The sequence below is a fragment of the Actinoallomurus sp. NBC_01490 genome, from assembly GCF_036227085.1.
GTDB lineage: Bacteria > Actinomycetota > Actinomycetes > Streptosporangiales > Streptosporangiaceae > Actinoallomurus > Actinoallomurus oryzae.
In genome coordinates, this window is record NZ_CP109433.1 from 3724696 (window position 1) to 3781985 (window position 57290).

Here is a 57290-nt window from a genome sequence, read left to right on the forward strand (position 1 = left end):
CGGCGGCCCACTCGTCCAGGCCCGCGGCGCGTACGCGCTCGCGCGCCCGCTCGGGCGGCAGCGCCGACAGCTCGCGGCTGAACGCCCCCAGGGCGCGGCCCAGCTCGGCGGGCCGTCCCGGCGCGTCGCCGTGCCAGAACGGCAGCTTGCCCGGCCGCCCCGGGGCGGGGGAGACGAGCACCCGGTCGGGCGTGATGTCCTCGATGCGCCAGGAGCTGGCACCGAGCACGAACACGTCGCCGACCCGCGACTCGTACACCATCTCCTCGTCCAGCTCACCGACCCGGGAGGACTTCTCTCCCACCAGGAAGACGCCGAACAGGCCCCGGTCGGGGATCGTGCCGCCGCTGGTCACCGCGAGACGCTGTGCCCCCGGGCGCCCCCGCAGCACCCCGGCGACGCGGTCCCACACCAGCCGTGGCCGCAGCTCACCGAACTCGTCGCTCGGGTAGCGCCCGGCGAGCATGTCGAGCGTCGCCTCCAGCACCGAGCGCGGCAGTGTCGCGAACGGCGCCGCGCGGCGTACGAGCGTCTCCAGCTCGTCGACCGGCCACTCGTCCATGCCGGCCATCGCGATGATCTGCTGGGCGAGCACGTCGAGGGGATTGCGGGGATAACGCAGCTCCTCGATGCGGCCCTCGCGCATGCGCTCGGCCACGACCGCGGTCTGCACCAGATCGCCCCGGTACTTCGGGAAGATCACGCCGCGTGAGACCGCGCCGACCTGGTGCCCGGCCCGGCCGATGCGCTGCAGCCCGCCCGCCACCGACGGCGGCGACTCGACCTGGACGACGAGGTCGACCGCGCCCATGTCGATGCCCAGCTCGAGGCTGGAGGTCGCGACCACGCCGGGCAGCCGCCCGGCCTTGAGCGCCTCCTCGATGCCTGCCCGCTCCTCCTTCGACACCGACCCGTGGTGCGCGCGTACGACGTCGGCCGGCGCGCCCCGCGAGGCCCCGGCCTGCGCCATCATCTCGGCGGGCACGTCCTCCTCGGGCAGGTCTCCCTCAACGCGCTCGCGGGCCAGCTCGTTGAGACGCCCGCTCAGCCGCTCGGCCAGCCGCCGCGAGTTGGCGAAGACGATCGTCGAGCGGTGCGCCTCGACCAGGTCGAGCACCCGCGCCTCGACGTGCGGCCAGATCGACGCGCGGTTGGGCTCTCCGGCCGCCGCCCCGGACAGGTCCTCGACCGGCTGCCCCAGCTCGGTCATGTCCTCCAGCGGCACGACGATCTCGAGCTCGACCTCTTTCTCGTGCGGCGGCTGGACCACGGTGGCGGGCCGCGTGCCGCCGAGGAACGTCGCGACCTCCTCCACCGGGCGTACGGTCGCCGAGAGCCCGATGCGCTGGGCCGGCCGCTCCAGCAGGGCGTCGAGCCGCTCCAGGGAGAGGGCGAGATGGGCGCCGCGCTTGGTGCCCGCGACGGCGTGCACCTCGTCGACGATCACGGTCTCGACGCCGCGCAGCGCCTCGCGCGCCTGCGAGGTCAGCATGAGGAACAGCGACTCGGGCGTCGTGATCAGGATGTCGGACGGCTTGACGGCGAACCGGCGGCGCTCGTCCGCCGGGGTGTCGCCGGAGCGTACGGACACGCGAACGTCGGGCTCGGGCAGGCCCAGCCGCTGGGAGGTCTGCCGCAGCCCGGTCAGCGGCGCCCGCAGGTTGCGCTCGATGTCGACGGCCAGCGCCTTGAGCGGCGAGACGTAGAGCACCCGGCAGCGGCGCTTGGGGTCCTCCGGCGGCGGCGTCGTGGCGAGCCGGTCGAGCGACCAGAGGAACGCCGCGAGCGTCTTGCCCGAACCGGTCGGCGCCACGACGAGCGTGTTGTCGCCTTGCGCGATCGCCTCCCACGCGCCCTCCTGCGCCGCCGTGGGCGCGGCGAACGCCCCGGCGAACCAGGCGCGCGCGGCGTCGGAGAAGCGGTCGAGCGGTGTCATGGTGCCATGATGCCTCCGGGCACTGACAGGACCGGCCGCCCGATAGCGTGGAAGGGTGCGTCTAACCGTGTTCTGGGACCGGATGAGCCAGCAGTTCGGCGAAAATTACGCCGAGAGTGTGGCCAAGGACTACGTCATGGCCGAGCTCGGCGGCCGCACGATCGAGCAGGCCCTGGCCGACGGTGTCGGTGCCAAGGAGGTCTGGCAGGCCGTCTGCGCCACGTTCGACGTACCCCAGAAGCTGCGGTGACCATCGATCGGCTGCTCGCCGAGGCGCGGGCCGGTCTGACGCGGCTGAAGCCACACGACGCCGCCCAGGCCGTACGCTCCGGCGCGCTCCTCGTCGACACACGTCCGGAGTACCAGCGGCGCGCCGACGGCGACATCCCCGGCGCCATCGTCGTCGAGCGCAACCACCTCGAATGGCGGCTCGATCCCCGCAGCGACGCCCGGATCCCCGAGGCCGCGCACGAGCGGATCCGCTGGATCGTGATCTGCGACGAGGGCTACTCCTCCTCACTCGCCGCCGCGTCGCTGCGAGCCATGGGGCTGCTCCACGCCACCGATGTCGTGGGCGGCTTCCAGGAGTGGCGCGCGGCCGGGCTGCCGGTGACGCCCGGCGCCGTACGGCCGCGGCTCGCGTCGTACGACCTCAGATGACGGCGATCGCGGTGATCAGCCCGACGGTCGCCTGCGTGGCACCGAGCAGGATCGCCGACGGCTCGAGCTTCTCCTTGGCCATCAGCCCCGCCACGTCCACGCCCAGCAGGTAACGGACGATCACCGAGGCGACCAGCTGCGCCACGATGCCCACGAGACCCCACACCAGGGTCGCGATCAGTCCTTCGAGGAGCTTCCCACCGGAGGCGAAGATCGACGCGGCCACCACCAGGCCCACGGCCGAGACCCCGCAGACGGCCAGCAGCGTCGCGTTGGCGTTCCGGTTCGTCCGGATGATCGTGGTCAGCCGGCCCGGAGTCGCGAGGTCGACCGCGAGGAACCCGATGACCAGCAGCACCAGGCCGAGCGCCGTGTACGCGGCGATCGCGCCGGCGCCCTTGCCCAGAGCCGTGCCGAAGCCGTCCGAGAACGCCAGATACATGTCGGTCTCCCTGTAGGACTCAGTCGTCGATGCGGTGGGGAACGAAGGATGAGGTGTCGTCGGTGATGAGGCCGGACGTCTCACGGATGCCGAGGCCCGCCGACTCGTCGCCCACGACCCACGCGCCCAGCACGGGATGCTCGCCGTCGAAGTCGGGCAGCGGGCAGAACTCCTGGTAGACGAAGCCCTCCGCGCCGTACTCACCGGTGGTCGTCGTCTGCACGCCCTCGGGCGTCACGATGCTCATGCTCGCGCCCTCGCGGCCCAGCAGCGGCTTGCGGATGTAGGACGTCAGCGTGCTCGGCGTGCCGAGGAAGGTCGGCAACAGGTTCGGATGGCCCGGGTACAGCTCCCAGAGCACGACGAGGAGCGCCTTGTTCGACAGGAGCATCTTCCAGATCGGTTCGATCCACGCCGCCCGCGGGACGTGCCGGCCGAACGGCTCGGAGACGATCCACTCCCACGGGTAGAGCTTGCAGACCGTGCGGATCTCCGCCTCGTCCAGGTCGACGAAACGCTCGTTGAGGGCGTGCCAGCCGACGTCCTCCATGGCGATCGCGCTCGCCCGGACACCGGCCTGCTCGGCCGTCTCCTGCAGGTACGCGATGGTCATGAGCTCTTCGCCGGTCTCGTCCTCGGTCGTCCAGGCGAAGTGCACGGGGGAGGGCGGGGCGATCTGCTTCCACCGGTCGACGAGACGCTCGTGGACGGAGTTCCACTGGTCGCCCTCGGGGTGGACGTCCTGCAGCCAGTACCACTGGATGATCGAGCTCTCCACGAGCGCGGTCGGGGTGTCGGCGTTGTACTCCAGCAGCTTCGCCGGGCCCTCGCCGTCGTACCAGAGGTCGAACCGCCCGTACAGGTGCGGGTCGCGCCGCCGCCACGACGCCTCGATCAGCGGGCGCACCCAGGGCGGGATGCCGAACACGTCGTACCGGCCGGTGCTCACGACGTGCTCCACCGCGGCCAGGCACATCTGGTGGAGCTCCTCGACCACCGACTCCAGCGCGAGGACCTCGTCCATGGGGAAGACGTAGTGCACGGACTCGTCCCAGTACGGGCGGTTCAGGTGCTCAGGGTGGGAGGTGCGGTGGTACGCGAGGCCCTGCGACTCGATGATCTGAGCCCAGTTCGCGCGCGGGTCGGAGAACTCGCGTCGCACGCTCAGCCTCCGTGGGAGCCGGAGTGGCCGCCGAAGCCGCCGCGTGAGATCACCCGGCCACCGCGCGAGGTGATCTTGCTGCCGCGCGGGCGGATGGTGCTGCCGTGCGAGATGTATCCGCCGTGGTAACGGCCGCCGTAGTACCAGTAGTAGCGGCCGTACGAGCCCCCGTTGTCGCAGTAGTAGTCGGGGACGACGCGGTAGGAGCCGCCGTGGGAGTTCCAGCCGTCGACGCAGCTCGCCTTCGTGCTGGACGAGCAGGCGACGAGGGTCAGCGACAGGACGCTCAGGGCGCTCAGCTGTACGGCGCCTGAGCGCATCCGCCGACCGGCGGCTTTGGGAGGCATTGCCGACGACCCTCCGATTCCAGGGTTAGTGCCCGGTAAGTGTAGAGGTGGGACGGTCGATCGGCAGGATCGGTTCAACGAATGGGAAAACTCAGATAAAGGTCGGCCGGCTCCGTTCCCGTGGGAAGGTCGCTCACCTGGCCGTCGCCGGTCTCCACCACCCGCCAGGTGCCGTCCGCACGTCGTGCCAGGTCAGTGGTGATGAACCGGCAGCCGAGCGAGCGCACGCAGGGCGCGACCGGGTCCGTGAGGGGGCGTGGGCGCACCTCCGGCGTGTCCGGATGCGGTCCGACCAGGACCGGCTCTCCATCGACCCACCAGACGCGCGCCTCGCCGCCCTCGTACGTCTCGAACTCGCGGACCACGATGCCGCCGGCCAGGAAGTCGCCCTGGAGCTCGACGAAACGCGAGACGACCGCGTGCAGCCGGTCGACGTCGGTGACGTCGGGCACGAAGCAGGCGTCGTCCCACTCGTGCTTGCGCGACTTCACGTAGTCCTTGACGATCGCCGGGCCCTTGGCGAGCGGGCGTACGAGCCGGGCCAGGTGGTCCTTGTCCGGAGGTGTGCCGGGACGCGCCGGCAGCCACACGCTCGCGGGGGTGACGCCGGCGAACGTGTCGTACCAGCCCGGCAGCTCGTGCGCCTTCTGGTAGCCGTCCGGCGGCACCGCCATCGTGACCCCGCGCGCGCCGAGCGCCGAGGCCAGCGCGGTGTACTGCACGGACGTCATCATCCATCCGCGGTACCAGACCGTGCCGAGGTCGCGCGGGACACGGTGTGCGGCCATGGCGGCGTCGCCCTGCTGGAGGGCGTCATGGTCGATGAGCGCGACGGATCCGCCGAGCGCGCGCACGGACTCGGCCTCCCGCGCGAAGTGTTCGTCGACCCGCCGGGGGTTGAGCGGGTCGGCGCACATGAGAATGGTGACCGGCATGATCCTGCGCCTCAGCGTAAGCCAAGTTCACCGGACTTTCTGAGTGTCCGACCATGATCGAACACGTGTTCGGCTAGAGTTGACCGCAACGGGCGGCGTAATCCACAACGGTGGCCCGGACTCTCGAAAACTGTCGGTGCGGCCCCGTAACGTCGCACCCGTCAACATCAGTCACCGATTTTCACAGGGACACCTCACATGGCAGCAAACGATCGCGAGAAGGCCCTCGAGGCGGCGCTCGCCCAGATCGAGCGGCAGTTCGGCAAGGGTTCCGTCATGCGGCTGGGCCAGGAGGGGCGCCCTCCGGTCGAGGTGATCCCGACCGGATCGATCGCCCTCGACGTGGCCCTCGGCATCGGCGGCCTCCCGCGCGGCCGCGTCGTCGAGATCTACGGCCCGGAGTCCTCCGGTAAGACCACCCTCGCGCTCCACGCGGTGGCGAGCGCGCAGAAGGCCGGCGGCATCGCCGCGTTCGTCGACGCCGAGCACGCGCTCGACCCGGAGTACGCGAAGAAGATCGGCGTCGACATCGACGCGCTCCTCGTCTCCCAGCCGGACACGGGGGAGCAGGCTCTGGAGATCACCGACATGCTGATCCGCTCCGGCGCGATCGACGTCGTGGTCATCGACTCCGTCGCGGCCCTCGTGCCCCGTGCCGAGATCGAGGGCGAGATGGGCGACAGCCACGTCGGCCTCCAGGCCCGCCTCATGTCGCAGGCGCTCCGCAAGCTCACCGGCGCCATCAACCAGACCAAGACCACAGCGATCTTCCTCAACCAGCTGCGGGAAAAGGTCGGCGTCATGTTCGGCTCACCCGAGACGACGACGGGCGGCAAGGCGCTGAAGTTCTACGCGTCGGTCCGTCTCGACATTCGGCGCATCGAGACGATGAAGGACGGCACCGACGCCGTCGGTAACCGCACCCGCGTCAAGGTCGTGAAGAACAAGATGGCCCCGCCGTTCAAGGTCGCCGACTTCGACATCCTGTACGGCGTGGGCATCAGCCGCGAGGGCGGCCTCATCGACATGGGCGTCGAGCACGGCTTCGTCCGCAAGTCCGGCGCCTGGTACACCTACGAGAGCGACCAGCTCGGGCAGGGCAAGGAGAACGCCCGCAACTTCCTGCGGGAGAACCCCGACCTCGCCAACGAGCTGGAGAAGAAGATCAAGGAGAAGCTCGGGGTGGGCCCGAAGCTCGACGCCGACCCCGCGACACCTGCGGCGGAGACCCCGGCCCCGGCCGTGGCGGGCGCGGCGGCGGGCAAGACCGCCCCGGCCAAGCGCGGCTCCAAGAGCACCCCGAAGCCCGGCGACGCCTGAGCCCGGCGCGCTGACCATGCCGAGGCCGGGCGCAGGGCGGCATGGCTCGGGTCGGGCAAGGCGGGCCCGTGAAGGCCTCCTGGCGGGCGGCGGCGTCACATCCCGCGCCGGATCGACACCGGCGCGGGCACCTTCCCCGGTGGCGTCGCCCCCGCTCAGGAGTTCTGACGCGGACGCCGGGTTGGCGCCCTGGGCTACTCGCTGACCTTCGGTCGGCTTCGCGGGAGTCCTTTGTGTCTGTCCAGGGGGCGACCCCCTGGAACCCTCGATTGCCGGGCTGCGCCCGGCGCCCTGGGCTGTTCGCTGACCTTCGGTCGGCTTCGCGGGAGTCCTTTGTGCCTGTCCAGGGGGGCGACCCCCTGGAACCCTCGATTGCCGGGCTGCGCCCGGCGCCCTGGGCTGTTCGCTGACCTTCGGTCGGCTTCGCGGGAGTCCTTTGTGCCTGTCCAGGGGGCGTCCCCCTGGAACCGCCGGTGCCGGCCGGGCTGCTCGCTGACTTTTGGTCGGGTTCGCGGGGGCGCTTTGTGCTTGCCCAGGGGATGACCCGCTGGAACCGGCGGTGCCGGGTTTCGCCCGGCGTGCCGTCGGTGAGCGGTCCGGAAGAGCTAGGAGGTGTCATGTCCGCCGATGAGACCGGTGCCGGGTTTGACGGCTTGGATCCCGCCGATCCGGCGCCCGGTTGGGCCACTGGAGCCACCCCTCCTGTCGGTGAGCGGCGGCGGTCCTCGTCTGAGGGCACCGGGCCCGGCTGGGCCGGCGGTGAGCAGGAGCGTTCCTCGGCCGGGCGCAGTGGGTCCGGCTGGGCCACCGGCGCCACCGGCCCCGCGGGGGAGCCCGGCGGGGCTTCGGCCGGCCCTCTTCCGGCCGGCGGGGAAGGGGAGGTCACCCCGCCCACGCCGTACGCCGGCGGTCCGGCATCCGGGCCGGGTGGGCGTGGTGCGGCTTCCGGGCGGCGAAAAGGCGGACGGACAGGTGGACGGACGTCCAGGCGTGCGCGACGAGGCGGCGAAGAGCACTCCTCCGGAGGCGAAGCGCGCTTCGGTCGCGGGGAGGATTTCGGTCGCGGGGAGGGTTTCGGTCGCGGAGCGGGTTCTGGTCGTGGGGAGGGTTCCGGCCGCGAGGCGGGCGGGCCGCCCGCCGATCCGGAGGTGGAGGCGCGTGAGATCTGTCTGCGGCTGCTCAGCTTCTCACCTCGCACGCGGGCGCAGCTCGCGGACGCGTTGCGGGATAAGGGTGTGGACGACGAGGTGGCCGAGCGGGTGCTGGGCCGCTACACCGAGGTCGGCCTGATCGACGATGCCGCCTTCGCACGGGCGTGGGTGCAGTCGCGGCACACCGGCCGCGGCCTCGCCCGGCGGGCACTCGCGGCCGAGCTGCGGCGGCGCGGCGTCGCCGACGAAACGGTCAACGAGGCCGTCGAGGAGCTCGACCCCGAACAGGAGGAGGCCGCCGCCCGCGAACTCATCGCCAAGCGCATGGCCGCCACCCGGGGCCTCGACCCGGTCAAGCGCACCCGGCGCATCCTCGGCGTCCTCGCCCGCAAGGGATACTCCAGCGGGCTCGCCTACCGCCTCGTCCGCGAAGCCCTCGAACAGGAAGGCATCGACGACCCCGGCGTTCCCACGGACGAATGACCGCGAACACCTGAGGGAGAGGCATCGACCTGCGGGTTGGGCCGAAGCTTTGGGGTGCTCGGCCGCACGTCGGTGGTGCGGTCACGCGGTCGGGGTGCCGGGTGCGGGCGTCCCGGGCCCTCGGCGGGAGTTATGGGTATTCGGTTGCCACATGCAACGAATCGTCCCGAACGAGGAGTCTTTCCTTGCCCATTACCTCCTCGACGCTTACGGTTACGGCAGTGAGGAGTTACTCCGCGCAGTGCGGATTGCCATACGACCGCAGACGTTGACGAGCTGAGAGGTGATCCGGCCGGCTCCCCCTATGGCCGGTTGGTACGGATTGCAGGGTTCCAGGCGGAAGCCTTGGGCCCCGGACGGTTGTGCCCTGCCCGGCATCCGTCGGCGGTCCGGCATACCCGTGGCGCGCTCGTAGCCCCTCGCACGCCGCCCTGGTGTTGGGCGGTCTCCGTGTCGAGGAAAGGGGTCAGTGCCGTGATCTGGGTTGTCATAGGTGCGGCACTGGTCATCATCGTGGCGTTCGTCACCTTTGTCGTCGTCGTGCTTCAGCGGCTCCCCGGACGGGGAGGCTCCGACAGCACCGTGCCGAGCGAAGAGGAGATCAACGCTCATCGGGACGCGGACGAGATCGTAGCGCGGGCGAAGGCGAAGGCGCAGGAGATCGTTTCCGAAGCCGCGGCGAAGGCCAAAGAGGTCTCCACGGCGGCGCGCGAAGACGCCGAGAAGGAGGTCAGGGCGCTCAAGGACGATCTCCGGCCGGTCCGTGAGGACCTCGAGAGGCGAGAGATCCGGCTCGCCGAGCGCGAGCAGCGGCTCGACGACGAGATGCGGCGCCTCGAGGAGCGCGGACAGAAGCTGGACGAGTTGAAACAGTCCCTGAAAGAGCGCCGGGCCGAGCTGGAGCGGGTCGACGAAGAACGCCGCCAGGTCCTCGAACAGGCCGCCGGGCTCACCGCCGAGCAGGCCAAGACCGAGCTCGTCGCGGTGATCGAGAACCAGGCCAAGCGCGAGGCGGCGCTGATCGTCCGTGACATCGAGAACGAGGCACGCGAGCAGGGCGAGAAGCGCGCGAGAAAGATCGTGACGCTGGCGATCCAGCGGGTGGCCACCGAGCAGACCGCCGAGTCCGTCGTCTCGGTCCTGCACCTGCCGAGCGACGAGATGAAGGGCCGCATCATCGGCCGTGAGGGCCGCAACATCCGGGCGTTCGAGACGGCCACCGGCGTCAACCTCATCATCGACGACACCCCCGAGGCCGTCCTGCTGAGCTGCTTCGATCCCGTACGCCGCGAGGTCGGCCGGCTGACCCTGGAAAAGCTCGTCCTCGACGGCCGGATCCACCCGCAGCGCATCGAGGAGATCTACGACCACAGCAAGGCCGAGGTCGAGCAGCTGTGCGTACGCGCGGGCGAGGACGCCCTGGTCGAGCTCGGCATCACCGACATGCATCCCGAGCTCATCGCCCTGCTCGGTCAGCTGCGCTACCGCACCTCCTACGGGCAGAACGTCCTGAAGCACCTGATCGAGTCGGCGCACATCGCCGGGATCATGGCCGCCGAGCTGCGCCTTCCGACGGCCCTGCTGAAACGCTGCACCCTCCTGCACGACATCGGCAAGGCGCTCACCCACGAGGTCGAGGGCAGCCACGCGCTCATCGGCGCCGAGATCGCCCGCCGGTACGGCGAGGACGAGGAGGTCGTGCACGCGATCGAGGCCCACCACAACGAGGTGGAGGTCCGTACGGTCGAGGCCGTGCTCACCCAGGCCGCCGACGCGATCAGCGGTGGACGCCCGGGCGCCCGCCGCGAGTCGCTCGAGGCGTACGTCAAGCGGCTGGAGCGACTCGAGGAGATCGCCACCGAGCGCGACGGCGTGGAGAAGGTCTTTGCCATGCAGGCGGGCCGCGAGATCCGCGTCATGGTCCGGCCGGACTCGGTCGACGACATCCAGGCCCAGGTCATCGCGCACGACATCGCCAAGCAGGTCGAAGAGGAGCTGACCTACCCGGGGCAGATCCGGATCACCGTCGTACGCGAGTCGCGAGCCACGGAGTTCGCCCGCTGACGGACACGGCCGCGTTACGGCGTGATGCGGTGACCGGGCGGGGCCCGCGGTCCGCGGTGGTCTTCGGGGGCCCGCCGGGTATGAGGGGTGCGGTCGCGTTACGGTGCGACGCGGCGACCACGCAGGGCGGAGGGCACGATCCGCAGCGGTCCCCGGGGATCCGCCCGGCACGACGCGTGCGGTCGTGCCGGACGGTGCGCGATCACTCCTCGGCCGTGGGCGCCGCGGGCTCGGAAGCCGCGGGCGGCGCGGGCGGCGGCTGGACCGGCCGCCGTCCCACGGTCAGCTCGATCGCCGGCACGTCCTTCGGGTCGAAGCCGAGCGTCTGACCGTAGAACGCCAGCTCCGCCTCCAGCGAGGCGATCACCGTGTCGGCCCGCCGGAAGCCGTGGGACTCGCCCTCGAACGCCCGGTACGCGTACGGGATGTCCTTGGCCGCCACCGCGTCCGCGAAGCGTTCGGACTGCGGGGGAGAGACGACCGGGTCGTCCATGCCCTGCAGCAGCAGCACCGGGCAGGCCGTCCCGGAGGCCCGCGCGAGCGGCGAGCGCTCCTCGTACGTCCGCTCGAACCCCGGAACCGGACCGATCAGCCCGTACAGGTAGGTGGACTCGAAGTCGTGGGTCTCCTTCAGCCAGCTCTGCGGGTCGGCGATGCCGAAATAGGACGTGCCGGCCTTGAACAGCGTGCTCTGCGTGATCGCGCACAGCGTGGTCCATCCGCCGGCGCTCGCGCCGCGGACGGCCAGGCGGTCCGGGTCGGCGGTGCCACCGTCGATCAGCGCCTGGGCCGCCGCGACGGTGTCCTCGACGTCGACGACGCCCCACTGGCGCCGCAGCCGCTCGCGGTACGAGCGGCCGTAGCCGGTCGAGCCGCCGTAGTTGACGTCGATGACGCCGAGGCCCCGGCTGGTGAAGTAGGCGATCTCCAGGTCCAGCACGCTCGTGGAGTGGTCGGTCGGCCCGCCGTGCACGAACACGACGTACGGCGGCAACTCGCCCTCGGGCGCCTGGGCGGTGGGATTGGACGGCGGGTACACATAGGCGTGCACCGGCCGCCCGAACGGCCCCTCGAGCTCCTGAGCGCGCGGCAGCGGCAGGTAGGCCGGATCGGGCGGCGTGTCCAGCTCCGCCCGCAGCACCGTGGCCTCGCCGCTGTCGGCGTTCACCGCCACCACGGACCACGGGATGTCCGGGGCGCCGGCGATCCCCACGATGGTGGTGCCGTCGGCGGACACCTGGAGCTTCCAGTCGGTGTAGGGCAGGTCGAAGTCGGTCAGTTCGGCGGTCTCCGGGTCGTACAGCCCGAGCCGCTGGTCGCCCTGCCCGTGCAGCACCGCGATGCGCCCGTCGTCGAGGAGGGCGTACGGGCGGCCGCCGAGGTTCCACAGCGGCCCGGCGAACTCCTCCTCGGCCGGGTACAGCGCCTGCGGAGACTCGCCGCGCAGGCCGATCTCGTACAGGTTCCACCAGCCTGGCCAGTCCGAGACGACGTAGAGGCTGTTCTCGTCCAGCCAGGTGGGTGCCAGCGCCGACTCGTTCAGCCCGCCCTTGACCGTACGGGGGCGTCCGAGCGTGCCGTCGGCCTCGAAGGCGGCGACGCGCAGCTCGGTGCCGTCCCACGGCATCCTCGGGTGGCTCCACTGCACCCACGCGAGGTGCCCGCCGTCGGGGGAGGGTGTGGGGAAGGCGTAGAAGTCGGCGCCGTGGACGAGTTCGCGGATCGCCCCGGGATCCTGGGTGGCCGCGCCGCTCAGCGGGACCGCGACGATGGCCCGCCGTACGGTGCCGGAGGCGTGGCTCTCCTGGACGCACCAGATGTGCCGGCCGTCGGGCGACAACGTGAAGTCGGCGTACCGCAGCCCCGACGGCTCGGCCGGCTCCGGCGTCAGCGGCAGCGGGGTGCGGCCCTCGGCGAGCCGGTAGAGCCGCTGGTCGGAGTAGTTGGCGAAGACCAGGTCACCGTCCGGCAGGGGGAGATAGGACCGCCCGCCGTACTCGTGTACGCGTGTGCGGGCGTCCCATGGCGCCGGGAGCAGGTCGGTGCCGGACCGCACGATCGTGGTACGCCCGCCCCTCTCCGGACGGGTCTCCTGCCACCACACACGATCGCCGTGGATGGTGGGGTAACCAAGGCGCAGGCGTGCCCTCGCGACGTCGGCGGCGGAGATGGGGGAGGGCCAGGATCCATAGGGGGCGGTCGCACGAGCGGTCATATCGGAATCGTCTCGCAAACCGGGGGACAATGGGGCCACGACCCCGCACTTGAGCTTGTTAAAAGTTGGGGCCGGGCCCCGGCGGCGCCCCGCCGCGTTCCGCTCCTTCGAAACGGCGTATCGGCCCGTCCCGTACGGGGCGGTGCCCTCGGCCGACCCCTGCGAGCAGGTCCTGGCGTCCGCAGGCGAGGCGCGAACCTGACGAATCGCTGTCAGATACCACCGCCGTCTCTGGCGTCGCCTCCGGCGGTCCCTCTAGCTTCGCGGTAGGCGAGGGAGGGCGATGACGACGGCGTCGATCAGCGAGCTGATCTCCTATCCGGTCAAGGGCTGTGCCGGCGTGCCGCTGAGCGAGGCGACGCTGACCGAGGCGGGCCTGCCCCACGACCGCGCGTTCATGGTGGTCGACCGCGACGGGAGGTTCCGCAGCCAGCGCCGGGACCCCCGGCTGGCACTCATCCGGCCCGCCATCGACCCCAGAGGCGAACACCTCACCCTCCGCGCGCCCGGACTCGACGACCTGGACATCGCGGTCGACCGGGACTCTCCCGGCGGGAAGGTGGAGCTCTTCGGCACGCTGTACGGGGGCGTCGACCAGGGCGACGAGGCCGCCGCGTGGCTCTCGTCGGTGCTCGGCGCGGACAGCAGGGTCGTACGGGTGCCGCCGGAGCACGACCGGACCACCGGTGGACGGACGCCCGGCACCTCCGGCTATGCCGACAGCAGCCCCGTGCACGCCCTCTCGCGCGCCACGCTGGACGAGCTGAACCGGCGCGTTCCCGGGCCGCCGGTGCCGATGTCGCGGTTCCGGCCGAACATCGTGATCGGCGGATGGGACGAGCCGCACCTGGAGGACCGGGCGGACCGCGTCGCGGCCGGCGGCGCCGAACTCGGGTACGCCAAGCTCGCGATCCGCTGCGCCGTCACGCTGGTCGACCAGGAGCGCGGCGTACGGTCCGGCCCCGAGCCGCTGCGCACCCTCGCCACGTATCGGCGCGCCGCCGCCGGGGGCGTGGCGTTCGGCGCCAAGTTCTCGGTGCTGCGCCCCGGAAGGCTCGCGGTGGGCGACGCCTGGACCGTCCTCTCCTGGGCCGAGTCCGAACTCGGCGAGCCCCGGCCCGGCTAGACGAGACCGGGACCGGTGGACGCGCCACCGGCCCCGGTCCCGGAGACTCAGGCGGAGCCCATGCCGACCGCCGGCGGAGCGCCCGCGGCCGTGTTGAGGGTGCGGGCCGCGCTCTTGCGGCTGCGCCGGCTGCGCTTCTCCAGCCACGTCGCGAGCAGGCCGAGCGCGATGTTGATGATGATGTAGATCACCGCGATCACGATGATCGACGGGATCGTGTTGCCGAAGTTGACCGAGACGACCCGCAGGCCCTCGTTGAGCAGGTCGTCGTAGGCGACGATGTAGCCCAGAGCGGTGTCCTTCAGCAGCACGACCAACTGGCTGACGACGGCCGGCATCATCGCGGTGACCGCCTGGGGCACCAGGATCCGCAGCATGACGCCGCCCTTGCGCAGGCCGATCGAGTAGCCCGCCTCGGACTGGCCCTTGGGGATCGAGTTGATGCCGGAGCGGAAGATCTCCGCGAGCACCGATCCGTTGTAGAGCGTCAGGCCGATGACGAGAGCCAGGAACGCCGAGACCGGCGGCAGGACCCGGTTGAACGCGTCCATGATCGCGGGCGGGCCCGCCTGGGCGAAGAAGATCATGATCAGCAGGGGAATGGCGCGGAAGAACTCCACCACCGCCCCGGCCGGAACGCTGATCCACTTGTGCTCCGACAGCCGGCCGAGGCCGAAGATCACCCCGAAGACCAGGGCGAACACCGCGGCGACCGCCGCCGCCTCGAGGGTGCCCCAAAGGCCCGGGAGGATCTGCTTGGTCCAGACGACCTCCTCGGTGAACGGCTTCCAGAGCTTGCCGTCGAACTGGTGCTGGTCACTCAGCCGCGCGATGATCAGGTACGCGATGAAGAGCAGCACCACGGCCGCGACGAGCGTCACGATGTTGTTGCGCAGCCGCGCCCGCGGACCGGGGGCGTCGAACAGGACCGAGGGCTTGTTCTTGGTCGGCCGCCGCGCCGAGGCGTCCGACTGCGTGTCCATCGACAGGGTCATCGCGCCACCGCCAGTCGCTTGGAGAGCCAGCCGAAGAAGAAGCCGGTCGGGAGGGTCAGCACCATGAACCCGATCGCGAACCCGAGGAAGATCGGGATGGTGCCGCCGTACGTGTCGAACATCTGCTTCATCTGGGCCGACGCCTCGAAGTAACCCGCCGCGAGCGCCACCGTGGTGTTTTTGATCATCGCGATGAACACGCTGCCCAGCGGGGCGATCACCGTACGGAAGGCCTGCGGCAGCACGACCAGGCGCAGCGACTGGGTGAAGGTGAGCCCGATCGACCGGGCCGCCTCCGCCTGCCCGAGCGGCACGGTGTTGATGCCCGCCCGCAGCGACTCGCAGACGAACGACGCCGTGTAGATGGTCAGGCCGATCGTCGCCAGCCAGAAACCGTTCGTGCTCGGGTCGTGGGAGATCTGCAGGTGCAGCGTGTCGCTCAGGCCGAGGCTGCAGAACAGCAGCACGAGCGTCAGCGGCGTGTTACGGAAGATGTAGATGTACAGGGCGCCCGCCCCCCGCAGCACCGGTGTCGGAGACACCCGCATCGCGGCGAGGACGGTGCCGAGGATCAGCGAGCCGATGCCCGACAGGAGGGCGAGCCGGATCGTTCCCCAGAACGCCTTCATGACGGTGCCGAATTCTTGCTGCAGCGGACCGAAGTCCAACAGCGCGTGCAAATTCATGGGTCTCCACCGGATCGAAACGGCGCCGGTGAGCGGATGAGCTCACCGGCGCGCTGGGTCGCTACGGTTCAGCTGCAGCCCTGGAAAGCCGGGGGCTTGGTCGTGTCGAACTGCAGGCCCTCCGGGGTGAACCACTTGTCGATGAGCTTCTTGGCCGTGCCGTCGGCGTACATGTCGGTGATCGCCTTGTTGACGGCGTTGCAGGTCTTGATGTCGCCCTTCTTGATGCCGACGCCGTACTTCTCGTCGGTGAACGGCACGTTGTCGACCTTCACCGACGAACCCTCGCGGGCGGCGTAACCGGCGAGAATGGTGCTGTCGGTGGAGACCGCGTCGAGCGAGCCGCCCTTGAGCTTGGTGATGCACTCCTCGTACGCGTTGGCCGGCACGAGCTTGATCGCGACCTTCTGGTTGAACTTGTTCGTGCCGTCGGTGAGGTTCTTCCAGGAGTTGGAGCCGGCGACCTGGCAGACCCGCTTGCCCTTGAGGTCGGCGAACGTCTTGATCGAGGTGTCGTTGGCGCGGACCAGGATGTCCTGGTGGGGCACCAGGTACGGACCGCCGAAGGTGACCAGCGGAAGGCGCGCCTGAGTGATCGAGTAACTGGCGATCACCAGGTCGTCGGTGCCGTTCTTGAGAAACGTCTCGCGGTTGGCGGAGATCGTTTCCTTCCAGGTGATGTTCTTCTCCTGGACGCCCAGCTTGCCCGCGATGTACTTGGCCACGTCGACGTCGAAGCCCTCGACGGTGCCGTCGGGCTTCTTCAGCCCGATGCTCGGCTGGTCGAACTTCACGCCGATCGTGAGCTTCTTCTGGTCCTTGGCCTTGTCGACGACCGAACCGGCCTTCTTGGCTCCGCAACCCGTGACGCCCATCGTGGCGACGGCCAGCGCGGCGACGGCAACACCGAAATGACGTACTCGCATGATCTTCCTCTGCTTTCGAGCCGGCACGGGGGAGCGGCCAGCGCGTTTCATGACAAATCAGTGCGTCAGAATCTTGGAAAGGAAATCCTTCGCGCGATCGCTTCGGGCGTTCGTGAAGAACTCTTCCGGAGTGTTCTCCTCGACGATCTGCCCATCCGCCATGAAGACCACCTTGTTGGCCGACGCGCGAGCGAAGCCCATCTCGTGGGTCACCACGACCATGGTCATTCCCTCGGCGGCGAGATTGGTCATGACGTCGAGCACTTCTTTGATCATTTCCGGGTCGAGCGCGGAGGTGGGCTCGTCGAAGAGCATCACCTTGGGCCGCATGGCGAGCGCCCGCGCGATCGCGGCACGCTGCTGCTGTCCGCCGGAGAGCTGCGCCGGGTACTTCTCGGCCTGGCTCGCGATCCCCACCCGTTCGAGAAGTTCCATCGCGTACTTCTCCGCTTCGGCGGCCGGGGTTTTCTTCACCTTCGTGGGGCCGAGAGTGACGTTCTGCAGGATCGTCTTGTGCGCGAACAGATTGAACGACTGGAAGACCATGCCGACATCGGCTCTGAGCTGTGCGAGCTCCTTGCCGTCTTCGGGCAGCGGCTGCCCGTCGATCCGAATGGTCCCGTCGTCGATCGGCTCCAGCCGGTTGATCGTGCGGCACAAGGTGGACTTGCCGCCGCCCGACGGACCGATCACGACCACGACCTCGCCTCGGTGGATGGTGAGATCGATGTCCTTCAGGACGTGCAATTCACCGAAGTACTTGTTGACGTTCTCAAGTACGACGAGCGGTCCGCCGCCACTCACGTCGGCCTCCTGGGCCGCCTTGCCGGTGTCGGTCATGCCCGCAAAGCGTACGTGATCCGAAGAACGCAACCAGTCCCTTGATATACCGATCCGATCACGTTGTTCGCCCCTGGTACCCCTCCGTTCCCCCTGATGGGCGTTCGGTTCGGCGGATCACTCGGTCCCGCCGGGGGGCCGGGCCCGCGTACCCTTTCTCTTGAGATGAACGCGCCCACGACTTTCGACGACCGCGCCCGCACGTACGAGATACGCACGTACGGGTGCCAGATGAACGTGCACGACTCCGAGCGGCTCGCGGGGCTGCTCGAAGACGCCGGATACGCGCGCGCGGCCGAGGGCGCGACGCCCGACGTCGTCGTCTTCAACACCTGCGCGGTCCGCGAGAACGCCGACAACCGGCTCTACGGCAACCTGGGCCACCTGCGGCCGGTCAAGGAGGGCCACGCCGGCATGCAGATCGCCGTCGGCGGCTGCCTCGCCCAGAAGGACCGCGACACGATCGTCCGGCGCGCGCCCTGGGTCGACGTGGTGTTCGGCACCCACAACATCGGGTCGCTGCCGGTGCTGCTCGAACGCGCGCGGGTGCGGCAGGAGGCGCAGGTCGAGATCAAGGAGTCGCTGGAGGCGTTCCCCAGCACCCTGCCGACGCGCCGCGAGTCCCCGTACGCCGCGTGGGTGTCCATCTCGGTGGGCTGCAACAACACCTGCACCTTCTGCATCGTGCCCTCACTGCGCGGCAAGGAGACCGACCGGCGGCCGGGCGAGATCCTCGCCGAGATCGAGGCGCTCGTCGCCGAGGGCGTCCTGGAGATCACCCTGCTCGGCCAGAACGTCAACTCCTACGGGGCGGAGTTCGGCGACCGGGGGGCGTTCGCCGGCCTGCTGCGCGCCTGCGGTGAGGTCAAGGGTCTGGAGCGGGTGCGTTTCACCTCACCGCACCCGCGCGACTTCACCGACGACGTGATCGCGGCGATGGCCGAGACGCCCAACGTCATGCCGTCGCTGCACATGCCGCTGCAGTCCGGCTCCGACCGGGTGCTCAAGGCGATGCGCCGCTCGTACCGGCAGGAGCGTTACCTCGGCATCATCGAGCGGGTCCGCGCCGCGATCCCCGAGGCCGCCATCACCACCGACATCATCGTCGGCTTCCCCGGCGAGACCGACGAGGACTTCGAACAGACCCTCCACGTCGTACGCGAGGCGCGGTTCTCCGGCGCGTTCACCTTCCAGTACTCCAAGCGGCCCGGCACCCCGGCCGCGACGATGGACGGGCAGATCCCCAAGGAGGTCGTACGGGAGCGGTACGACCGGCTGGTCGCGCTGCAGGAGGAGATCTCCTGGGCGGAGAACAAGAAGCAGGTCGGGCGCACGCTGGAGGTTCTGGTCGCCGAGGGAGAGGGCCGCAAGGACGAGCGCACGCACCGCATGTCCGGCCGGGCGCCCGACAACCGCCTCGTCCACTTCACCGCCGAGGAGACGGCCCGGCCCGGCGACGTGGTCACCGTGGACGTCACGTACGCCGCGCCGCACCACCTGGTCGCGGACGGCCCGGTGCGCCACGTGCGGCGCACCCCCGCCGGCGACGCGTGGGAACGCCGCGTGTCCGAGCCGTCGAAGGCCGTCTCCCTCGGCATGCCGGGCATCGGTCGGCCCGAGCAGGCTCCGACGGCACCGTCCTGCCGCTGACGTACCGGTCTCCGGACGGCCCGCCGGGGCCATGAGCGATCAGGGCTGGGGTGGCTGCTGCCTGCCCTCCTCACCCCACTGGGCCGCCGTCTTCTTGGCCTGCTCCTGCGCCTTGTCGACCTTGTCGGCGTACTTTCCGCCGGTCTTCTCGTCGATCATGTCGCCGGCCTTGTCGACGGCCTTGTCGACCTGGTCGCCGTGCTGGCCAAGAAACTCCTTCACCTTGTCCACGATGGACATGGGATCCCCCCAAGCGGTCCTGTCCGGGCATCGACCGCCGATGCCGTCATGTGGGATGCCATACCCGAGGTGGGGCCAGAATTAGCATGTGACGCGAACGATCAGACCGCACGGCCACGACGACCTCGCGGGGACGAACATCGTCGCCGTCGTCGGGCCCACCGCCGCGGGAAAGTCCGATCTGGCGGTGGAGCTCGCCCTGCGGCTCGGCGGTGAGATCGTCAACGCCGACTCGATGCAGCTCTACCGCGGCATGGACATCGGCACGGCCAAGCTCACCGAAGAGGAGCGGCGGGGCGTCCCGCACCACCTGCTGGACATCTGGGACGTCACCGAGACCGCGAGTGTCGCGCAGTACCAGCGCCTGGCACGGCGGGCGATCGTGGAGATCCACGGGCGTGGGCGCGTGCCGCTGCTGGTCGGAGGGTCGGGACTCTACATTCGCGCGGTCATCGACGACCTGGACTTTCCCGGCACCGATCCGGAGCTGCGGGCCCGGCTGGAGGCGTCGCTCGCCGAGGTGGGCCCGGCGGCGATGCACGCGCGGCTCGCCGAGCGTGACCCGGCGGCGGCCGCGTCGATCCTGCCCAGTAACGGGCGGCGCGTCGTCCGGGCGCTGGAGGTGATCGAGATGACCGGGCGGCCGTTCAGCGCCTCGATGCCGTCCTATGACGAGGCCAAGGAGTACGCCACACAGCTCGGACTGGCCGTTCCCCGCCCCGAGCTGGACGAGCGCATCGCGCTGCGGGTGGACCGGATGTGGTCCGCGGGGCTCGTGGAGGAGGTGCGGCGCCTCGAGCCGTACGGGCTGCGCGAAGGGTTCACCGCGAGCCGTGCGCTCGGCTACGCCCAGGTGCTCCGGTTCCTGGCGGGGGAGTGGAGCGAGGAGCGGGCGCGGGAGGAGACCGTGCGGTCGACGAGGAGGTTCGCCCGCCGGCAGGAGTCCTGGTTCCGCCGCGATCCGCGGGTGCGCTGGATCGGGCACGACGCCCCGGTCGACTGCGCGCTGGATACGATCAGTGCATGCGATTCGTGAAGGGGCACGGCACCGAGAACGACTTCGTGATCCTGCCCGACCCCGACGGCGCGCTCGACCTGACGCCGGAGCTGGTCGCCGCGATCTGTGACCGCAGAGCGGGAATCGGCGCCGACGGGGTGCTGCGGGTCGTCCGTTCCAAGGCGCTCGGCCGCGACGGCGATCCCGAGTGGTTCATGGACTACCGCAACGCCGACGGCGGCGTGGCGGAGATGTGCGGCAACGGCGTGCGGGTGTTCGCCCGTTACCTGGTCGAGGCGGGCCTGGCGGCCCCGGGCGACCTGCGGATCGCCACCCGCGGCGGCGTGCGCGTCGCCCGCCTGGGGGCCACCGGCGACGTCACCGTCGACATGGGCGCGCCGAAGATCCTCGGGAACAGCCGGGCGACGGTGTCCGGGCGCGTGTACGAGGGCCTGGGCGTCTCGATGGGCAACCCGCACCTGGCCTGCGCGATCACCGAGCCGGTGTCCGGCCTCGACCTGACCCGGGCGCCCGAGGTGGACGCCGGCTTCTTCCCCGAGGGCGTCAACGTCGAGCTGTTCCGCCCGGCGGGTCAGGGCCGGGTGGAGATGCGCGTGCACGAGCGCGGGTCGGGGGAGACGCGGTCGTGCGGCACGGGAGCGGTCGCGACGGCGGTCGCCGCCGCGCACGCGGAGGGCCGCACCGAGGGCACCTGGGAGGTGGCCGTTCTCGGCGGCGTGGTCACGGTGACGCTGGACGGCGAGACCAGCTTCCTGGGTGGCCCCGCCGTCCTGGTCGCCGAGGGCGAGTTGCACCTCGGCTGAACGGCCGGCGATCCACGCGGACGCTCGCCGGCCGTTCACTGTTCCGAAGTACCGTCTTGTATCCGCTCGGCCTGCTGGATCGCCGTGATGGCGCGCTGCTCGGCGGACGCCGCCCGCATCTCGGTCGGCGCCGTTCTCCGGGGTCTCGGCGCCGGTCCGGCCTTGGCCGGGGGAGGGTCAGCGTGCGCCCGCGAGCCCGCGGATTCCCGCGGTCACGACCGTGGCGTCGACGTCGCCCACCAGCAGACGTTGCATGACGAACCCCGGCATCAGGCACATCAGCGACGTGCCTATGGCCTCCGGATCGGCGTCTTCGGGCAGCCGGCCGGCGTCGCGCATGCGGACGGCCAGCGACGTCCACGAGGACCGCAGGCCGACGAACAGTCCGGAGACGATCTCACGGTACGTCGGATCGTGCAGGGCCTCGGCCCAGACCTGCGGCGCCACCCGGAGCGTGCCGTCGTCGAGCATCGACTGCACCAGCGTCAGGAACCGCTCGATGATCTCTTCGAACGGGGGAAGCGGGTCCTCCTTGATGATCCTCTCGAGGAGCTGCACCGCGATGCCCTGCCGTTCGGTGGCGATCGCGTGGATGATCTCGTTCTTGCTCTTGAAGTAGCGGTAGACGGCCCCGGCCGACAGCCCCGACTCGGCGAAGACGTCCTGCATGGACGTCAGATGGAAACCCTTGCGGATGAAGCAGCGCCGGGCGGCGTCGAGGATCTGCTGCCGCCGGCGTTCGAGGTGCTCGTCGCTGACTCGAGGCATACCGCAAAGCTAAAACGGACGTCCGTTCTTGACAAGCCGCCGCAGTGGTGCGACGGTCGCACTAAAAGAGAACGAACATCCGATTTATGGAGGCTGTCATGGAACAGCGCTCTGCGGACGTGTCCGAACCGCGCGCGGTGGAGGAGCGTGGACGCCGCCGCTGGGTGGCGCTGGTGTTCATCTGCCTGGCCCAGCTCATGATCGTGCTGGACGCCACCATCGTGAACATCGCGCTACCGTCGGCCCAGCGTGACCTCGGCGTGTCCGACGCCGACCGGCAGTGGATCATCACCGCGTACACACTGGCGTTCGGCGGCCTGCTCCTGCTGGGCGGCCGGATCGCCGACCACGCCGGGCGCCGACGTGCCTTCCTCGTCGGCCTGTTCGGCTTCGCCGGGGCCTCGGCCCTCGGCGGCGCCGCTCCCGGCTTCGGCGTGCTGCTGGCGGCTCGGGCCTGCCAGGGGGCGTTCGGCGCGCTGCTCGCGCCCGCGGCGCTCTCGCTGCTCGCGGTGACCTTCACCCGTCCGGACGAGCGGGCCAGGGCGTTCGGCGTCTTCGGGGCGATCGCGGCGGGTGGGGGCGCGATCGGCCTGATCCTCGGCGGACTGCTGACCGAGTACCTGGACTGGCGCTGGTGCCTGTACGTGAACGTCCCGATCGCCGTGCTGTCCGCGTTCGGCTGGTACGTCCTGCCGGCCGACCGCGGCTCCGCCCGGGCGCGTCTCGACGTGCCCGGCGCGGTCCTCGCCGTCTGCGGCCTCGTCGCCTTCGTGTACGGGTGCAGCCGCGCCGAGACCGACGGCTGGGGTTCCGGGCCCGTGGTCGGCCTGCTGGCCGGAGGTGTCGTGCTGCTCGCGGTGTTCGCCGTGGTGGAGAGCCGTGTGGCGCACCCGCTGCTCCCGCTGCGGGTCGTCTGGGACCGTACGCGGGGGAGCGCGTACTTCGGTGTGGCGGTGGCGATGATCGCGATGTTCGGCACGCTCCTGCTGCTCACGTATCACCTGCAGGTGGTCGAGGGGTATTCACCGGTCCGCACCGGCGTGGCCTTCCTGCCGCTGACCGCGGCCGTGCTGGTCTCGGCCGGCGGCGTCGCCTCCCGCCTGCTGCCCCGGGTGCCGCCGCGCGCTCTGATGGCGCCGGGGCTGCTCCTCGCCGCGGCCGGCCTCGCCTGGCTGGTCCGCCTGGACGCCGGCACCTCGTACGCCTCCGGGGTGCTGCCCGCCCAGATCCTGGTCGGTCTGGGCATGGGCGTGGTGATGGCCCCGGCGATGAACTACGCCACGCACGAGGTGGGCGCGCGGGACTCCGGCGTCGCCTCCGCCACCGCGAACACCGCCCAGCAGGTCGGCGGTTCGATCGGTGTGGCACTGCTCAACACGATCGCGACCAGCGCGACGTCCGGCTACCTGCGCGCGCATGGACGGGATCCCCGCCTCCTCACGGCCGGTCTGGCGCACGGCTTCACCCACGGCTTCCTGGCGGCGGCCGTGATCCTCGCCGTGTCCGCGGTGATCCTCGCCGTGCTGATGAACACCCCGCGTCCAAAGGCCTGATCCCGTCGCTCGCCCTGGGCGATTACCGAATCGGTTTCGGTTATGATGTCGCCGTGACCCAGGTCAAGCGGCAGGCCCGAGCGGAGCGGACCCGAGCCGCGCTCCTCCGCGGCGCCCGCGAGGTGTTCGAGGAGCGCGGCTTCCTCGACGCCAAGATCAGCGAGATCTGCGACCGGGCCGGCGTCGCGTACGGCAGCTTCTACACCCACTTCGCCGACAAGGACGCGATCTTCGCGCAGCTGATCGACGAGATGCTGCGCGGCCTGCTCACCGTCATGCGGGCCGAGCCGCTGGACGGCGACGGACCCGAGGCGCGCATCGCCCGCGCCAACCGCGCCTACCTGCGCGCCTACCGCGAGAACGCCCGGCTGATGGCCGTGTTCGAGCAGGTCGCGACGTTCTCCCCGGCGATGCGCGAGACGTACCTGCGGGCCTGGGGTGTGTTCTACGACCGCCAGGAGCGCGCGATCCGCGGCTGGCAGGAGGCCGGTCTGGTTCCGGCCGACGTCGACCCCCGTACGGCCGCGGTGGCCCTCGCCACCATGATCGGGCGCACCGCGTACACCTGGTTCGTGCTCGGGCGGCCGTACGACGACGGCGATGTGGAGCAGCTCACCCGGCTGTACTGCCGGGCGATCGGTATCTGAGGGAGGCCCAGAGTGGACTTTCACGACACACCGGAGGAGGCGGCGTTCCGCGCGGAGCTCCGCTCCTGGCTCTCCGAGCACTGGGCCGGCCGGCCGCTCGAAGGGGGCCGGGGCGACTTCGACGCGCTGCGGCGCTGGGGCGGCGAGCTCTACCAGGCCGGGTACGTCGGGCTGACGTGGCCGTCGGAGTACGGCGGGCGCGGGCTGTCCCCGACGTACCAGGCGATCTACCTGGAGGAGATGTCGCGGGCCAACGCACCCGGCCATCCGGGAGTGATCGGCCTCAACATGGCCGGGCCGACGATCATCGCGTGGGGCACTCCGGAGCAGAAGGAGCGCTACCTGCGACCGCTGCTGGACGGCTCGGAGATCTGGTGCCAGGGCTTCTCCGAACCAGGTTCCGGCTCCGACCTCGCCTCCGGCCGTACGAGCGCGGTCCTCGATGGCGACCACTGGGTGGTCAACGGGCAGAAGGTCTGGTCCTCCTACGCGCACAAGGCCGACTTCTGCATCCTCGTCGTCCGCACCGACCCGTCGGCGCCCAAGCACGCCGGCCTGTCGTACCTCATCGTGGACATGCACGCTCCGGGCGTCACCGTACGGCCGCTGGTGCAGATCACCGGCGACCCGGAGTTCAACGAGATCTTCTTCGACGACGTACGGGTGCCGCGCTCGTCGATCCTGGGCTCGCCCGGTGACGGGTGGAAGGTCGCGATGACCACGCTGCTGCACGAGCGCGGCACGCTCGGGTTCGCGCTCTCCGCCGAGCTCGAACGGATGGTGAACCAGCTGATCAAGCTGGTCAAGGAGCCCGGGCCCGACGGCCGCCGCCCCGCCGACGACCCGGTGATCCGCGACGCCGTCGCCCGCGAGTGGATCGAGATGCAGTCGCTGCGCTTCACCAACTACCGGTCGCTGACCACCCTGCTGGAGACCGGCATCCCCGGGCCGGAGGGCTCGGGCGTCAAGCTGGCCTGGAGCGAGGCGAACCAGCGGCTGACCTCACTCGCCCAGTCGGTCTTCGGGCTGAACGGCCTGGTCTCCGACGACGCGCCCTGGAACGGCTTCTGGCAGTACTGGCAGCTCCGCTCGCGGGGCAACACCATCGAGGCCGGCACATCGGAGATCCTGCGCAACATCATCGCCGAGCGTGTCCTCGGCCTGCCGAAGGGACGTTGACCGATGGACTTCGCGTTCTCCGAAGAGCAGGAGCAACTGCGCGGCTTCGCCCGCGAGTTCCTCGCCTCCCGGTACGACGACGCGCGCCTGGCGGAGATCGCCGACTCCTCGACCGGCGTCGATGAGGACGTCTGGGGCAGGCTCGCCTCGATGGGCTGGCTGGACCAGGACCTGACCTTCCTCGACCAGGCCGTCCTGTTCGAGGAGACCGGGTACCGGCCGCTGCCCGCGCCGTACTTCTCGACCGTCGCCCTCGCCGCGCCCGCGCTGGACGCCGAGGCGGGCAAGCGCGTCGCTTCGGGCGCGCTGAAGGCGACGCTCGCCTGGGCCGAGCCGGGGCGTCCGCAGGCGCTGCTGGACCCGGTGGAGACGTCGGTCTCCGACGGCCGTCTGACCGGTGCCAAGACGCTCGTGCCCGACGGCGCCGTGGCCGACCTGTTCGTCGTCGTCGCGGCCGACGGGCTGTACGCGGTGGAGGCGGGCGACGCCGAGGTGACGCCGCGTTCGACCATCGACGGCACGCGGCGGGTGGCGGACGTGCGGTTCTCCTCCGCGCCGGCGCGTGCGCTGGCCTCCGGCGAGGAGGCGCGCGTCCTGCTGGGCCGGGTCCGCGACCGCGCCTACGCGGCGCTGGCGCTGGAGGGCGTCGGCGTCGCGCAGCGCGCCCTGGACCTGCTCGTCGCCTATGCCAAGGAGCGCGAGCAGTTCGGCAAGCCGATCGGCGTGTACCAGGCGGTGTCGCACAAGGCGTCGAACGTCTACGTGCGGTTGCAGGAGGCGCGGTCGCTCGCGTACTGGGCGGCGTGGTGTGTCTCGGAGGATGACGAGATGGCCCGGCAGGCGTGCCTGGCCGCCAAGGCCCTGGCCGGGTCCGCCGCGGTGTTCGCCTGCGAGAACGCCATCCAGGGGCACGGCGGCATCGGCTTCACCTGGGAACACGTGCTGCATCGGTACTACAAGCGCGCGCAGTGGCTGGCGGCGTTCGACGGACCGGCGCGGGCCCAGCGGGCGGAGGTCGCCGCGTTCCTGCTCGACTGAGTTCTCCACAGGCGCTCTCGCCCGGTGTTGTCATAGCGTGACTTTGCGATAACTTTCCGCAGTCGCCGTTACCGCTGCGGGAGGTCCTGGTCGTGCTGCGCCGTTGCCTGGGCCGGATGGTGCTCGCGGTCGCCGGGGCGAGCCTGGCCTACTTCGCGGCCACGCTCGCCCTCGACCCGCGCGCCTCGCTGGAGGGCCGGAGCCCGAGACCGCCCCGTGCGGCGGTCTCGGCCCGGCTGGCGTCGCTCGGGCTCGACGGGCCGCCGGCCCGTCGTTACGCGACCTGGGCGTCGGGGGTGGCGCGCGGCGACTTCGGCGCGACGCTCGACGGCGTGCCGGTGCGCGGCGAGCTGCTCCGGCGCGCGGGGGCCAGCCTGCGTCTCGTCGCGGCGGGCGGTGCGCTGGGCTGGGCCGGGGGAGTGCTGCTGGGCGCCGTGGGGGCCTGCCGCCCGCGGGGCGCGCTCGACCGCCTGATCACCGCGGGCGCGCTGGTGACGATGGCGACCCCGGCGTTCGCCCTGGCGGTGCTCCTCCAGACGGCCGCCCAGAGCGTGAACTCCTGGACCGGTGCGCCGGTCTTCGCGTGGACGGGCGAATACACGCCGGGTGCCGCGGGGCCGGTGGTCGACCGGCTGCGTCATCTGCTCCTGCCCGCCACCGTGCTCGCGCTCGGCCAGGCCGCGATGTGCGCCCGCTACCAGCGAGGGCTGCTCCTCGACGCGCTGAACTCGGGCTGTGTCCGCGCGGCGATGGCCCGGGGCCTGCGCCGGCGCACGGCGTTACGCCGCCACGCCCTGCGCGTGACGGTGGCGCCGATGACGACCTTCGCGGCGTACGGCTTCGCCGCCCTGCTGACCGGCACGGCCGTCACGGAGAAGGTCTTCGCCTGGCACGGGCTGGGGGAGTGGCTGATCGACTCGATCGCGGGCGACGACGTGAACGCGGTGGCCGCCTGCGGCTGCGCGGCGGCGATGGCGATCGCCGCCGTCGGCCTGCTCGCCGACCTGGCCAACGCGGCCCTCGATCCCCGGGCGCGGCCATGACCGGAGGCCGCCGCATGATCGCTCGCGCGCCGGGGCCTCCCGGCGGACCCGCCCATGCGCCCGAGACTCCGACGGCCTCGGCCCCGCACGCTTCCGGTCCCCGCCGGGGCGGGGCGCACCGGCGGTCTCCGACCCACCGGCGGTTCCGCGCCGTTCGTGGTGGCCGGGTTCGTCTGGGGCTCGGTCTGCTCGGGGTGCTCCTGGTCCTCGCGTTCGCCGGGCCGTATCTCACGTCGTGGAGGTGGGACGGCGTGGACCTCACCGCGTTCCGCCGTCCGCCGTCCGCCCGTCACTGGCTGGGGACGACGCAGACCGGCCGGGACATGTACGCCGTGACGCTGCGGGGGCTGCGCGCGTCACTGGTCACCGGCCTGCTCGTCGCCGTCTCCGCGACGGGGCTCGCGACGGTGACGGGGGCCGCCGCCGGATACCTCGGCGGCTGGGCCGACCGCGGGCTGATGAGCGTCGTCGAGCTCCTCCTCGTCCTGCCGCCCCTCCTCGTCGTCGCGACGCTGGCCCCGGCGCTCCGTGGCGCGGACCTGCCCGTCCTCGCACCGCTGCTCGCCGCCTTCATGTGGATGGTCACCGCGCGCGTCGTCCGGGGGATGACCCTCATCCTGCGCGACCAGGAGTACGTCCTCGCCGCCCGCTTCCTCGGCGTCCGGCCGATGACGATCATCGTCCGTCACATCGTCCCGGGCCTTCTGCCGCTGCTGATCGTGGACGCGACGCTCAACGTCAGCACCGCCGTCATCGCCGAGACCAGCCTGTCCTACCTCGGCTTCGGAGCACGGCCGCCCGACGTCTCACTGGGCACGATCATCGCGGACGGCGCACCGTCGGCCGGCACCTTTCCCTGGCTGTTCCTGCCCCCGGTGACCGCGCTGATCCTCCTCGTCCTCGCCACCACCCTCATCGGCGACGGCCTGCGCGACACTCTGGCGAGCCCGCCATGAGGACCGGGTTCGGGGTGTCGTTGATCGTCGCGGAACGCGCGGCCGCCGCTGTGCTGTCCGGCGATGGGCTGCGCGATGCGTTTCGGGGCTTGTGGTGAGGGTCGGGGTCGCCACGCCGAGTGGGGTGTCGGCGATTGTCCGCAAGTCCGGCGGGGAGCGCGTGACTGCAGCCGTGCTGTCCGGCGATGGGCTGCGTGATGCTCTGGGGAGCCCGTGGTGAGGGCCGGGGGCGCCGGGCCGGTCCTTGAGGTGTCCGGGCTGTGCGTCACGTTCGTGAGCGGGGTCCGCGCGGTACGTGGTGTGGAGTTCGGCGTGGCGGCGGGAGAGGTGTTGGCGGTCGTCGGCGAGTCCGGGGCCGGCAAGTCCGCGACCGCCCTCGCGCTCGTCGGCCTGCTGCCCGCGTCCGCGCGGGTGGAGGGTTCGGTACGGCTCCGCGGGCGCGAGCTCCTCGGTCTGCCCGAACGCGATCTCGCCACCGTCCGCGGCGATGAGATCGCGGTGGTCTTCCAGGACCACGCGTTCACGCCCGTGTACCGGATCGGCGCGCAGATCGCGGAGGCGGTCCGCGCCCACCGCCGCGTGTCCCGGCGTGCGGCGGCCACGCGGGCGGCCGAGCTGCTGAGACTCGCCGGTGTGCAGGACGCCGCCACGGTCGCCCGCGCGTACCCGCATCAGCTCTCCGGAGGCCAGAGCCGCCGGGCGATGATCGCCGTGGCGATGGCCGCCGACCCGTCCGTGATCGTCGCCGACGAGCCGACCGCCGGCCTCGACCCACCGGCGCAGGCTCAGGTGCTCGATTCCCTCCGGGCCGTTCAGCGCCGTACGGGCGCGGCCCTCGTGCTCATCACCCACGACCTCGGGCTCGCCGTCGAGCGCGCCGACCGCATCATGGTGATGCACGCCGGCCGTACGGTCGAAGTCGGTCCGGCGGCGACGGCCGCGACCGACCCGTCCATGCCCCGCACGGCCGCGCTGCTTCACTCCGTCCCGCGCCCCGGCCGTGTGGACGTCGTCCCGGCACCCATGAGCGATGCCCCGCCGGGCCGGCCCGCGCCGGGTGGCAGGGCCGCCACACCGCGCGTCCTCGTGGTGGACGGACTGGTCAAAGAGCATTCGGTGCGCGGGACGCTGCGGCGGGCCCGTGTGGTGCGCGCGGTCGACGGCGTCGGTTTCGACGTCCGAGCGGGCGAGGCGCTGGGCCTGGTGGGCGAGTCCGGATGCGGGAAGACGACCACGCTCAAGGAGATCGCCGCCCTCAGGACCGGCGTGGTGTTCGGCCATGACACCGCGAGCCTGTCCGCCAGGGAACGCCGCGAACTCCACCGCGACGTGCAACTGGTCTTCCAGGACTCCGCCGCCGCACTCGACCCGCGCATGACGGCCGGCGCCATCCTCGCCGAACCCCTCCGCGCCCACGGCCGCACCCGGCCGGAGATCGCCGCCCGCGTCCCCGAACTCCTGCGCCTGGTCGGACTCGACCCCGCACACGCCGGACGCCGGCCGGCCGAACTGTCCGGCGGCCAGCGTCAGCGCGTCGGCATCGCCCGCGCGCTTTCGCTCGACCCACGGCTCCTGCTCCTCGACGAGCCGTTCTCGGCGCTCGACGTCTCCACCCGGGCGGGCATCATCGAACTGCTCCGCGACCTGAAGACACGCCTGGGCCTGGCATACCTGATCGCCGCACACGACCTGGCCGCCCTCCGCCGGCTGACCGACCGCGTCGCCGTCATGCGCCACGGGCGCATCGTGGAACTCGGCGACGCCCACGCCGTGTACACCACGCCCGCCCACCCGTACACCCGGACGCTGCTCGACGCCATCCCGCTACTGCGCCCGCACGGTGAGCGGCAGGTACGGGAGCCGCCGCCCGATCCACCTGCCGGTTGCCGGTTCCGCGCCCGCTGCCCGGTGTTCCCGGCGCTCACGGCGCACGACCGTCGCCAGTGCGCCGAGGAGGACCCCGTTCTCCGCCATCTCGCTCCCGATCACGCTGTGGCCTGCCACTTCGCAGGGCAAGGAGAGCCCCGATGAGATCCATGCGGACCGACGTGGTGTACCTCATGCCGGTGCACTCGTACGTCCGGACGCTGCCCGCTTCTGGGTCCGCGCTGTGGGCGGCCGGAACGGGGGGCGGGAGCCGCCGCCCGGTCCACCTGGCGGTTGCCGGTTCCGCGCCCGCTGCCCGGTGTTCCCGGCGCTCACGGCGCACGACCGTCGCGAGTGCGCCGAGGAGGACCCCGTTCTTCGCCATCTCGTTCCCGATCACGCTGTGGCCTGCCACTTCGCAGGGCGAGGAGGGCACCGATGAGATCCATGCGGACCGACGTGGTGTACCTCATGCCGGTGCACTCGTACGTCCGGACGCTGCCCGCTTCTGGGTCCGCGCTGTGGGCGGCCGGAACGGGGGGCGGGAGCCGCCGCCCGGTCCACCTGGCGGTTGCCGGTTCCGCGCCCGCTGCCCGGTGTTCCCGGCGCTCACGGCGCACGACCGTCGCCAGTGCGCCGAGGAGGACCCCGTTCTTCGCCATCTCGTTCCCGATCACGCTGTGGCCTGCCACTTCGCAGGGCAAGGAGGGCACCGATGAGATCCACGCAAGCGACACGGTGTACGCCGTGCTCGTGCATCCGTACGCCCGGACGCTGCTCGACGTCATCCCGCTTCCGGGCCCGCACCGCGTGCGGGCTGGGTGGAAGGTGCGGGAGCCGCCCGATCCACCTGTCGGTTGCCGATTCCTCACGCGGGGCCCGCTGCCGCCAACGTCCCCGGTGCGCGACTGCGGCCAGCGCGGGGAGGAGGATTCCGGCCTTCGCCATCTCGCCTCCGACCACGCTGTGGCCTGCCACTTCGCAGGACGAGGAGAGTCCCGATGAGATCTACGCCGACCGACGCGGTGTACCCCACGCCCGTGTGCCCGTACGTCCGGACGCTGCTCGACGCCGTACCGCTGCTGCACCCGCACGGTGAAGCGCGGCCGCAATGGGAGGTACGGGAGCCGCTACACGACCCACCTGGTGGTTGCCCGGTTTCGCGCCCGCTGCCCGGCGCTCGCGGCGCACGACCGTCGCCAGTGCGCTGAGGAAGCCCCCCTTCTGGGCCATCTCGCTCTGGATCACGCTGTGGCCTGCCACTTCGCAGGGCAAGGACGGCCCCGATGAGATCCACGCGGACCGACACGGTGTATCCCACGCCTGCGTATCCGTACGCCCGGACTCCGCTTGGCGCCGTCCCCCTTCCGGGTTCGCACGGTGAGCGGCCGGAATGGGAAGTACGGGAGCCGCCCGATCCATCCGGTGGTCGCCGGTTCCGCGTCCCCTGCGCGGTGTTCCCGGCGCTTACGGCGCACGACTGCGGAAAGCGTGCCGAGGAGGATCTCGGCGTCCGACATCCCGCCTCCGACCATGCCGTGGCCTGCCACTACTCCGGGCAAGGAGAGTCCCGATGAAATCCACGCCGATCGCTTTGGTCTCGCTGCGCGTGATCGTGGGCGCGTCGTCGCTTCGGCGGCGGCCTGGGTCACCTCTGAGACGGTCGCGGCAGGCTTGTGGGGCGGTTGGCGGCGGGCTCGTGGGTGGTTTCCGGTGGTCGAGGAGCGGATTGGTGAGGTCTGCGCCGATCGCTCTGCTCCTGCTGGTCGTGGCCGCGTGCGCGCCGGCGCAAGCGCCCGCGCGTCCGGTGTCGCGGATCGGTGCGTACGACATCGCGCCGACGCCGCGTGAACGCGTGCGGGACGGTGGCACGCTGCGGCTCGCGACGACGGAGTTCCCCACCCAGTGGAACTACTGGCACCTGGGCGGCGCCGACCTCGACACGGCGCGGATCCTCGGCGCGCTGATGCCCTGGCTGTTCCGCTCCGACCAGCGCGGGAGAGTCACCGCCGACCCGTCCTACCTGGTACGGGCCGAGGTCACCCGCAAGAGGCCGAGACAGGTCGTGACCTACGACCTCAACCCGACGGCCCGGTGGTCCGACGGCACACCGATCGGCTACCGCGACTTCTTGGCGCTGTGGCGGGCCTGTCGCGGCCGCGACAGGGCGTACCAGATCACCACGTCCACCGGGTACGACCGGATTCGGCAGGTCGCCCGTGGGGCGAACGACCGGCAGGTCGTGGTGACCTTCGATCGGCCGTTCGGAGAATGGCGGAGCCTGTTCAGTCCGCTGTACCCGGCCAAAACGATCAGCGATCCGTCCGCCTGGGACCACGCGTGGTCGGGTCGCATCCCGGTCACCGCCGGACCGTTCCGGCCCGAGAGCATCGATCGCACCGCCCAGGCCGTCACGATCGTCCGTGACGCTCACTGGTGGGGACCCCGGGCCCGGCTCGACCGGGTCGTCTTCCGATACCTTGCGCGCGATGCGATGCCCGGGGCGTTCGCGAGCGGCGAGATCGACGCGTTCGACGCGGGCACGGACGCGGCGGCGTACCGGCGCGCGCGGCAGGTCCCCGGCGCCGTCGTCCGGCGGGCGGCCGGTCCGGACTTCAGCCAGCTCACTTTCAACGGCGCGACGCCGGCACTGGCCGACGTGAACGTACGCAGCGCCGTGGCGATGGCCATCGACCGCCGCGCGCTCGCCCGGTCGGCCCTGGCCGGGCTGGACTGGCCGGTGCTCCTCCTGAACGACCACGCCTTCGTCAACACCCAGGAGGGCTACCAGGACAACGCGGGCGACCTGGGCAGCTACGACCCGGTAGGCGCCGGACGCCTGCTCGACCGGGCGGGCTGGCGGACGCGTGGGCGGTCACGGCTGAAGGACGGCCGCCCGCTGACGCTGCGGTACGTCTACCCGGCGAGCGCGGCGACGGGCCGCCAGAGCGGTGAGCTGATCCAGGTCATGCTGGGGCGGGTGGGCGTACGGCTGGAGCTGCGGCCGGTGCCCGACAGCGATTTCTTCGACCGGTATCTCATTCCTGGCGCGTACGATCTCGCACCGTTCTCCTGGATCGGCGGTCCGTTCCCGATCTCGAATCTGCGGCCGATCTACGGCAGACCACGCGGAAACGACGTTCGGCAGAACGTCGCCCGGGTCGGATCAGCGTCGCTCGACGCCCTTCTCGACCGCGCCACCGAAGAACTGAACCCGGCGAAGGCCCGTCGGTACGCGAATGAGGCCGACCGGTTGATCTGGGATGAGGTGCATTCGGTGACCTTGTACCAGCGTCCGCAGATCGTCCCGGCGCGGCGAACCCTCGTGAACTGGGGTGCCTTCGGCCTTTACACCCCGGCCTGGCCCGACGTCGGCTTCCGCCGATGACACGCGGAAAGCCGGGGTCCCGTGCGGCCGCCGTTTTCGTCGGCCATCCGGCTTCCCGGCTGGCCGGCCGCGGCCCTCCGCGCGGGGATGGGGGTTCGCCGGGTGTCGGGCTCTGGGGGTTACCGGAAGCTCGGTGCGGCGTGCGGGTCCTTGCCGTCGAGGGTGGTCTCGGCGTTCGCCGGGTGTCGGGCTCTGGGGGTTACCGGAAGCTCGGTGCGGCGTGCGGGTCCTTGCCGTCGAGGGTGGTCTCGGCGTTCGCCGGGTGTCGGGCTCTGGGGGTTACCAGAAGCTCGGCGCGCCGTACGGGCCCTTGCCTCCGAGGGCGGCCTCCTCGGCCGTGACCTTCATCGGAGTGTTCTGCAGAGCATCCTCGGCGGCCTGAACGATGCTGATGAGAGCCCACCGGAGCTGTCTGCGCTGCGTGTCGACGTTGCTCTCATAGCCTGCGTTCAGCTGTGTTCGTTGAGCCATGTCGAATGATCTATTGAGCATTCGTTCAAGGTCGATGGCATCCTTCCGGACACCATTTACAGCCTGGGCGAGCTTTCCATAGAACGGGTTGTCAAACAAAAGTCCCGCCATCGTCGGCACCCTTCTGCCCACGGTGTTCAGTGCTGTGATGCTAATGGCCGTCGCCCATGGTGAGAAGCCCCCGAGTCGAGGAATCTCGCGGCCGATGACGACCCGTCATGGGCGCGTGACGTGCTCTTTACATCGGCTTGCCGGGCGTTGACCGGTTGCGGCCACGAAACCATCCTGTTTACCTGCGGCAAAGCCACCGGAGCGCCAGAACACAAAGATCGTGTGTCGAAATAGTAAACGGCCGGTAGCGGACCGTGTCCGCGACTGTCGGAGAAATTCCGTCCCGCCTGATCCAGCCGCGGTGTCAGAGTGCGTTCGAGAAGTGATCTTGGTTGGTGTCGGCATGGCTGGGTGATCTTGGGTGGTTGGTGGGGTGATGGTCGGAAGACGTCTCGTGTGTCGTGTTCCCCCTCGGATCTGACCGATGCCGAATGGGAGTTGGTGAAGCCGCTGCTTCCGTCGCCGGATGAGGCTGGGCGCCGGGATAAGCATTCCCGGCGGCAGTGGTGGATGCGATCTTGTACGTGGTGCGGGCCGGCTGCGCATGGCAGGCTCTGCCTGCGGATTTTCCGCCCACGCTGTGAGACCGGGCGTCTACGCCTGGCCCGCCGTGCCGTCGAGGACGTCTGCCCGCTGCGGCAGGCCGCCGAACGCCTTCAGGTCTTGGTCACCACCGCTGAACGATGGGCGGACCGCCATCGCGCTTACGGCGAAGCCGGGGCGGCTGACGGGTCTAACCGACCGCACACCAGCCCGCGGTCCCCCCATACTTGGGGCGATGGCAACCGTTGTGGCTTTCCATGCCCACCCTGACGACGAAGTGTTGCTGACCGGTGGAACTCTTGCCCGCGCTGCGGCGGAAGGGCACCGGGTGGTGATCGTGGTGGCCACCGACACCATGACCGTCGCGTCCGAGGCGCCGCCGACACGGATGAACGAGCTGCGTGCGAGCGCGGCCATCCTCGGAGTGCACCGGGTTGAGCACCTGGGCTATGCCGGCAGCGGGCATGGCCCTGTCCTCTACCCTGACCCGCCGGACCGACAGCGTTTCGTCCGCGCCGACACCGATGAGGCGGCGGAGCGACTGGCCGCGATCCTGCGCGAGGAGAACGCCGACGTCCTGCTCAGCTACGACCCCAACGGTGGGTACGGCCACCGCGACCATGTCAAGGTGCATGAGGTGGGAAAGCGCGCCGCCGAACTGACCGGGGTAGGCACAGTGCTGGAAGCAACGATGCCCCGCGACAAGGTTGAACACCTTGTACGGCTGATTCGTGGTCTGCGGATTCCCTTCCGCTACGACATCGAAGCGCTGCGCACCGCCTACAGCCCCAGTTCCGCGATCACACACCGGATCAACGTGCGGCGCTTCGCCCGGCAAAAGCAAGCAGCCCTGGCCGCGCACCGCTCCGAAATCAACGGGCGCGGCAGGGCAGCCCCCGTCATGCGGGCGCTCGTCCGGCTGCCGACCCCGGTATTCGGTCTCCTGCTCGGCCGTGAGTGGTTCGTCGATCCTGTCCGGACCCCGGTCACCAAGCCCGCAACCAGCATTCTCCGGGAGTCATGATCCGCTGGGCGGCCATCAACACCGAGGCCCCGGTCGCCGAGAACCTTGCCCTTACCGACTCCCCACATCGCGCCCGGACCGGCGCATCTGAGCCGCACGTCGAGATCATTACGGACAAAGTCACGCCTGGCCGGCGCGCCGGGAACGTGGGACGTGTTCGGATGAGCGTCTGAGCGTCGTGTTCCGGGAACGCGTCGGCTGGGCGGTGGCTCAGACGGCGGTCGTGTCGTCTGAGCACCGCCCAGCCGGGTGGACGGGTCAGGTGCAGCGGTAGAGGCCCTGGGAGTTCTGCCGCTGCGCCGACGAGGTCGACGTTCCGCCGTACTCCGATGCCTTCACGGCCTGGCAGTTCTTGGTGACCCAGGTGGTCACGTCCGAACCGCCGCCGCCAGGGCCGCCTCCTCCTACCATCACGAAGCGCAGCTTTCCGCTCTTCACGTACTGCTGGAGCTTCGACACGGTCATCGCCGGATCGCTGCCCGTGAAGCCGCCTATGGCCATGACCGGCTCGCCGGTCTTGATGATGATGGACGACGCGCTCATGGCGCTGGGGACCGCCAGCAGCCAGGTGGCGCCGCCCCGGTTCTTCTGCAGGTACGAGATGAGCTGGGTGTTCGCCTCGCCGCCTGGGCCGCCTCCCCCGGGGAAGCCCCCGCCGCCACCCGGGAAACCTCCGCGTCCGCCTGGGAAGCCGCCCTGCCCGCCGTCGCCGTTGGGCCGGCCCGTACCGCCGCCAGGCACTTCGCCCGGCATGCCCGGGGCGCCCGAGTCACCAGAGTCACCGGCTGCGCCCGGGGGCATGCCGCCAGGGAACCGGCCCTCCATCGCCCGCCGGGCGTCTGCCGGAAGCCGGCCGTTGCCGCCGCGCATCCCCGGGCCGCCGAACATGCCGAAGCCGCCCGACGGGCCCGCGAGGGGATTGGTGCCGTTGGAGCTGGAAGCCGCGGCGGAGACCGCGTACGCCGCGGGTCCGGCCAGGCCCGCGACCATTCCGGTGATCGCGGCGACCACGGCGATCCGGGCCGGCTTCGACCGGAAACGCGCCTTCGTGGAGCCGTCGCCGACCGCCGCCGACGAGGTCACCGCCTCCGCCCCAGAGGTGATGGGCGCCGGACCATCCGCCGATGAGGACCCGGCGGCCGGCGACGGGGCGTCCGGGGCGGATTCCGCCGTCGTGGACGCGACCGGACCACGGCCGTCCGCCGACCGCGCGGTGGCCGAGTCCGCCCCCGCTTGTGCGGTGGTCGCGTCCGTCCCCGGTCGTGTGGTGGCCGCGTCCGTCGCCGGGCGCGTTACGGTCGTGTCCGGACCTCGTCGTACATCCGCCGGAGCGTGGCGGGGTGCACGCCGGGCGAGCCCGACGGCGCCGCCGGTGAGGGCCACGACCAGGCCCGCGACCGCGAGTACGGTCAGCGCGAGAACCGTCCACGACAGCCAGGGGTTCCAGCTCGGCGTGCGCCGGAGCAGGGCGAACGACCAGCCGCCCGTCACGGCGACGCCCAGCGGTAGCGACCAGCTCCACGCGAGCGAGTTCCACCGGCCTTGCCCGTTGAGACTGGAGACGCCCGGTTCGGCGGCGTCGGCGGGTTCACCCCGGCCGGCCCGGCGCCGGACGTCCACGGTCCGTCCGTCGTCGGCCCAGCCGTCCTCGCCACGCCCGGCATTCACCGGCGAGTCGGTGTCCGGCGTAACGGCGGAGGTCCGATGACGGCCGCCCTGCGAAGAGACCATGCCCGAGGCGTTCCTGCCCAGAGCTCCGTCTGGGGCGTCCCCGCTCAGCACTGCGCCTGGCTTGTCCCCGCCCAGCGCCGCGTCCGAGGCGTCCCCGCTCAGCGCCCCGCCTGAGGAATCACCGGCGAGCGTCGCGCCTCGGCGGAGGCTCGAAGACCGGTACGCCCGCAGTGACAGGACCCCGCCGATGCCGGTCAGGGCGCCCACGGCCGGTGCGAGGGCGGTCGTGTAGTACGGATGCATCGTGCCGTCGGAGAAGCTGAAGATGACGAAGTGGACCACCAGCCAGCCACCCCACAGCACGACGGCTGCCCGCGCGAGGTCCGTGCGCGGGCGTTTCCACAAGGTCACCACGCCCACGACCAGTACGAGGGCCGCGAACGGCAGCAGCCACGAGATCTGGCCGCCGACCGTGTCGTTGAACAGCCGCCCCAGCCCGGACGCGCCCGCGAAGCTCGCGCCCTGACCCCCGCCGGGCGGTCCGCCCCGGCCGCCGCCCGGGCCGCCGCCCTCGTTGCCCGTGACCCGGCCGAGGCCGTTGTAGCCGATCACCAGGTCCCAGACCGTGCCGTCCGTGCTGCCGCCGATGTACGGGCGGGAGGAGGCCGGGATCAGGTCCACCACGACCATCCACCAGAAGCTGGAGACCGCGAGGACGACCCCGGACGCCAGGAGGTGCCACACGCGACGCAGCCAGCCGCCCGGGGCGAACAGCAGGTAGACGAGGGCCAGCGCCGGCAGCAGCAGGTACGCCTGGAGCATCTTGGTGTTGAAGCCGCAGCCCAGGAAGAACGCCGAGGCGACCAGCCAGCGCAGCCGGCCCGACGCGACGGCGCGCTGGCACGCCCACGCCGAGAGCAGCAGCAACAGCACGAGCAGAGTGTCGGGGTTGTTGTCCCGGTTGATCGCGACCGTGATCGGCGTCAGCGCCATCACCAGCGCGGCCACCAGCCCGGCGACCGGGCCGAAGACGCGCCGCACCGTCACGTACAGCACGAAGACCGCGGCGACGCCCATGACGACCTCGGGCAGCAGCAGGCTCCAGCTTCCGTACCCGATGACCCGCGCGGTCAGCTCCTGGACCCACAGCGCCATCGGCGGCTTGTCCACGGTGATGAAGGAGGCGGAGTCCAGCGAGCCGAAGAAGAACGCCTTCCAGCTCTCCGTGCCGCTGCGCACCGCCGCGGAGTAGTACTCGTTGGCATAACCCGACAGGCCCCAGCCGTACAGGAGCGCCGAGAGCAGCAGCACGCCGCCGAGCGCCCCCCTGACCCACCACGGGTCGCCGGAGCGCCGCTCGGTGGCGGGCCCGGCGTCCACCGCGGGGGTGGAGCGGTGTAGCGAAAGGACACTCATCGGTTCTCCTCTTCCAGGTCCGGCGTCCGCCGGGGGTGGAACACCCACGCGCGCAGCAGCGCGAAGCGGATCGCCGCGGCGAACAGGTTCAGCGCCAGCAGCGCGGCCAGCTCGACGAACCGCGACGCGTGCGGCCACGCGGCGTGCACCGCGAACAGCCCGAGCGTGCTCACCCCGAGCCCCACGAGGAACGCGACCCCGCCTTCGAGCTGGTGCCGGACGATCCGCCGGGTGCCGACCACGCCGAAGGTGAACCGCCGGTTGGCGGCCGTGTTGGCGATGGCGGCGAGGAAATAGGAGACCACATTCGCCAGGACGACCGGCATGAAAAGGCGCAACAGCCCGTACAGGACGAGCTGGGCGATCGTGCTGATGATCCCGATGACCGCGAAGCTCGGCACCTGCGCCCGCATCCCGGCGGGCAGCCGCCGCGACGGCACCTGCACCCGCAGCGCCCCGGCGAGCCATCGGCGGCCCATGCGCAGCATCCCGCGCAGGTCGTCCAGGGCGGTACGCACGACGTCGACTCGGCTGTCGGGGTCATCGACCCAGTCGACCGGCACCTCGTGGATCCGCAGCCCGTTCCGCTCCGCGAGCAGCAGCAGCTCGGTGTCGAAGAACCACTCTTCGTCCTCCACCGCCGGCAACAGCGCCCGTACGACCTCGGCCCGGCCCGCCTTGAACCCGCACTGCGCGTCCGAGAACCGGGCCGCGAGCGTCGTGCGGAGCATCAGGTTGTAGATCCGGGAGATCACCTCGCGGCGCGGGCCGCGGACGACCGCCGAGCCGCGGGACAGGCGGCTGCCGATGGCCAGGTCGCTGTGGCCGGACACGAGGGGTGCGATCAGCGGCAGGAACGCGTCGAGGTCCGTGGACAGGTCCACGTCCATGTACGCCACGACGTCGGCCACGCTCGTGCCCCACACGTGCCGCAGCGCCCGGCCGCGCCCCTTCTGGGGCAGCCGTACGGCCTCGACCTCGGAGAACCGCAACGCCAGCCGCGAGGCGACATCCCACGTCCCGTCCGTACTCGCATTGTCGACGATCGTGATCACGAACCGGTACGGGAACGTCTCGAGCAGATAGGTGTGGAGACGGTGCACACTGGCGGCCAGGATGTGTTCTTCGTTGTAGACCGGGATCGCTATCTCGATGAGAGGACCACGCGGCTCGGAGACCGTGCCGAGCCGCGCCCGCGGCCCGGCCGACAGGGAGATCTCGCTCATGAGCCCTCCTTCGTCGGAGGAGGGACCATGCGCGCGTGCTCGTCGATTCGCTCACTCCGTTCGCTCATGACGACCAAGGTCGCGGGTGAGCGTGGGAGCCGAGTGAGCCGTTTCTTAACCCCCGATGAGAAAGCGGGTCAAGAAGCCGGAACCAGGGTTCCGGGCAGCTTCATCCACGCCTCCGTGCCGCCGCCGGGCGCCGGATCCAGCCGGATCTCCCCGCCCGCCTCGCGTACGGCACGGGCCGCGATGGCCAGCCCCAGGCCCGATCCCGGCAGCCCCCGCGCGGACGGCGAACGATAGAACCGGTCGAAGACGTACGGCCGGTCCTCGTCCGGAATGCCCGGCCCCTGGTCCCGTACGGTCAGCTCGCCGTCGCGGAGGCGGACCGCCACGGTGCCGCCCGGCGGGCTGAACTTGATGGCGTTGTCCAGGAGGTTCACCAGGGCACGTTCCAACGCCGCGGCGTCCCCGCGCACGTACCACGGCGAGATCTGCGCCTCGATCCGCAACGTCGGCCCTCGCGGGCGTACGCGGCGCACGGCGTTGTCGGCCACCTCGTGCAGCGCGACCGGGCCCACGTCGGCGACATCCTCGTCCCGCGCGAGGTCGAGCAGGTCGCCGACCAGGCTCGTCAGCTCCACCAGCTGCGCCTTCACGTTGACCAGCAGCCGTTCCTTGCCGTCGTCGGGCAGCGGACGGCCGGTCTCCTCGCTGCGGAGCATCAGATCGACGTTGGTGCGCAGGCTGGTCAGGGGCGTGCGCAGCTCGTGGCCGGCGTCCACGATCAGCCGCTGCTGTCGCTCGCGCGACCCGGCGAGCGCACGGGTCATGCTGTTGAACGACCGGCTCAGCCGGGCGATCTCGTCACGGCCCTCGACCGGGATGGCGGTGTCCAGGTCCTCGGTACGGGCGATGTGCTCGACCACGTCGGTCAGCCGGTCCACGGGCGCCAGCCCCGCGCGGGCGATGAGAAGGCCCGCGACCGCCGCCCCGACCACGCCGACGGCCGACACCGCGACGAGCAGCAGGGCCAGGCTGTTCAGCGACTCGTCGACCTGGGTGCGCGGCTTGGCCACCGACACCGCGAAGCCGTCGGGGTCGCGGCGCGTGAACACCCGCATCGGCGTGCCGTCCGCGGTCTCGCCGTCCCGGTAGGAGGCCGGTTTCTGGCCGCGCGCGATCGCGACGTCACCGGGCACGACCTTCAGCGGAGAGGTTCCGGGCGAGCTGCAGTAGGTGCCGTCCGGCGAGATGACCTGCAGCGTCGGCTGGTACCCGCGGAAGGGATCGTCCTTCCGCGGCTGCATGTCACAGATGGAGCGCGCCGATCCGGGCCTCGCGTCCGAGCCAGGCGGGCCGCCGGTGCGCGGCCCTGCCGACAACGACTGGTCGAGCTGGTCGATCAGCCGTCCGCGTACGACGAACCAGCAGCCGACCGCGCAGGCGGCCACGGCCACCGCGACGGCGAGACTGGTCAGCACGGCGAGCCGGGTGCGCAAGGACAGATGCCTTTTCATCGCTCAAGATCCCTCCCAGGGCAGGCTCGTCAAGGGGAGCGCAGGACGTAGCCGACGCCGCGGACGGTGTTGATCAGCCGCGGCTCGCCCATCTTGCGGCGCAGGTACATGACGTACACGTCCAGGGAGTTGGACGACGGTTCGAAGTCGAAGCCCCACACCGCCTTGAGGATCTGCTCGCGGGTGAGCACCTGGCGCGGGTGGGTGAGGAAGAGCTCCAGCAGGGAGTACTCGGTGCGGGTCAGCTCCAGCGCGCGGCCGTCGCGGCTCACCTCGCGGGTCACGGTGTTCATCCGCAGGCCGGCGTACTCCAGGATCTCGCCGCCGCGGGCCGTCACCACGCTGCGGCGCAGCAGCGCCCGTACCCGCGCGAGGAGTTCGTCCAGGTCGAACGGCTTGACCAGGTAGTCATCCGCGCCGGCGTCCAGCCCGGTCACCCGGTCGCCGACCGTGTCACGGGCGGTCAGCATGAGCACCGGCAGCGTCTCTCCGAGGGCGCGCAGGCGCCGGCACGCGGTGAGGCCGTCCATGCGGGGCATCAGGATGTCCAGGATGGCCAGGTCGGGCTGGGCCCGGCCGAGTTCGTCGAGGGCCGACACGCCGTCGGCGGCCGTGACGACCTCATAGTCCTCGAAGGCGAGGCTGCTCGCCAGAGAGTCACGGACTGCGGGTTCGTCGTCTACGACCAGGATTCGCACGTCAATGACGGTATATCGCGCTGAGACCGCTCTGACCAGGGCAGAAGCTTTCTCATCCAAATCTCACCCGGGTCAGGGGAGGGGCACCTCGACCGCGCGCCGGTCCGGCACGAAGCGCGGGTTCCACACGTACAGCCTCAGGTCGTGCGGTGAGACGGAGCTCTCGACCGGCATGTCGGTGGCGACCCGTACGAGGTAGCTCGCCCCCGCCGGGATGTACTGGTCGCCGTCCTCCGAGCGCGGCGGCGCGAAGCCGAGCGTGTTGACCACGTCGGTGTGGTCGGGCAGCGTGCACATGTCCGAGGGCGCGCCCGGCTGCGGCATGCAGCGGTTCGCGGCCAGCACGCTCGCCGGCACCCGGGACCGCTTGACGAACAGGTCGGCGGGAAAGTCCAGCAGCGCGGCGTCGTTGCCGGTGTTGGTGATCACGTAGTCGGCGTACCCGAGCGTGGTGCCGTCCGCGGGCCGCGCCGTCGTGCTGGCGAGCGGCCGATCGCCCGTCCCGGCCTTGACCGCGGCCAGAGAGTACGAATAGCCGTCCGGCGTGCTGACGTCGAGCCGGGAGCCGGTCTTGAGCCGCGACAGGCCGTCGGAGCCGTGCGTCGCCGTCCGGGCGGCGACCGTACGGGGCGCCGGCGTGCGGTGGTCGCCGTGCGCGCGCACGACGACGATGAGGCCGGCCACCGCGGCCACGCCGAGGACGCCGGTGGCGCCTCCCGCGATGCCGAGGCGTCTGGCGCGCCGGGTCTGTCTCTTTCTTCTATGGCTGCTTCTGTGTGAGTGACTCCGTGCCATGGTTTCCAGGTCCCGGGTCGGCGGTCGGCGGTGCTCCGCGACGACGTCGCGGAGCACCGCTGCACAAGGCCTCAAAACATAACAAATCGCCCTGCGGAAATCCCGCCACTGCCCGGATGACTCCTGGTCAGGGCACCATCCATGACAGGACCGCGACGGACTGCAACAACGCGAGCACGCACATCCCGGCGAGGAAGACCAGGCTCCACAGGATCACGCGGCGGAAGATGTCGCCCTCCTTGCCGTCCATGCCGACGGCCGCCGCGGCGATCGCGAGGTTCTGCGGTGAGACCATCTTCCCGAGCACGCCGCCGGAGCTGTTGGAGGCCGCCATCAGCAGCGGGGACAGGTTCGCCTTGCCCGCTGCCGCCACCTGCAGGGCGCCGAAGAGCGAGTTGGAGGAGGTGTCCGAGCCGGTGACCGCGGTGCCGAGCCAGCCGAGCACGGGGGAGAGAAAGGCGAAGAAGCCGCCGGCGCCCGCCATCCAGGTGCCGAGCGTGATCGTCTGGCCGGAGGCGTTCATCACGTACGCGAGGCCCAGCACCGCCATGACGGTGACGATCGCCCAGCGCAGCTGCACGAGAGTGGCCCAGTACGCGCGCAGCGCCCGCCCCACGCTGATCTTCAGCGCGATCGCGCTCAGCGCCCCGGAGATGAGCAGCAGGCTTCCCGCCGCGCTCAGCCAGTTGATCTTGAACTGCGGCAGCGTGGACACCTTGCCGGAGGCGCCGGTGATGTGCAGACCGGGCCAGTTCACCGTCCTGGTCGGGTCGTCGAGCCAGCCCTTGATCGGGTTGATCTGCGCGAGCACGAAGACCACGATGATGATCGCGTACGGTGCCCAGGCCCGTACGATCTCCGCCCGCGAGTCCGGGTGCGCCACCCGGCCGGCGAACTCCGGCGTCGGCTCGTCGGCCGCCCCTCCCGCGACGACCGTACGCGGCTCGGCGCCGCCGAGCGTCTCACCCGGCTGCCAGACGCGCAGCAGCGCGACGAGGACGATCACCGAGAACAGCGACGCGACGATGTCGGTGAGCGGCACCGACAGGTGGTTCGAGGTGATCCACTGAGCGAACCCGAACGCCAGGCCAGCGGTCAGCGCCGCGACCCACGTCTGCGCGACGCCGCGGCGGCCGTCGACGATGAACACCAGCACGAGCGGCACGAACACCGACAGGATCGGCGTCTGGTGGCCGACCATGGAGCCGAGGGCGTCGCTCGACATGTGCGTCACGCCGCCGAGGGTGATGACCGGGATGGCCATCGCGCCGAACGCGACCGGCGCCGTGTTGGCGACCAGCGCGACCACCGCGGCTTTGAGCGGCTTGAAGCCCATCGCGATGAGCATGACCGACGTGATCGCCACCGGCGTGCCGAACCCGGCCAGGGCCTCCAGCAGCGCCCCGAAGGAGAACGCGATGATGATCGCCTGGATGCGCTGGTCGTCACTGACCTGTGTGAACGTCCGCCGGAGCACGTCGAAGTGCCCGGTCTCCACGGTCATGGTGTAGATCCAGATCGCGTTGATGACGATCCACAGGATCGGGAAGAACCCGAAAATCGCGCCCTCGCTGCCGGCCAGGAACGCCTGGCCGACGGGCATGCTGTACGCCCAGATCGCGATGACCAGGGACACCGCCAGGGCGATGACCGAGGCCAGCCACGCGCGCATCCGCACGATGCCGAGCAGTACGAACAGGGTGAGCAGGGGGAGCGCCGAGACCAGCGAACTCCACCCCAGGGAATGGGCGACGGGGTCTAGTACTTGGCGATACAACGGGGGTCACCTCCGACGGGAGAACTGCTCCTTGCCGATCCCCCGAATGGACGCGTCGAGCACTTCCGCGGTGTGTGCCACCGCGATCTCCTCGCCCCGGCGGCGCAGCGCCGTGGCGATCTGCAGCGAGCAGCCGGGATTGGCGGCCACGAGCAGGTCGGCTCCGGTCGCCGACACGTTCGCGGCCTTGCGGTCGCCGAGCTCACCGGCGGCCTCGGGCTGCAGCAGGTTGTAGACGCCCGCCGAGCCGCAGCAGATCTCCGGATCGGCGATCTCGCGGATCTCCAGCCCGGGGATGTCCGCGAGCAGCGCACGCGGCTGGCGGCGGATGCCCTGGGCGTGGGCGAGGTGGCAGGCGTCGTGGTACGCGACCGTCATCTCCAGCGGATGGCGGGTGGCGCGCGGCCCCAGTTCGGCGAGGTACTCGGTGAGGTCGCGCGTCTTGGCCGAGAACTCCCGTGCGCGCTCCGCCCACTCCGGCTCGTCGGCCAGCACGTCGCCGTAGTCCTTCATCGCCGATCCGCACCCGGCCGCGTTGACGACGACGACGTCGACGTCCGCGAACGACTCGATGGTCTTCTTGGCGAACGCCCTGGCCTCCGCGGCCCTCCCGGAGTGCAGCGACAGCGCCCCGCAGCAGCCCTGGGCCTTGGGGATGACGACGTCGCAGCCCTCCATCGCCAAGATGCGGGCGGTCGCGGCGTTGACTCCAGGGAAGAACTCCCGCTGTACGCAGCCGGTCAGCATGCCGACGACGGCGCGGCGCTCGCCGCGCGCCGGGACGCGCTCGGGCAGGCGCACATGAGCGGCGCGCGGCGGTGCCAGCCGCTCCATGGCCGCCAGCGTCGGCGAGATCCGGTTGAGCAGGGGCGCCATGTTGATCCTGGACGCCTGGTACGCGCGGAGCGGCCCGCGCAGGAGGCGCAGCCGCTTCGGGTACGGGAAGAACGCGAAGATCGCCTCGCGGAGCAGGCGGTCGGTGCGGCCGCGCGGCTGTTCGTCCTCGACCTGGGCCCGGGTGACCTCGATGAGCCGGTCGTACTTGACGCCGGACGGGCAGGCGGTCACGCAGGCCATGCAGCCGAGACAGCGGTCGAAGTGCTCGATCATCGGGCCGGAGAGCGGCGCGCCCTGTTCGTGCTGGCTCATCAGGTGGATCCGCCCGCGCGGGGAGTCCATCTCCTCGCCCCACAGCTGGTACGTCGGGCACGTGGGCAGGCAGAACCCGCAGTGCACGCAGTCGTCGAGCAACTCGCGGAAGTCCTCCACTAGATCCCCCCTGCGAAGCGTCCGGGCGACAGGCGGTGCTCCGGATCGAACTGGTCCTTGACGCGCCGCATCAGCGGCAGGGCGGGCACCGGCCCCCACCGGTCGAGCGCCGTGCCGTCCGGCGCGGACAGCACGACGGCGCTGCCGTGGCGCCGCAGGCGGTCCAGGGTCTGCTCCGCGTCGCCGGCGGGCAGCCCGACGTGCCAGACACCGCGCCCGGCGGAGCCGCGGACGTGCGCGGGCGCCTCCTGGAAGATCGCGGTGAGCCTCGAGGGCGCGGCGCGTACCTCGGCGAGCACCTCGCCGTCCGGCAGCCGTCCCCACCAGTCCGGCGGCCCGTCCGCGACCCGGCCGCCGATGAGGTCGCGCGCCGCCTCGGCGCGCGCCGGCACGCCGCCCGCGAACCCCTCCAGCAGCACGGTCACGGTGATCGGGTCCGGTCCGTCCACCTCGATGGCCGAGGGCACGAGCGAGGAGCGCAGCAGCGCCCGCGTCAGCTCCAGCGCCTGGCCCGCGTCCGCGACGGTCGCCGAGACGTAGGCGCTGGCCTGCGGGAGCGGGTGCAGCCGGAACGCCGCCTCGGCGATCAGACCGAGGGTGCCGCGCGAGCCGGTGAACAGCTTGCCGAGGTCGTAGCCGGCGACGTTCTTGACCACCTTGCCGCCGGCGTGCGCGACCACCCCGTCGGCGCGCACGACCGTGATCCCGATGAGCAGGTCGCGCGCCGAGCCGTACAGGAGCCGACGGGGACCGGCCGTGGCGGTGGCGAGCGCCCCGCCGACCGTGGCGCCCGGCACCAGGGCGTCGAGGGCGAGCTGCTGGCGGGTGCCGGAGACGGCCTCCTGCAGGTCCCGCAGGGGCAGGCCGGCCTCGGCCTTGACGACCAGGTCACCCGACGCGTGCTCGATCAACCGCCCGAGCCGTCGCGTCTCGACGATCAGGTCACAGCGTTCGGGCGGCGCGCCCCAGTGCAGCTTGGTGCCGGCGCCGCGCGGCACGACGGCGAGGCGGTGTTCGGCGGCGGCGCGCATCAGCTCGCTCGCCTCCGCCACGCTCGCGGGCGCGGCCACGTATGAGGCGGCGACGCCCTGGACGGTGTCTTCGGGCTCGGCGGGGCGGACCTCGCACGCCTTGGCGAGGGCGTCGATCACGGGCGCCATCAGAACAGGTCCGCCTTTCCGCTCTCGACGAGCGGATGGACCTTCGTGCGGCGGCCCGGCACCTCGCCGCACAGCCGCGGGGTCGGGTACACCTTGCCGGGGTTGCACAGGCCCTCCGGGTCGAAGGCGCAGCGCACCATCTGCATGGTGTCGAGGTCCTCCTCGGTGAACATCCGGGGCATGTGCTTGGCCTTGTCGACGCCCACGCCGTGCTCGCCGGTGATCGACCCGCCGTGCTCGATGCACAGGTCGAGGATCTGGCCCGAGACCAGCTCGGCGCGCTCGCCCGCGCCCGGCACCGCGTCGTCGAACAGCACCAGCGGATGCAGGTTGCCGTCGCCGGCGTGGAAGACGTTCGCGACCCGGACCCCGCTGTCGCCCGACAGCTCGTCGATCCTGGCCAGCACCTCGGGCAGGGCCGTACGGGGAATGACGCCGTCCTGCACGATGTAGTCGGGGCTGATCCGCCCCACCGCCGCGAACGCGGACTTGCGGCCGCGCCAGATCAGGGCCCGCTCGGTGTCGTCGGCGGCCACCCGGATCTCGAACGCCGCGGCGCACAACTCCTTGACCTGCGCGAACTGGTGGTCCACCTCGGCGGCGGGCCCGTCCAGCTCGACGATGAGCACCGCGCCGGCGCCGGGCGGATAGTTACAGGCCACCGCGGCCTCGGCCGCCTCGATGGACAGCGCGTCCATCATCTCGATCGCCGCGGGCACCACGCCCGCGGAGATGATCGCCGAGACCGCCTCGCCCGCGCTCTCGATGGTGTCGAAGGCGGCCAGCAGCGTCTCGACCTTCTCCGGCAGGCGCGTGAGCCGTACGGTGATCTTGGTGGTGATGCCGAGCGTGCCCTCCGAGCCGACGAACGCGCCGAGCAGGTCGTAGCCCGGCGCTTCGGTGATCTCCACGATCTCTCCGTCGGGCGTGACGACCTCGCAGGCGAGCACGTGGTTGACGGTGAAGCCGTACTTCAGGCAGTGGGCGCCGCCGGAGTTCTCCGCCACGTTGCCGCCGATCGAGCAGATCTGCTGGCTGGAGGGGTCGGGCGCGTAGTAGTACCCCTGCGGCCGTACGGCCTTGGTGACGTCGAGGTTGATCACGCCCGGCTCGACGACGGCGCGTTCGTCGTCGATGTCGATCTCAAGGATCCGCCGCATGCGGGAGGTGACGATCAGCACGCCGTCGGTGCGGGGGAGCGCGCCGCCCGACAGCCCGGTGCCGGAACCGCGCGCGATGTACGGCACGCCCTCGGCGGCGCAGGCCCGGACGATCTCGGCGATCTGCTCGGCGCTGTCCGGCAGCACCACGATGCCCGGCGTCGCCCGGTGGTAGGTCAGCCCGTCGCACTCGTACGTGCGCAGCTCCGCAGGGTCGGTGATGACGTTGCCGGCCCCGGCGACGACCCTCAGCCGCTCTGCGAGCCCGTCAAGCCCTGCTGTAGACACATCACCCATCCTTGACCTTTCGGAACGGATCCAAACTAATCGGTACCAAGGTGTGATCTGACCCTTGCCGTACGTCATGCGTACGGGCGATGACCTGCGGAAACGCCCCGGAGTCCGGGAACTCCGGGGCGCGGTCGTCAGGGCATCCGCTCGTAGGCCGGGACGGTCAGGAAGTCGGCGTACTCGTCGGCGAGCGCCACCTCCTTGAACAGGCTCACCGCGTCGGCGAAGCGCTTCTCGTCGTACGCGTCCCCGTACGACTCGCGGATCTTGCCGAGCTCCTCGTCGATCAGCCGCTCGACCAGCTCCGGCGTGACCTTCGGGCCCTCGGCGAGCTCGACGTCGTTGTGGATCCACTGCCAGACCTGCGAACGCGCGATCTCGGCGGTCGCGGCGTCCTCCATCAGGTTGAAGATGCCCACCGCGCCGTTGCCGCCCAGCCACGTCGCGATGTACTGCAGGCCCACGCTGATGTTGTTGCGCAGCCCCGCCTCGGTGATCTCACCGGGCGTCTTCTCCACCGCCAGCAGGTCGGAGGCGGCTACCGAGACGTCCTCGCGAAGCCGGTCGCGCTGGTTCGGGCGGTCGCCGAGGACGCCGTCGAAGACCTCGCGGCAGATGTCGACCATGCCGGGGTGGGCGACCCAGGACCCGTCGAAGCCGTCCTCGGACTCGCGGGTCTTGTCGGCCCGCACCTTCTCGAACGCGGCCTTGTTGACCTCCTCGTCGCGGCGCGAGGGGATGAAGGCGGCCATGCCGCCGATCGCGTGCGCGCCGCGCTTGTGGCACGTGCGCACCAGGAGTTCGGTGTACGCCCGCATGAACGGGGCGGTCATCGTGATCGCGTTGCGCTCGGGCAGCAGGAACTGCCGGCCGCGCGAGCGGAACTTCTTGATCACCGAGAACAGGTAGTCCCACCGGCCGGCGTTGAGCCCCGCGGAGTGGTCCCGCAGCTCGTAGAGGATCTCCTCCATCTCGAACGCGGCCGGGATGGTCTCGATCAGCACGGTCGCCCGGATCGTGCCGCGCGGGATCTCCAGGAGGTCCTGGGCGAGGTTGAAGACGTCGTTCCAGAGACGCGCCTCGTGCCGGCTCTCCATCTTCGGCAGGTAGAAGTACGGGCCCTTGCCCTTGTCGAGCTGGCGCCGCGCGCAGTGGAAGAAGTAGAGGCCGAAGTCGAACAGGGAGCCGGACATGCGCTCGCCGTCCACGAGGACGTGCTTCTCGTCCAGGTGCCAGCCGCGCGGCCGCACGACGATGGTGGCCAGCTCCTCGTCCGGCTTCAGCGTGTAGGACTTCCCGCCGGTCTCGAAGTCGATGGTGCGGTCGAGGGCGTCCCGGAGGTTGAGCTGGCCGCCGACCATGTTCTCCCAGAGCGGAGTGTTGGCGTCCTCGAAGTCGGCGAGCCAGACCTTCGCGCCCGAGTTGAGCGCGTTGATCGTCATCTTGCGGTCCGTCGGCCCGGTGATCTCGACCCGCCGGTCCTCCAGGCCGGGCGCCGGGTCGGCAACGCGCCAGGTGTCGTCCTGGCGGATGTCGGCGGTGTCGGCGGGGAAGTCGAGCGTGCCGCCGCGGGCCAGCTCCTGCTGACGCTCGGCGCGGAGGCCGAGCAGCTCGCGGCGCCGCGCGCCGAACTCGCGCTGGAGGGTGGCGAGAAAGCCCAGCGCCTCGGGCGTGAGGATCTCCCCGAACCGATCGTCGACGGAGCCGGTCAGCTCCACGCCTGCGGGTCCAGCCATCTGCCTACCCTTTCGTATAGTGAAATTTCTCTTCTGCTTAGTGGAAAGCCTATTAACGTCCTTGCGGGCCGGTCAAAGAGGGTCCGCCTCTCCCTCCTACCCGCGTGGGCGACCAGTGGCGGGTACGCCGACTCGTGTCTCCCCGACCAACCAGCCCCGACCGACCCCCCGTGCTGATATCCAGGTGTGCGAAACGCGCGCACGTGGCAGCATCAGGGGAAGATCCGGGCACGTTCCGGCGTTGACATGGGGGAAGATGTCTACTTTTTCCTACGAAGAGCCAGAGCCGCTGACCGGTGAGCTCGATCTCGAAGACCGGCAGGCGCTACGCCGTGTCGCCGGTCTGTCCACTGAGCTCCGCGACATCACCGAGGTCGAATACCGGGCCCTCCGACTCGAACGCGTCGTCCTGATCGGTGTGTGGACCGACGGCGACGAGGCCCACGCCGAGAACTCCCTGCGCGAGCTGGCGCTTCTCGCCGAGACCGCCGGCTCGCAGATCCTCGAGGGGATGATCCAGCGGCGCTCGCGTCCCGACCCCGCGACGTACGTCGGCTCCGGCAAGGCGCTGGAACTGCGCGACGTCGTGATCTCCACGGGCGCCGACACCGTGATCTGCGACGGAGAGCTGGCGCCCAGCCAGCTGCGCCGTCTTGAGGAGATCGTCCAGGTCAAGGTCATCGACCGCACCGCCCTGATCCTGGACATCTTCGCCCAGCACGCCAGCAGCCGTGAGGGCAAGGCGCAGGTCGAGCTGGCCCAGCTCGAATACCTCCTGCCGCGCCTGCGCGGCTGGGGTGGCAACCTGTCCCGGCAGGTCGGCGGCCGTGCCGCCGGCGGTGTCGGCATCGGTGGCCGCGGCCCCGGTGAGACCAAGATCGAACTGGACCGGCGGCGCATCCGCACCCGCATGGCCAAGCTGCGCCGCCAGATCAACGAGATGGGCAAGGCCCGCGACACGATGCGGTCCCGGCGGCGCACCCGCGCGGTGCCCGCGGTCGCCATCGCCGGTTACACCAACGCCGGCAAGTCCAGCCTGCTCAACCGCCTCACCGGCGCGGGCGTGCTGGTGGAGAACGCCCTGTTCGCCACCCTCGACCCGACGGTGCGCCGGGCGAGCACGCCGAACGGCCGCGCCATCACGCTCGCGGACACGGTCGGGTTCGTCCGCCATCTGCCGCACCAGCTCGTCGAGGCGTTCCGCTCGACGCTGGAGGAGGTCACCGACGCCGACCTGATCCTCCACGTGGTCGACGGCTCCGACGCCGACCCGGAGGCGCAGATCGCCGCCGTGCGCGAGGTGCTGCGCGAGATCGGCGGCGCCGACGTCCCCGAGCTCGTCGTCATCAACAAGGCCGACCTCGCCGACGAGATGACGCTCGCCCGGCTCCGCCGGCACGAGCCGCACAGCGTCGTCGTCTCGGCGCGCACCGGCGCCGGCGTCGACGAGCTGCTCCAGGCGATCGAGGACGCGCTCCCGCGCGCCGAGCGCGAGGTGCGTGCCCTGGTGCCCTATGATCGCGGCGACCTGGTCGCCCGGGCGCACGACACCGGCGAGGTGCTCTCCCAGGAGCACACCGCCGAGGGCACCGCGCTGCACGTCCGGGTGCCCGACCGCCTGGCCGCCGAGCTGGAGCCGTACGCCTCCGCTCAGGTCTGAGAGAACCACCCGGGACCCTCGCCCGCCGCACGTGGCGGACGAGGGTTTCGTGCGGTCGGGGAGCGGCCGTACGGCCGTGACGAGCGCGATCGATTCCGGGCGATGAATCGGTCTCGGCCATCTTCGTCGTTCGCCCCGACCGCCGTCTCTTTCTGAGGTATCTTCAAAGCGCCTGTAACAGTCGGCCGTTGGGGCGGTCGAGCAGTGGTATACGGCCAAAGGCTGTACAGGGGGGCGTCGGTGCACTACCGTGACGAAACCGAGTTTTCCGGGTTCGTTGCTCCAGGTGGTCTCATGGCCACCTCCTTAACCGCACTTGGGTCCGTCGGCAGCGTTGCCGTCGTTAGTCGAGCGAGAGCAGGTGACCCGCTGCATGGCGTCCGGACACCCTTCACCGGCGCAGTGGCGTAGCCGGGCGGTGATGCAATGACCGTACGTTTGCTGACGAACATCGGTCGGCTGTGGACCGGCACCGACGTGTGCAGCAACGCCGCGATTCTCGTGCACGACGACCGCATCGTCTGGGCGGGGCCCGCCTCGGACCTGCCCCAGAGCGTCCCGGGTGTCATCGACGACATCGTCGACGTCGACCACGTCGAGAACCTCGGCGGCGGGCTCGTCACGCCGGGCCTCATCGACGCGCACTCCCACCCGGTCTACGCGGGCAACCGCTGGGCCGAGCTCGCCATGCGCACCAGCGGCTCGACCAACAACGAGATCGTCGCGGCCGGCGGCGGTGTCGCCTCCACGGTCACCGTGACCCGCGGCACCGACCCCTGGACCCTCTGCAACAACGTCCGCGAGCGGCTCCGCCAGTGGATCTGCGCCGGCACGACCACCATCGAGGCCAAGACCGGCTACCACCTCACCCGCGACGGTGAGCTGGCCGACATCCGGATGCTGCGCTCGCTCGAGGAAGAGCCGTCGATGCCGCGCATCCACGCCACCTTCCTCGCCGCGCACGTCCTGCCGCCCGAATACTTCGGCCGCCGCCGCGACTACATCGAGGCCGTGCGCCTCTGGGCCGGCGACGCCGCCGCGGCCGGTGCCGACAGCATCGACGTCTACTGCGACGAGGGCCACTTCACGCCCGACGAGGCCCGCGTCCTGCTGATGACCGGCCAGCGGGTCGGGCTCAAGGCCCGCATCCACGCCTGCGCCAACGAGCGCGTCGGCGCCGCGCAGGTCGCCGCCGAGGTCGGCTGCGCGTCGGCCGACCTGCTGACCGAGGCCAACGAGGACGACATCAAGGCGCTCCACCACGGAGGCGTCGCCGCGACGATCTGCCCGGGCAGCGCCCTGCACAACGGCCGCACCCCACCCGTGCGCGCCCTGCTCGACCGGGGCGTGACGCTCGCGCTCGGCACCGACCACAACCCGGGGCAGTGCGGCATCACCTCGATGCCCCTCGTCGTCGGCCTGTCCGTCGCGATGTTCGGCCTCAGCGTCAACGAGGCGCTGCGGGCCGCGACGCTCGGCGGCGCGGCCGCCCTGCGCGTGTCCGACCGCGGCGCGCTCGCCCCCGGCATGTACGCCGACATCGTGCTCTGGGACGCCGACCACGAGGGCGCCTTCGCGTGGGCGTTCGGCCTCCGCGCCCAGCGCGTCTGGCGCGGCGGTGTCCCCGTCCAGGTCTGATGGCCTAGAACGGCGGGGCTTTGAGGAAGGCCCCGGCTAACGTGTCTCGGCCGGGTCCAGGGGCACCGGACGGCGGAAACCCGCGGCGAAACGGGCGGCGGCCTCTTCGTCGCCCTCGACGCGCAGTGCCCCGTCATCGGCGGCCTCGCCGATGCCGCGGTCGCCGAACACCACCGACCTCAGCGTGGTGACGTCGGTGACGAGCACCGCGTCCGGCTCGTCCGCCGTTCCGCGTTCGAGCCGTAGCCGCCCGTCCGCGACCACGGCGTGGAAGCGGTCGTCGCCGAGACGGATCTCATAGGTCCCGTCCCGGGCGGCGTCCGCGTCGAAGCTCGTCCTCAGCGCGAACATCAGCGCGTCGGCGCTGAGCTCGTTGCCGGAGGTCAGTGGCGACCGGCTGCCCCAGCGGGCGAGGTGGAACAGCACCGGTTCCAGATCGCGGCCCCATTCGGTCAGCTCGTACACCCAGGTGGCCGCCGGCGGGCCGAGCCTGCGGCGGCGGACGACGCCGGCGGCCTCGAGCTCCCGCAGGCGCTGGGACAGGACGTTCTGGCTCGCCGTGGGCAGGCCGCGGTGCAGGTCGGTGAAGCGCTTGGGGCCGAACACCAGCTCGCGCACCACGAGCAGTGCCCAGCGCTCCCCGATCACGTTGAGACCGCGGGCGATCCCGCACGGGTCGTCGTATCGCCGTTTGTCGGACACGGTTGTTATCTTATCTAGGACCAGTCACTCCTAATTCAGGGGCAAATGTGCACGTACTCGCTCAGGGAGACCTGCGCCCGCTGGACGGAGAGGTGGCGCGAACCCTGCTCGGCTCCACCGAGCTCGCCCGGCTCGCGAAGAGGGGGCGTTGATGGCGACCTATGTCCTCATCCACGGTGCGGGTGACGCCTCGTATTGGCACCGGCTCGTCCCCGAGCTGCGCGGGCGGGGCCATGACGTGGTGGCGCCCGAGCTGCCGAGCGACGCCGCCGCCGGCCTGGCGGGGTACACCGACACGGTCGTCTCGGCCATCGGCGGCCGGACGGACCTGGTCGTGGTGGCGCAGTCGCTGGGCGGCTTCACCGGCCCGCTGGTGTGCGACCGCGTGCCGGTGCGGCTGCTGGTGATGCTCGCCGCGATGGTCCCCGCGCCCGGCGAGACGGCGGGGGACTGGTGGGCCAACACCGGCGCGGAGCGGGCCCGCCGTGAACAGGCCGTCCGCGACGGGCGCTCACCGGAGTTCGACCTGGTGGAGGGCTTCTTCCACGATGTTCCCCCGGAGATCACCGCCGAGGCGATGACACGCGAGCAGCGGAGCGAGTCGGCCTCGATGTGGACGGACCCGTGGCCGCTGGAGGCGTGGCCGGACGTCCCGACGCGCTTCCTGCTGTGCCGGCACGACCGGTTCTTTCCGGCGTCGTTCCAGCGCCGCGTCGTACGCGAACGGCTGGGCATCGTCCCGGACGAGATGGACGGCGGCCACCTGCCCGCGCTGAGCCGTCCCAAGGACCTCGCGGACCGTCTGGAGTCCTACCGCCTAAAGGTCACGGCCGGCTGATCCGTCCCGGCCGCGCGTTCCAGGAGCGGCTCCTGGAACGCGCGACCCGGGCCCGTCAGACGGTCGCCGGCTCGATCGGCATCGTCGCGGCCGAGGCGATCCCCGGCCGGTCCACGACCGCGAAGTCGTCACTCCTCGCCCGGCCGCACCGACCGGCGGGCACGTTTGGCGATACTTCGACACCCGATATATGGTCATGATCGTGCGAGCGATGAGCGAGGCGACCTATTTCATCCTGGCGGCGCTGCTCGACGGCCCTCTTCACGGCTACGGCATCATCAAGCGCGCCGGCGAGCAGTCCGGTGGCCGGGTGCGCCTGGCGGTCGGGACGCTCTACGGCGCGCTCGACCGCATGGCCGCGGGCGGCCTGATCGCGGTCGATCGGGAGGAGGTCGTCGACGGGCGGCCCCGCCGCTACTTCCGCATCACCGACGACGGCGTCGCGGCCGTCACGAAGGAGGCCGCGCGGATGGCGGCGGCGGCGAGCATCGTACGACTCCGGCCGGTGCACCCGTGAGCGCGGAGCGCTGGTACCGCCTGCTGCTGCGCGCCTACCCCGCCGGTCACCGCGACGAGCTGCTCGGCACGCTGCTCGAGACCGGTGCGGACCGTCGTACGTCCTCGGCGCGGGAGAGCGCGGCGCTGGTGCGCGGCGCCTTCTCCGCCCGCGCGCGGCGACGGGCGGACCTCCCGGTCCGCTGGTGGGCCGACGGCCTGCATCTCGCGGCCCTGGCCCTGGCCGTCGCCGCCTTCGGCGCCGTGACACCGGAGCTGCCGGACTGGCCGCTACGACCCGCCGTGTTCGCGCTGCTGGTCGTGACCGTGCTGTACGGCCGGTTCCGGGTGGCGGCGCCGATCGCCGTGTTCGCCGCCGTTCAGAACGGCGTGGGCGTCTTCCCGTGGATGCGCGTGCAGAGCACCGACGTGCGGTTCGGCGCGTCGCTCTGGCTGCTGGCGGGCGTCCTGCTCGTCCTCGCCGTACGGCGCCGCGCGTGTCCGCGCTCCCGGTGGTGGTTCGTCGTCCCGGCCGCCATGCTGGTCGACTCCCTGTTTCTCACGGTGGGCCCGGGGGAGCTCACGGCCTTCCTCGAGCTGGGGCTGATGGCCACGGGCCTGTGCGCCACCGTGGCCGCCCGCGACCTCCGCTGGCTCCTGGCCTCCGCCGTCCACCTCCTGCCCGCCGTCCTCGGCTACCTCCACGATCCGCACCGTCCGGTCAGCCCTCAGGACGTCGTCTACCACGCCGCGCTGGCCGGCCTCCTTCTCGCGACGGCCGTGGCGGCGCGGCACGCTCGCCGTCGGGTCTGACGCGGTGTCCGGCCTCGCTCCGGGGGATGCCCGGCGGGGTTATCATTCGGGTGACCGATACGCTCGTCGATGGCCCGCGCCCGCCGCTGAAAGGGCGCACTTCTCATGACTCTCGCGACAGGGGCGACACCGCCCGGGAGCGGTGAGCGCGCGGTCCATCCGGGTGCGCACGCCCCGCGACCTGCACCAAGCGCGCCGGCGGCGTTCGCATCGCTGCTGGGACCATCTGATCGTCGCTCCGCTGTGGCCCCTGCACGGGGCCAACCTCGGCACTCTCCTGCGCACGTGTGACGCCGTCGGCGCCTGCATGGCCGTACCCCGCCTTCCGTGGGTGCCCGAGGCGCTCGCCCGCGGCGACACGCTGCGCGAGCGGTCCTGCGTCCACTGGGTCCACGGGCCGTTGCGGTGGCTGCGGAACCAACGCGACACCCACGTCATCGGCGTCGAGCTCGCGGAGGACGCCGTACGCCTCGCCGACCTGCCGATGGCCCGCGGCCGTACGGTCGCGGTGCTCGGGAACGAGCGGACGGGCATCCCGCCCGAGGCGCTCGACCTGCTGGACGAGGTGGTGGAGATCCCGATGGTCGGCACGGGAGCGAGCCTGAACGTCGCGGTCGCGGGCTCACTCGTCCTCTACAAACTGGCCGGGATGTCGTAGGCGCCGCCGGGCGGGGTTCTAGACTCCGGACATGGGAGCAGCGGTCGCGATCGTCACCGATTCCACCGCGTATCTTCCGGAGGACGTCGTCTCCGCGCACGGTGTCAGAGTCGTTCCGCTCCAGGTCGCGGTCGGCGGCGACGTCCGTGAGGAGGGCCGGGGCCGTACGGCGTCCGACGGG

At 71.2% G+C, this 57290-nt stretch carries 50 protein-coding genes and 2 pseudogenes (2 of these 52 only partly in view); 28 read left to right on the plus strand and 24 right to left on the minus strand.

The annotated features are described in order from the left end of the window. Positions 1-1936 carry the 5' portion of an ATP-dependent helicase gene (locus tag OG417_RS17840; RefSeq protein ID WP_329256925.1) on the minus strand. It extends 2537 nt beyond the left edge of the window, so 1936 of the gene's 4473 nt are visible here — the first part of the coding sequence; the start codon lies at positions 1934-1936; its stop codon lies beyond the left edge, outside the window. 55 nt (positions 1937-1991) lie between these two features. On the opposite strand from OG417_RS17840, the gene OG417_RS17845 reads away from it, so the two are divergent. Both OG417_RS17845 and OG417_RS17850 read left to right on the plus strand, forming a co-directional pair. Beyond that, positions 1992-2186, plus strand: coding sequence for a DUF3046 domain-containing protein (locus tag OG417_RS17845; RefSeq protein ID WP_329256928.1), 195 nt, complete (start codon positions 1992-1994; stop codon positions 2184-2186). After that, complete coding sequence (locus tag OG417_RS17850) at positions 2183-2596, plus strand: rhodanese-like domain-containing protein (RefSeq protein WP_329256930.1); 414 nt, start codon at positions 2183-2185, stop codon at positions 2594-2596. Before OG417_RS17845 ends, OG417_RS17850 begins: the two co-directional genes overlap by 4 nt. On the opposite strand, the gene OG417_RS17855 is transcribed toward OG417_RS17850, so the two are convergent. The 4 genes from OG417_RS17855 to OG417_RS17870 all read right to left on the minus strand — a co-directional run bounded on the left by OG417_RS17855 (position 2589) and on the right by OG417_RS17870 (position 5482). Next, complete coding sequence (locus tag OG417_RS17855; RefSeq protein WP_329256933.1) at positions 2589-3038, minus strand: DUF350 domain-containing protein; 450 nt, start codon at positions 3036-3038, stop codon at positions 2589-2591. The genes OG417_RS17850 and OG417_RS17855 overlap by 8 nt on opposite strands. Before the next feature lie 19 nt (positions 3039-3057). Continuing rightward, the gene (locus tag OG417_RS17860; RefSeq protein WP_329256935.1) at positions 3058-4200 is read right to left on the minus strand and encodes a glutathionylspermidine synthase family protein; all 1143 of its coding nucleotides are present in this window, start codon (positions 4198-4200) and stop codon (positions 3058-3060) included. A gap of 2 nt (positions 4201-4202) precedes the next feature. Next, positions 4203-4547, minus strand: a complete 345-nt coding sequence (locus OG417_RS17865; protein ID WP_329256938.1) for a hypothetical protein — start codon at positions 4545-4547, stop codon at positions 4203-4205. Positions 4548-4621: 74 nt separating this feature from the next. Continuing rightward, complete coding sequence (locus OG417_RS17870) at positions 4622-5482, minus strand: ATP-grasp domain-containing protein (protein ID WP_329256941.1); 861 nt, start codon at positions 5480-5482, stop codon at positions 4622-4624. A gap of 198 nt (positions 5483-5680) precedes the next feature. Here OG417_RS17870 and recA point away from each other — a divergent pair, with 198 nt between their 5' ends. From recA to rny, 3 genes are all read left to right on the plus strand, one after another. Beyond that, a complete protein-coding gene (recA, locus tag OG417_RS17875) occupies positions 5681-6802 on the plus strand; it encodes a recombinase RecA (protein ID WP_442875697.1) in 1122 nt (373 codons plus the stop codon). Between the two features lie 1148 nt (positions 6803-7950). Continuing rightward, positions 7951-8436 (plus strand): regulatory protein RecX, encoded by a 486-nt coding sequence (locus OG417_RS17880; protein ID WP_329256944.1) that lies wholly within the window; start codon positions 7951-7953, stop codon positions 8434-8436. A 474-nt stretch (positions 8437-8910) separates the two neighbouring features. Continuing rightward, positions 8911-10500: a ribonuclease Y gene (rny, locus tag OG417_RS17885; protein ID WP_329256946.1), complete on the plus strand. Its 1590-nt coding sequence runs from the start codon at positions 8911-8913 to the stop codon at positions 10498-10500. A 202-nt stretch (positions 10501-10702) separates the two neighbouring features. Here the strand turns inward: rny and OG417_RS17890 are convergent, their stop codons facing one another. Beyond that, positions 10703-12715 carry a S9 family peptidase gene (locus tag OG417_RS17890; protein WP_329256949.1) on the minus strand — a complete coding sequence of 671 codons (2013 nt, stop codon included), beginning with the start codon at positions 12713-12715 and terminating at the stop codon, positions 10703-10705. A gap of 283 nt (positions 12716-12998) precedes the next feature. Between OG417_RS17890 and OG417_RS17895 the strand changes: the two genes are divergently transcribed. Beyond that, the gene (locus OG417_RS17895) at positions 12999-13841 is read left to right on the plus strand and encodes an MOSC domain-containing protein (protein WP_329256951.1); all 843 of its coding nucleotides are present in this window, start codon (positions 12999-13001) and stop codon (positions 13839-13841) included. A gap of 47 nt (positions 13842-13888) precedes the next feature. Here OG417_RS17895 and OG417_RS17900 read toward each other — a convergent pair whose 3' ends face one another. The 4 genes from OG417_RS17900 to OG417_RS17915 all read right to left on the minus strand — a co-directional run bounded on the left by OG417_RS17900 (position 13889) and on the right by OG417_RS17915 (position 17288). Next, positions 13889-14836 (minus strand): amino acid ABC transporter permease, encoded by a 948-nt coding sequence (locus OG417_RS17900; protein ID WP_329256954.1) that lies wholly within the window; start codon positions 14834-14836, stop codon positions 13889-13891. Continuing rightward, positions 14833-15522: an amino acid ABC transporter permease gene (locus tag OG417_RS17905; RefSeq protein ID WP_442875698.1), complete on the minus strand. Its 690-nt coding sequence runs from the start codon at positions 15520-15522 to the stop codon at positions 14833-14835. The genes OG417_RS17900 and OG417_RS17905 overlap by 4 nt, the downstream gene beginning before the upstream one ends. A 68-nt stretch (positions 15523-15590) precedes the next feature. Next, positions 15591-16448: a glutamate ABC transporter substrate-binding protein gene (locus OG417_RS17910; RefSeq protein ID WP_329256957.1), complete on the minus strand. Its 858-nt coding sequence runs from the start codon at positions 16446-16448 to the stop codon at positions 15591-15593. Positions 16449-16505: 57 nt separating this feature from the next. After that, positions 16506-17288, minus strand: a complete 783-nt coding sequence (locus OG417_RS17915; RefSeq protein WP_329256960.1) for an amino acid ABC transporter ATP-binding protein — start codon at positions 17286-17288, stop codon at positions 16506-16508. Positions 17289-17453: 165 nt separating this feature from the next. Here OG417_RS17915 and miaB point away from each other — a divergent pair, with 165 nt between their 5' ends. Then, positions 17454-18938, plus strand: coding sequence for a tRNA (N6-isopentenyl adenosine(37)-C2)-methylthiotransferase MiaB (gene miaB / locus OG417_RS17920; RefSeq protein WP_329256963.1), 1485 nt, complete (start codon positions 17454-17456; stop codon positions 18936-18938). Between the two features lie 39 nt (positions 18939-18977). On the opposite strand, the gene OG417_RS17925 is transcribed toward miaB, so the two are convergent. Further along, entirely contained in the window at positions 18978-19178 is a 201-nt protein-coding gene (locus tag OG417_RS17925) for an antitoxin (protein ID WP_329256966.1), read from the minus strand. A gap of 139 nt (positions 19179-19317) precedes the next feature. Here OG417_RS17925 and miaA point away from each other — a divergent pair, with 139 nt between their 5' ends. Both miaA and dapF read left to right on the plus strand, forming a co-directional pair. After that, positions 19318-20214 (plus strand): tRNA (adenosine(37)-N6)-dimethylallyltransferase MiaA, encoded by an 897-nt coding sequence (gene miaA / locus OG417_RS17930; protein WP_329262366.1) that lies wholly within the window; start codon positions 19318-19320, stop codon positions 20212-20214. Beyond that, positions 20202-20999: a diaminopimelate epimerase gene (dapF, locus tag OG417_RS17935; protein ID WP_329256969.1), complete on the plus strand. Its 798-nt coding sequence runs from the start codon at positions 20202-20204 to the stop codon at positions 20997-20999. Before miaA ends, dapF begins: the two co-directional genes overlap by 13 nt. A gap of 177 nt (positions 21000-21176) precedes the next feature. On the opposite strand, the gene OG417_RS17940 is transcribed toward dapF, so the two are convergent. Then, positions 21177-21767: a TetR/AcrR family transcriptional regulator gene (locus OG417_RS17940; protein ID WP_329256971.1), complete on the minus strand. Its 591-nt coding sequence runs from the start codon at positions 21765-21767 to the stop codon at positions 21177-21179. Between the two features lie 98 nt (positions 21768-21865). Between OG417_RS17940 and OG417_RS17945 the strand changes: the two genes are divergently transcribed. From OG417_RS17945 to OG417_RS17985, 9 genes are all read left to right on the plus strand, one after another. Next, positions 21866-23320: an MFS transporter gene (locus tag OG417_RS17945; RefSeq protein ID WP_329256974.1), complete on the plus strand. Its 1455-nt coding sequence runs from the start codon at positions 21866-21868 to the stop codon at positions 23318-23320. Between the two features lie 53 nt (positions 23321-23373). Next, the gene (locus OG417_RS17950) at positions 23374-23967 is read left to right on the plus strand and encodes a TetR/AcrR family transcriptional regulator (protein WP_329256976.1); all 594 of its coding nucleotides are present in this window, start codon (positions 23374-23376) and stop codon (positions 23965-23967) included. Between the two features lie 12 nt (positions 23968-23979). Beyond that, a complete protein-coding gene (locus OG417_RS17955) occupies positions 23980-25146 on the plus strand; it encodes an acyl-CoA dehydrogenase family protein (RefSeq protein ID WP_329256979.1) in 1167 nt (388 codons plus the stop codon). 3 nt (positions 25147-25149) lie between these two features. Continuing rightward, positions 25150-26184 carry an acyl-CoA dehydrogenase family protein gene (locus tag OG417_RS17960; RefSeq protein ID WP_329256981.1) on the plus strand — a complete coding sequence of 345 codons (1035 nt, stop codon included), beginning with the start codon at positions 25150-25152 and terminating at the stop codon, positions 26182-26184. Positions 26185-26276: 92 nt separating this feature from the next. Continuing rightward, the gene (locus tag OG417_RS17965; protein ID WP_329256983.1) at positions 26277-27227 is read left to right on the plus strand and encodes an ABC transporter permease; all 951 of its coding nucleotides are present in this window, start codon (positions 26277-26279) and stop codon (positions 27225-27227) included. 251 nt (positions 27228-27478) lie between these two features. Next, positions 27479-28183, plus strand: a complete 705-nt coding sequence (locus tag OG417_RS17970; RefSeq protein ID WP_329256987.1) for an ABC transporter permease — start codon at positions 27479-27481, stop codon at positions 28181-28183. A 216-nt stretch (positions 28184-28399) separates the two neighbouring features. Then, positions 28400-30214: an ABC transporter ATP-binding protein gene (locus OG417_RS17975; protein WP_329256989.1), complete on the plus strand. Its 1815-nt coding sequence runs from the start codon at positions 28400-28402 to the stop codon at positions 30212-30214. A 273-nt stretch (positions 30215-30487) separates the two neighbouring features. Next, a complete protein-coding gene (locus OG417_RS17980) occupies positions 30488-31054 on the plus strand; it encodes a hypothetical protein (protein ID WP_329256990.1) in 567 nt (188 codons plus the stop codon). 727 nt (positions 31055-31781) lie between these two features. Beyond that, on the plus strand, positions 31782-33437 hold the full coding sequence (locus OG417_RS17985; protein WP_329256992.1) for an ABC transporter family substrate-binding protein: 1656 nt from the start codon (positions 31782-31784) through the stop codon (positions 33435-33437). A 279-nt stretch (positions 33438-33716) separates the two neighbouring features. Here the strand turns inward: OG417_RS17985 and OG417_RS17990 are convergent, their stop codons facing one another. Beyond that, a complete protein-coding gene (locus OG417_RS17990; RefSeq protein WP_329256994.1) occupies positions 33717-33908 on the minus strand; it encodes a hypothetical protein in 192 nt (63 codons plus the stop codon). 507 nt (positions 33909-34415) lie between these two features. On the opposite strand from OG417_RS17990, the pseudogene OG417_RS17995 reads away from it, so the two are divergent. The 3 genes and pseudogenes from OG417_RS17995 to OG417_RS18005 form a co-directional block, all read left to right on the plus strand. After that, positions 34416-34594 (plus strand): annotated as a pseudogene (locus OG417_RS17995) (transposase); the annotation flags it as partial. Continuing rightward, positions 34578-34784: pseudogene (locus OG417_RS18000) on the plus strand (leucine zipper domain-containing protein); the annotation flags it as partial. The pseudogenes OG417_RS17995 and OG417_RS18000, both read left to right, overlap by 17 nt. Positions 34785-34797: 13 nt before the next feature. Continuing rightward, complete coding sequence (locus OG417_RS18005) at positions 34798-35586, plus strand: PIG-L deacetylase family protein (RefSeq protein ID WP_329256997.1); 789 nt, start codon at positions 34798-34800, stop codon at positions 35584-35586. Between the two features lie 258 nt (positions 35587-35844). On the opposite strand, the gene OG417_RS18010 is transcribed toward OG417_RS18005, so the two are convergent. From OG417_RS18010 to aceB, 10 genes are all read right to left on the minus strand, one after another. Next, the gene (locus OG417_RS18010; protein WP_329257000.1) at positions 35845-38673 is read right to left on the minus strand and encodes a glycosyltransferase family 39 protein; all 2829 of its coding nucleotides are present in this window, start codon (positions 38671-38673) and stop codon (positions 35845-35847) included. Further along, positions 38670-39899 carry a bifunctional glycosyltransferase family 2/GtrA family protein gene (locus tag OG417_RS18015; RefSeq protein ID WP_329257001.1) on the minus strand — a complete coding sequence of 410 codons (1230 nt, stop codon included), beginning with the start codon at positions 39897-39899 and terminating at the stop codon, positions 38670-38672. Before OG417_RS18015 ends, OG417_RS18010 begins: the two co-directional genes overlap by 4 nt. 137 nt (positions 39900-40036) lie before the next feature. Next, entirely contained in the window at positions 40037-41419 is a 1383-nt protein-coding gene (locus OG417_RS18020; protein WP_329257004.1) for a HAMP domain-containing sensor histidine kinase, read from the minus strand. Between the two features lie 29 nt (positions 41420-41448). After that, positions 41449-42111 (minus strand): response regulator transcription factor, encoded by a 663-nt coding sequence (locus OG417_RS18025; protein ID WP_442875751.1) that lies wholly within the window; start codon positions 42109-42111, stop codon positions 41449-41451. A 78-nt stretch (positions 42112-42189) separates the two neighbouring features. Next, positions 42190-42810, minus strand: a complete 621-nt coding sequence (locus OG417_RS18030; protein ID WP_329257010.1) for a hypothetical protein — start codon at positions 42808-42810, stop codon at positions 42190-42192. 229 nt (positions 42811-43039) lie between these two features. Then, positions 43040-44689: an L-lactate permease gene (locus tag OG417_RS18035; protein ID WP_329257013.1), complete on the minus strand. Its 1650-nt coding sequence runs from the start codon at positions 44687-44689 to the stop codon at positions 43040-43042. 6 nt (positions 44690-44695) lie between these two features. Then, the gene (locus OG417_RS18040) at positions 44696-45958 is read right to left on the minus strand and encodes a (Fe-S)-binding protein (RefSeq protein ID WP_329257016.1); all 1263 of its coding nucleotides are present in this window, start codon (positions 45956-45958) and stop codon (positions 44696-44698) included. Further along, positions 45958-47118, minus strand: coding sequence for an FAD-binding oxidoreductase (locus OG417_RS18045; RefSeq protein ID WP_329257020.1), 1161 nt, complete (start codon positions 47116-47118; stop codon positions 45958-45960). The genes OG417_RS18040 and OG417_RS18045 overlap by 1 nt, the downstream gene beginning before the upstream one ends. Continuing rightward, positions 47118-48575: an FAD-linked oxidase C-terminal domain-containing protein gene (locus OG417_RS18050; protein WP_442875699.1), complete on the minus strand. Its 1458-nt coding sequence runs from the start codon at positions 48573-48575 to the stop codon at positions 47118-47120. Before OG417_RS18050 ends, OG417_RS18045 begins: the two co-directional genes overlap by 1 nt. A 128-nt stretch (positions 48576-48703) precedes the next feature. Next, entirely contained in the window at positions 48704-50305 is a 1602-nt protein-coding gene (gene aceB / locus OG417_RS18055; RefSeq protein WP_329257026.1) for a malate synthase A, read from the minus strand. Between the two features lie 256 nt (positions 50306-50561). Here aceB and hflX point away from each other — a divergent pair, with 256 nt between their 5' ends. After that, positions 50562-51965, plus strand: a complete 1404-nt coding sequence (gene hflX, locus OG417_RS18060) for a GTPase HflX (protein ID WP_329257029.1) — start codon at positions 50562-50564, stop codon at positions 51963-51965. A 426-nt stretch (positions 51966-52391) separates the two neighbouring features. Next, on the plus strand, positions 52392-53603 hold the full coding sequence (gene hutI / locus OG417_RS18065; RefSeq protein WP_285580707.1) for an imidazolonepropionase: 1212 nt from the start codon (positions 52392-52394) through the stop codon (positions 53601-53603). Positions 53604-53639: 36 nt separating this feature from the next. Here hutI and OG417_RS18070 read toward each other — a convergent pair whose 3' ends face one another. Beyond that, entirely contained in the window at positions 53640-54305 is a 666-nt protein-coding gene (locus OG417_RS18070) for a helix-turn-helix domain-containing protein (protein ID WP_329257031.1), read from the minus strand. A 151-nt stretch (positions 54306-54456) separates the two neighbouring features. Here OG417_RS18070 and OG417_RS18075 point away from each other — a divergent pair, with 151 nt between their 5' ends. The 5 genes from OG417_RS18075 to OG417_RS18095 form a co-directional block, all read left to right on the plus strand. Next, entirely contained in the window at positions 54457-55143 is a 687-nt protein-coding gene (locus OG417_RS18075; RefSeq protein ID WP_329257033.1) for an alpha/beta hydrolase, read from the plus strand. Between the two features lie 211 nt (positions 55144-55354). Then, positions 55355-55660, plus strand: a complete 306-nt coding sequence (locus OG417_RS18080; protein WP_329257036.1) for a PadR family transcriptional regulator — start codon at positions 55355-55357, stop codon at positions 55658-55660. Continuing rightward, positions 55657-56451: a hypothetical protein gene (locus OG417_RS18085; RefSeq protein WP_329257039.1), complete on the plus strand. Its 795-nt coding sequence runs from the start codon at positions 55657-55659 to the stop codon at positions 56449-56451. Before OG417_RS18080 ends, OG417_RS18085 begins: the two co-directional genes overlap by 4 nt. A 142-nt stretch (positions 56452-56593) precedes the next feature. Then, positions 56594-57109 carry a TrmH family RNA methyltransferase gene (locus OG417_RS18090; protein WP_329257042.1) on the plus strand — a complete coding sequence of 172 codons (516 nt, stop codon included), beginning with the start codon at positions 56594-56596 and terminating at the stop codon, positions 57107-57109. 31 nt (positions 57110-57140) lie between these two features. Next, a protein-coding gene (locus OG417_RS18095) for a DegV family protein (protein WP_329257045.1) crosses the window boundary here: on the plus strand, positions 57141-57290 show its 5' portion. Its footprint extends 693 nt past the window's final position; 150 of the gene's 843 nt are visible here — the first part of the coding sequence; its start codon is at positions 57141-57143; its stop codon lies beyond the right edge, outside the window.

What these genes read in the sequence shown, in the direction of transcription:
- OG417_RS17855 (WP_329256933.1), bottom strand. Translation starts at nt 3,038, where the DNA reads ATGTATCTGGCGTTCTCGGACGGCTTCGGCACGGCTCTGGGCAAGGGC.
- OG417_RS17865 (WP_329256938.1), bottom strand. Translation starts at nt 4,547, where the DNA reads ATGCCTCCCAAAGCCGCCGGTCGGCGGATGCGCTCAGGCGCCGTACAG.
- OG417_RS17870 (WP_329256941.1), bottom strand. Translation starts at nt 5,482, where the DNA reads ATGCCGGTCACCATTCTCATGTGCGCCGACCCGCTCAACCCCCGGCGG.
- recA (WP_442875697.1), top strand. Translation starts at nt 5,681, where the DNA reads ATGGCAGCAAACGATCGCGAGAAGGCCCTCGAGGCGGCGCTCGCCCAG.
- OG417_RS17890 (WP_329256949.1), bottom strand. Translation starts at nt 12,715, where the DNA reads ATGACCGCTCGTGCGACCGCCCCCTATGGATCCTGGCCCTCCCCCATC.
- OG417_RS17895 (WP_329256951.1), top strand. Translation starts at nt 12,999, where the DNA reads ATGACGACGGCGTCGATCAGCGAGCTGATCTCCTATCCGGTCAAGGGC.
- OG417_RS17900 (WP_329256954.1), bottom strand. Translation starts at nt 14,836, where the DNA reads ATGACCCTGTCGATGGACACGCAGTCGGACGCCTCGGCGCGGCGGCCG.
- OG417_RS17905 (WP_442875698.1), bottom strand. Translation starts at nt 15,522, where the DNA reads ATGAATTTGCACGCGCTGTTGGACTTCGGTCCGCTGCAGCAAGAATTC.
- OG417_RS17910 (WP_329256957.1), bottom strand. Translation starts at nt 16,448, where the DNA reads ATGCGAGTACGTCATTTCGGTGTTGCCGTCGCCGCGCTGGCCGTCGCC.
- OG417_RS17915 (WP_329256960.1), bottom strand. Translation starts at nt 17,288, where the DNA reads ATGACCGACACCGGCAAGGCGGCCCAGGAGGCCGACGTGAGTGGCGGC.
- miaB (WP_329256963.1), top strand. Translation starts at nt 17,454, where the DNA reads ATGAACGCGCCCACGACTTTCGACGACCGCGCCCGCACGTACGAGATA.
- OG417_RS17925 (WP_329256966.1), bottom strand. Translation starts at nt 19,178, where the DNA reads ATGTCCATCGTGGACAAGGTGAAGGAGTTTCTTGGCCAGCACGGCGAC.
- dapF (WP_329256969.1), top strand. Translation starts at nt 20,202, where the DNA reads ATGCGATTCGTGAAGGGGCACGGCACCGAGAACGACTTCGTGATCCTG.
- OG417_RS17940 (WP_329256971.1), bottom strand. Translation starts at nt 21,767, where the DNA reads ATGCCTCGAGTCAGCGACGAGCACCTCGAACGCCGGCGGCAGCAGATC.
- OG417_RS17945 (WP_329256974.1), top strand. Translation starts at nt 21,866, where the DNA reads ATGGAACAGCGCTCTGCGGACGTGTCCGAACCGCGCGCGGTGGAGGAG.
- OG417_RS17960 (WP_329256981.1), top strand. Translation starts at nt 25,150, where the DNA reads ATGGACTTCGCGTTCTCCGAAGAGCAGGAGCAACTGCGCGGCTTCGCC.
- OG417_RS17980 (WP_329256990.1), top strand. Translation starts at nt 30,488, where the DNA reads ATGAGATCCATGCGGACCGACGTGGTGTACCTCATGCCGGTGCACTCG.
- OG417_RS17990 (WP_329256994.1), bottom strand. Translation starts at nt 33,908, where the DNA reads ATGGCTCAACGAACACAGCTGAACGCAGGCTATGAGAGCAACGTCGAC.
- OG417_RS18005 (WP_329256997.1), top strand. Translation starts at nt 34,798, where the DNA reads ATGGCAACCGTTGTGGCTTTCCATGCCCACCCTGACGACGAAGTGTTG.
- OG417_RS18010 (WP_329257000.1), bottom strand. Translation starts at nt 38,673, where the DNA reads ATGAGTGTCCTTTCGCTACACCGCTCCACCCCCGCGGTGGACGCCGGG.
- OG417_RS18015 (WP_329257001.1), bottom strand. Translation starts at nt 39,899, where the DNA reads ATGAGCGAGATCTCCCTGTCGGCCGGGCCGCGGGCGCGGCTCGGCACG.
- OG417_RS18020 (WP_329257004.1), bottom strand. Translation starts at nt 41,419, where the DNA reads ATGAAAAGGCATCTGTCCTTGCGCACCCGGCTCGCCGTGCTGACCAGT.
- OG417_RS18045 (WP_329257020.1), bottom strand. Translation starts at nt 47,118, where the DNA reads ATGGCGCCCGTGATCGACGCCCTCGCCAAGGCGTGCGAGGTCCGCCCC.
- OG417_RS18050 (WP_442875699.1), bottom strand. Translation starts at nt 48,575, where the DNA reads ATGGGTGATGTGTCTACAGCAGGGCTTGACGGGCTCGCAGAGCGGCTG.
- aceB (WP_329257026.1), bottom strand. Translation starts at nt 50,305, where the DNA reads ATGGCTGGACCCGCAGGCGTGGAGCTGACCGGCTCCGTCGACGATCGG.
- hflX (WP_329257029.1), top strand. Translation starts at nt 50,562, where the DNA reads ATGTCTACTTTTTCCTACGAAGAGCCAGAGCCGCTGACCGGTGAGCTC.
- hutI (WP_285580707.1), top strand. Translation starts at nt 52,392, where the DNA reads ATGACCGTACGTTTGCTGACGAACATCGGTCGGCTGTGGACCGGCACC.
- OG417_RS18075 (WP_329257033.1), top strand. Translation starts at nt 54,457, where the DNA reads ATGGCGACCTATGTCCTCATCCACGGTGCGGGTGACGCCTCGTATTGG.
- OG417_RS18080 (WP_329257036.1), top strand. Translation starts at nt 55,355, where the DNA reads ATGAGCGAGGCGACCTATTTCATCCTGGCGGCGCTGCTCGACGGCCCT.